The organism is Opitutaceae bacterium, assembly GCA_015075305.1.
Taxonomy (GTDB): Bacteria; Verrucomicrobiota; Verrucomicrobiia; order Opitutales; family Opitutaceae; genus UBA6669.
In genome coordinates, this window is record JABTUS010000002.1 from 461,372 (window position 1) to 519,042 (window position 57,671).

The window sequence follows — 57,671 nt, forward strand, 5'->3', positions numbered from 1 at the left end:
ACGCATTCGGAAACAAGAAGAAGGTCACGGTTTCAGGTGCGAACATCACGGTTGACTCGCAGGGCGGCGTCTACGCCGGGGGACCAGTCTTGCGTGTTGTGACGACCAACCATGACGCACGCGGGCGTTTTCCCACCGATACCACGAACGCGCTGGGGCACGTTGAAAGGTATGATCAGTACGATCAGGTCCTGGGCGTGGTCCTTCAGATGACGGGTGCCAACAACCTGCTGACCTCGTGGCAGTACGATGGCATGGGACGCAAGGTTTACGAGCAGCGAGCGGACGGCACACGCACGCGCACGCACCACCGGTGGACATCCAGCGCACCGGCGCTCGCCCAGCCGGCGGGACAGATTGCCAATATCAAATACCTCGTGGAAACCACAATGACGGCCTCGAATCCGTCGCAACCGAGCCTGGAGATCAACATCGCGCCACCGGTTCTGGCGTTCCACGACAAGATGGGTCGCTCCGTCGTGGGGGTGACTGTCAGCGGCACCGGGAAAATGGTCTACACCACCGCGCTCTATGACCGTTACGGACGGGCCTATTCCACCTCCAATCCCTACTTTGGTGGGGGAACGGCTTATTGGGTCCGGACGACGGACTACGATCTTCTCGACCGCCCGAAGGTGTTGAAGACCCCTCATGAATCGTCCCCGGGCGAGGTCACGACCAGTTACAGCTATGCGGGCCTGATCACGTCATCGACCGACCCCAAAGGGCGGCTGACTCTCTCGGAACGAAATCAGGCGGGCTGGACCACGTCGGTCACCCGCAACGCCACCGCACTCGGTGGACCGTCCTCGAATGTGACCTACACGCATGACGCCCTGGGGAACATTCTCGGCACCGATGCGGAGGGCGTCGTTACTGCGCTGCAGTATGACGAGCGAGGTCGGAAAAAGAAGATGACCGATCCCAGCATGGGTGTCTGGGAATACCGCTACAATGTCTTCGGCGAACTCATCTGGCAGAAGGACGCGAAAGGTCAGATTACCACGCTCGGCGACGATGCCTTGGGCCGCCTGCAAAGCCGTTCCGAAGGTGAAGGCACGACCACCTGGACTTATGACTCGTCCCCGACAAAAGGGCTGGGCAAACTGCATCAAGTGACCTCCCCGGGCAACTACAAGGAAACCTACCTGTATGATGCCATGGGACGCGGCACTGCGGTGACGCGGGAGATCGATGGCCTGGCCTATGCGTTCGAGACGGCATACGACTACGCAAGCCGGCCCGTGCGGGCGACATACCCGGCGACCGGGATTGGCTCAACCCGGGCCTCGACTCGGAATGTGTTCAATGCATTCGGTTATCTGAAGGAGATCCGGGCCTATTTGGCAGCGGACGACACCAGGACAAACAGTCAGCTCCAGGGAGCGTTGTACTGGCGGGCAGTGGATTACTCAGCCGGAGGCAGGGTAGTCGCTGAAACATTTGGCAATGGGATTGAAACCGACCGGATCTACAGCGATGCCTCGGGACGCCTGCTCTCGTCCAAAGTGGCGAAAGGCACGGTCATCACGGGCCCCTACAACATCCAGGATTTGCTCTACGTCTACGACGAGGTGGGCAATGTCGTCCAGCGCCACGATATGGCGACGGGGCGGGACGAACGATTCGAAGCCTACGATGGGCTCGATCGCCTGAAGAGCCACCGAGTCGTGGGCGGATCCACCGTCACGGCTGCATTCGATGCCAAGGGGAACATCGTGCACAAGTCGGATGTGGGTTCCTACACCTACAACGCCGTTCCCGCAGGCGGATTCAGCACGCTCCCCTATGCGGTGGGAACAGCCGGCGCCCATGCGTACGCCTACGACGGCAATGGGAACATGCTCAACGGAGCAGGCAGGACGCTCACCTGGACGTCGTTCAATCAGGTCAGGACAATCGCGCAGGGGAACAAGTCCAGCGAGTTCTGGTTTGGCGCGGGACACGAACGCGTCAAGCAGGTGCGCAAGAGCAACAACGTGGTCACGGACACCACGATTTATGTGGGCAGCCTGTATGAGAAGGTGACCACCGGCACCCTGGTGGAGCACAAGCATTACGTCATGGCGCCGACCGGCCGGGTGGCGGTGATCACCGACCGGGCGCAGAACGGAAGCCCGCTCGCCATCGACGTGCGGTACTTCCACGGCGACGGACTCGGCTCGATCACCGGCATCACCGACGAACGCGGACGTGTGCTGGCGCGCTACACGTATGACGCCTGGGGTAGGCAGGCGGTGACTTATTTCAACACCGATCCAGGCGTCACCAACACCCAGCCGTCCACGCGCGGCTATACGGATCACGAAATGCTGAACGACTTTGCCCTCGTTCACATGAACGGCCGGGTCTACGATCCGGTGCTTGGGAGATTCCTGTCCTCGGATCCGTTCGTCGGGGATTCGGCGGATGCGCAAGAGTACAACAGGTATTCTTACGTCGGGAATAACCCGATGAATGCGACGGATCCGAGCGGGTTCTTCAAGCTCAAGGACGCGTTGAAGATCGTGGCGATCGTCGTGGCATCCGTCATAACTTCGGGCGCGGCACTCGCGGCGATGGGTGTTGGAAGCGGAGGAATATTGTCGGCACTGGGTGCCATCAGCCAGGCGAGTCTTGGGCAAGCGATAGTTGCAGGAGCGGCTGGAGGTTTCGCATCAGGTTTTGCTGGTTCATTGCTCAACGGAGGAAGTATAGGAGACGCATTCAAAGCGGGTGTTCTCGGTGGCATAGCCGGTGGCATCTCAGCGGGACTCGCGTTCGGAATCGGCGAACTTGCCCAAGGGAATTCTTGGTTCAAGGACTATGGGTTCAAACACCTCGCACATGGCGTTGCGCAAGGTGGAGTGACAGAAGCCATGGGTGGAGAGTTCCGACACGGCTTTTACGCGGCGGCGTTTACTTCCGCGGTAGCCGGACCCATCTCACGCAATATTGATGGGGTGCCAATGCAGACAGCGGCGGCTGCTGTTGTTGGTGGAACGGCGTCGACGATCGGCGGGGGAAAGTTTGCCAACGGTGCTGTCAGCGGTGCGTTTACGTATCTGTTCAACGACGCCCTGCATAGGGCGGAGGAAAGGCAGCAGATCAGAATCACGAAGGCTGCGATTGAGGTAAACCGAATTGGGTTCCGTAACTTCGACGCGAAAGCCGCGGCGGTAGTCGACTTTGTTGGAGCTTGGGAAAGTTTTCCCGCGAACCGCTTCGACGGCTTACCAACAACGAGCGCGGTCAATTCGTTCGAGGATGCTGTCGAGTATTTCTTGGGAGCCGGGCAGTTTGTAGGAGAGCAAGCTGGAGCGATTCCGTCGCCCTCCAACTATAAATCCGTGACATCCGGCGCACTGAATCACCTCCGCAACACACTTGGGCGTGTAGGGCCGTTTGAGGCGCGAACGATTATCGAGTATCAGACTCTGAAGCAGCGATCGTTCCTGGTTTTTTGGTCCCGCGAACAATGGGTCAGCTACTCATGGGTTGCTCCGGTCAACGGCCCTCATGCGGGGTTGTTCCTCGACACCAAGAGCGCGACGGATGCTGCGTCAAAGATGTTGGTCGATCGAGTCAGAGGTTTCCAAACGGGTTCAAAATGATGTTCAAGTTGACGCGAATTTGGCTGCTGCTTGGTTGCCTGATGACAGGTTGCCAAGACAACACGCCGAAATCGATTTCCGATCGCTACACGCACGCGATGGAAATCTATCACGGAAAAAACGCAGGGGCGGCTGAAGCTGAGCTCACCGCGTTTTTGACCTTCTTGTCTGACAAGCAGCGGAAGAGTCCTGCCGCAGCGGATTATAACGATCTCCGCGGAATCGTTTGGTTGAGGCTTTACAGTGTATATCGGTTTACTTGTGACGAAGCAAAGGCAACGGATGCGCTTTCACATGCAACGAAACTGTTGCAGGGGCGAATTGTAAAAGCTCAAGATCAACAGAACGCAGAAAAACAACTGAAAGATTTGCTATCAGGATTGGAAGGCGAGGTTACCCCCGGGTGGAAGTCATCGCAATAGCGTTCGCTTGCGTTCACGACTCAAACGAAAACCAGGCGGCACACCGCGCGCCATCGGCCGGCCCTGGCAGGTCGTCACGCCCGATGAGGCGAATGGCGCGCAGACGACGACCTACAGCTATTCCAATTTTGCCGCGAGTGCGACCGATCCGAAGGGGCGTGTCACCGAGACGGTGCGCAATTCGCAGGGCTGGGTTGTGTCCTCGGTTCGGAACAAGTAGTCGGGAGGCTCGGACCAATCGAGTGTCACGCACACGCATGACGCCCTCGGAAACCTGGTGTCGACAAATGCGGACGGCTCGGTGACAACAATCGCGCATGACGTTCGCGGGAGTGGCTCAGCCAAAAGGGTCAAACCTCACTTTTCGCATTCTTCAATGAAAAACCAGGAGAGATTCACATCATCCCCTCTCACTCTCATCCAGGAAAACAGGCTGAAGACGTCATAGCCTGGCAGCTTGCAGACACTCTGGCGATCATCCAACACGCGCCAAATTGCAGCGATTGAAAACACTCTTTGCAAAATGATCTTCGACCAGCCGGATCAAGCGCGTGCGAGCTGGCTGGCGCGCTTCTGCGCGGCGGCGATTCTTTCCGCGATGCGCTCCATGTCGCCGCGCGAGCCGAGGAGCTTTGACTGGCCGATCCAGACCGCCTCCCCGACCAGCCGGTCGTTGACCGGGCACTGGTTCTTCTCCAGCCACCGCGTCATCGCTTCCCTGCCGTAGATGCGCTGATAATGCGGGTTGGCCGCGACGGCCTTGACGTGCGCCGAGGTGTTGAGGCTCGTGTAGCCGCTGCTGAGGGCCACGCCGTCGCCAGCCGCAGCGGCGATGAATCTGGCGCGGGAGAGACCGGCGAACCGCTGCCTGTCATAGCGGAACATGTACAGGTGCCAGCCGCTGCGCGTGGCGCCGCCGGCGAAACGGGCCGGAGTGATGCCCGGAATTTTTTCCAGCATCGACGTGAGAAAGGCCGCGTTGGAATCGCGGATCGAAGCCTGCGCCTCAAGGCGCGCCATCTGGGAAAGCAGCAGGCCTGCCTGGAACTCCGTCATCCGGAAGTTCGAGGCCCGCCCCGACAGCGCGGCGCGCCGCGGATTTCCCGGCGTGTGGTGGTTGAAGACAAGATCGGCAAAGCTGTGGTCATTGGTCAGCACCGCACCGCCCTCGCCCGAGGTGAGGTTCTTGAACGCCTGGAAGCTGAAGCACCCGCCGATGCCGCGGGTGCCGACGGGCCGGCCGCGTACGGTCGCAAGCGGCGCCTGGCAAGCATCCTCCAGCACCGCGATTCCGCGCGCGCGGCCCAGTTCAACAACCGCATCGATGTCGCAGGGTGATCCGCCGATGTGCACCGGCAGCAGCACGCGGGTCGCCGGTGTGATGGCCGCGGGAATCTTCGACGGATCGATCTGGAACGTCGCGGCGTCGGTATCGACGAAGACCGGCAGCGCGTAGCTCTGGGTGACGGCGTTGAACGTCGCCACGAACGTGTACGGAGGGAGGATCACCTCGTCGCCAGGCCCGACATTCAGCGCCCCCAGCGCGCTGAGCAGCGCGGTTGTGCCCGACGAGGTCGCGATGCAGTGCTTCGCCTGCATGAGCGAGGCAAACGCAGCCTCGAATTCCTTCACCCGGGTGCCGCCGGCGGTTCGCCCCCATTTGCCGGAACGCAGCACGTCGAGCAAAGCCTCCTCATCACGCGAATCAAAAACCGGCCATTCGCCATAAGGTTTCCCAGCCGCCTGCGGCGCCACGCCGGCGGATCCCTTTGACATCGTCCCCGGCCCGGCCGCAGAGATCGGTTGGGCAAGACAAAGACCAGCGCCGGCCGCGGCGGCGCGGTTGAGGAATCTGCGGCGGGTGACGGCGTCGGGCATGACACAGGGGAGTTGAGATCGGCGGCCAGGATGCAGCCGGCCAGCCGGCCAACAACCCCAGCATCGGTAACCATTGGGTTACCTTACAATCGAATGAGTCAAGGTGTTTTGCAGAACCCAGCCCTCTCAGACCGTGGCGAGGCGCGCGCAAAAGAATCGATTGACTGCCGGGCCAGGCTGCATAGCATGTTTAACACCGTAAATTTACTGCAATGAGCAAGGCCTATTCGCTTCAGGATATTTTTCCCCTCTCGGACTTTCAGCGCAACACCCGGATGCACCTTCAGCGCATGAAACGAAATCGTCGCCCAAGCATACTGACGGTCAACGGAAAGGCTGAAGCCGTGGTGATTGACGCCGCCGTCTTTGAGGAAATGAGGGATCGCATCGAATACCTGGACAACATTGAGAAGCTGCAAATCGCGATTCGAGAGGCTGACGAGGAAAAGTTGGTTTCCACTGCCGACGCCTTTTCCGCAGCCAGGGCAGCCCTCAGATCGCGGGCGAAGAACGCATGACACACCACAGCGTCACGTGGCAGCCAGAGAGCTCGTGACGATCTCGCTGTGGATAGCCCAGGACAATCCACCGGCCGCCGCACGGTGGCTTGAGACCACAGAATCCCGCGTCGCCGCGCTTGCCACATTCCCAGAGAGATGCCCGCCCGCACCGGAAGCGAGGGAAACGGGTGTGCAGGTTCGGCAACTGCTTGTGGGGAAAAAGCGGGGATTGTACCGAGTGCTGTTTTGTGTGAAAGAGCGCGAAGTCCAGATTCTGCGCATCATTCACGGAATGCGACGACATCTGACCCCCAAGGAAATCGAAGAAGCAGGTTGGGATCCATAGATCTGAACCGGTCTTACTGGCCCGGGGCACGCAACAGGAACATGCCGACTCGGCGAGCAGTCTCAACGTGGCCGTGCATGCGGTCCGTGCGTTACAGGAGTGGGTCCTGGGCCACGGGCGCGAGGCCTGCGTTCGGGGTGTGCCCACGTGCAGGCGCGAGACCGTGCGCGCCTAGGTTTACGCCAAGAGCGAGATCGCGGCGCTCCTGCGGGCGGCCAGCCCCCGCCGCGACCGAATGCTGCTCGCCCTGATCTACGGCTGCGGCCTGCGCCGAGAGGACGCCCGGCTTCTGCGCACCGACGACATCGACACTGGTGTGCGGAGCCAGCTGGACGCATGAGCGGTGTGATTTCGCGGCTTGAGCGTTTTGCTGGTGTGCAAAACATCGCGGGCGGGACGCCCGTGCCACGTCGGAGTCCGCGGGCTCAAACCTCACTTTTCGCATTGTTCAATGCCAAATGATCAATGACGGTTGGTGATTGGCGACTCTGGGAGTCAAAGAGTTGGGGACTTGGGGGTCAGTCCTTACTTTACAACCGTGTTGAAAATTGCATTGCAGTTGATCCCAGCATCTGGTCGCTGGCCATGCCCGCCCATTTGCTCTCAAATGTCGGGGCGGATAACGCCTCTGCCGGCTCGAGCAGGTTCGCTTCCTGTCGCCTTGGCCTTGGAAGTCGCGACTGTTCTCCTTGCTGAACCAGTTGACTCTCGACGAAAACGTGGACTGCAGCCACTGCATTCCCGCCCTCTGATTTCTCCGCGGCGTGTCGACCGCGAGAGGACAATGGCTTCCCCATCAAAAGCGGGCCGTGCACTACGCCAGGGAAGTGAGTTTGGCGTTGTCCACGCCAACCTACTGCCGGCACATTCCCTCTTGAGGGTAACGAGCAGGCTTGGGTGGCATTCGGGACCGGTTCAATTGCTCCGGGTACTTACACCATCCATGTAAGTGACGACAGCAGACAGGGCGGTGAGGTATTGGTGGAAGTTTACGAAGTCACCGTGGCAACACCACGCATCTAGCCCTGTCGTTCTTGAAACTTAAATTCGAGAGAAGGCTTCCGAGTCTCCCCTTTCTTGTTCCAAGAAAGCGCGCCGTGACGTTTGACCGCCGCCCGGTCACCATGTGAGCAGGAAGCACTACTTCTTCGCTTTGGATCCCGAGGGTCCGATGAATCGTTCGGGCGTCAGACCACTGGCTCGGACAAGACCGTGAAAAGCCCTACGGGCAGTCCGCGACAATTCCTCTCATCCCGGGATTGCCTTGAAAGGCAACATTGACAATCAAGCGCTCTGCGGCTTTCCGTGTCTGCATGCGCTTCAATTGGGATCCAATCAAGGAGCAGCGCAACATTGCCAAACACGGTGTCGACTTCACAAAGGCTTCGGAGGCCTTTGGCGACCCGGAAGCGCGCATCGCCTTTGATTCAGTCCACAGCTCCTCGGAGTTGCGCTGGTGGCTGATCGGGCGGGTGGACGGCAGGATCCTGCTCGTGCGCTACACGCACCGGCCCGACGGGATTGTTCGGATCATCGGAGCGGGGTATTGGAGCAAAGCGGAGAAGATTTATGCCAAAAAGAAAACATGAGAAGCATGAATCCCCGGTCTTCGACGAACGGGGCTATCAGACAAACATCAAGGACATCAACGGCGAAGCTTTGCCGGACTTGGATGCGCTGGACTGGCGTCCCCTGCACGGTGGGTCGCGGCCGGGCGCGGGCCGGAAGCCGTCAGGACGCGTGCCGCTCACGCTGCGCCTGAAGCCTGCCGTGGCCAGCCGCCTGCGTGCGGTTGCCAAGAAGCAGCGCAAGACGCTCGCGCAGGTCGCCGAGGAACGACTTGCCGGTCTCTGATCCTGACCCGCAGTTCACGCCTGCTGCACTGAGCCGAACTTTGCCGGCATCGCTTTCAGCAATCGTCTCATGGGCGATCGACCGTGCGCAGCCATCGACGACCCCGGCGCACGGCGAGCCCGTTCATCTCCGCTGAAGCGCTCAATCGCGTCCGCAGTGTCCTCCATTTCCCGTCGCCCAATCGCGAGGACATCCTTCTCGATGGCATGAAAAAACCGTGTTCAAACGCGGCGCGGGTGCTATTGGTGGTTCCTTATCCATGACACACGCCTTCGATTTTGAAACCTGCCCTGAGCGCCGCGGGACCGATTCCCAGAAGTGGCAGAAATATGCCGGCAGGGACGTTCTGCCGCTCTGGGTGGCGGACATGGATTTCATTTCGCCACCCGCCATCCTGGCGGCCTTGAAGGCGCGCGTGGATCATGGCGTCTTCGGTTACGCCCGGCCTGTGCGATCACAAATCGACGCAGTCGTGGAAATGCTGGCAGCGCGCTATCGCTGGCGGATCGATCCGTCCTGGCTTGTGTGGCTGCCAGGCTTGGTGGTCGGCCTGAATGTCACCGCCCAGACCGTGGCGGACCCGGGGGAGGAAATCCTCTGCCTCACCCCCGTCTATCCGCCTTTCATGACCGCACCAAGGAATTCCGGCCGCGTGCCGGTTACGGTGCCGCTGCATCTCGACGTTCAGGGCAGGCGCTGGGAGATCGACTGGGAAGCCGTGGAGCGCGCGGTGACTCCGCGGACCAGATCTTTCTTTCTCTGCAACCCCCACAACCCGATCGCTCGCGTTTTCACACGCAGCGAACTGGAACGCATCGCGGATTTCTGCCTGCGCCACAATCTGGTGCTGTGTTCAGACGAGATCCACGCGGATCTGGTCCTCGATCCCGCGCTGCCTCACATTCCGACTGGAACGCTCGGGGAGAATATCGCGACCCGCACCATCACGCTGCTGGCTCCCAGCAAGACCTACAACATTCCGGGACTGGGATGCGCGCTCGCGATCATTCCCGATGCCGGACTGCGGCGGCGTTTTGTGGCCGCGACCGCCGGCATTGTCGCCGAGGTCAACATTTTCGGCTATGCCGCCTGCGAAGCCGCCTTCCGGCATGGGGAACCCTGGAGACAGGCGCTGCTGTCGACCTTGCGCGGCAATCGCGACGCGTTGACTCAATTCGCCACGGAGCACCTGCCCGGCGTGAAAATCGAGGCTCCCATCGAGGCAACCTACCTGGCTTGGTTGAACGTAAAGTCCCTCGCGCTCAAGGATCCCGTCCATCATTTTGAAACCCATGGAGTCGGTTTGAGCGATGGTCGCTTCTTCGGCGCCGCACCGGGCGAATACGTCCGACTCAATTTTGGCTGTCCAAGAAAAACCCTGGACGAGGCGCTCTCGCGCATGGCCAGGGCGGTGAAAGCAGTCGCCCACTGAGCGCAGGCACTTGCGCCTGTTCCATTGCGAAAGTTCTCAGAATTCCGACGTCGCCAGCACGCGCCCGGCGGATGCTGAATCGCGCGATGCCGGCCCGCCTCCCGGGCGAAGCGTACCAAGCGTTTCCAGGAAGCGCTCAAGCAGGGATCGCGGAGGATTGCCGAGCAGGGAGACCTGTATCCAGTTCCTGTCGTAGAGGTGTCCGGACCGGAAATTGAGCCAGTAGCCGCGATGCTCGAGTGTTTCGCCCAAGGCTGTCGCAGCCCCGGGGTTTTCAAGTGCGAGCGTGATCACACCGGCCCCGGGACTGTTCTCTTCGCCCGTCAATCGCCACCCTTGATCAAGCAGCCGCCGGCGCAGCCAGGCTGTGTTCACGCGGATCTGCTCCATGCGTTCGGGCGTGACCGCGCGCAAGGCGACGCACAGGGCGTGCGTGAGGTTGGACGAATGCGTGTGAGGCACGCTGGAGTTTTCAGCCCAATGCCCCAGATCGAGATAACCGGGAATGCGATCCGGCGCGGGTTTGGGAGCAAAGTCATGGAAGACGAGCCCGAGTCCCGGATACCCTCCCAACCCTTTCCCGCTCGTGCCCGTTGCCAGATACACGTCGCGCAAATCGACCGGCACCGCCCCCATCGAGCTGACGCAGTCCAGGCAGAGGTGAAGACCCTTCCGGCGCGCGACGGACTTCAATGGCTCGATCGGATTCAGCACTCCCGTCGAGGTTTCGTGATGCACCGCCCAGATCCAGCCGCCGGGAGCCAGCGAGGCAGAAGCCTCCTCGATCTGCTCCGGACCAAAGGACGCTCCCCACGGTTGCCTGAACACGGTGAAATCGAGGCCGGCCCGCCGCGAATCAGAGGCCAGACGATCACCAAAGGCACCGTTGCTCATCACCACGCCGGGTCGCCCAAGCAGCGATAGCTGGGCGGCCACCACCGCATTCGCAAGCGATCCCGAACCCGGAATCACCTGTACGTCCCGCGCACCCGTCAACTCACAAAGCTGCGCGCGCACATGCCGCATTTCCGCGAGGAACACCGGGCTGCGATGAGAGATCGCCGGCTCGCTGAAGGCCTGGTCGACTTCCTGTGTCGTCAATACGGGTCCCGGAAGCAGATTGATGCCGTTCGGCGTGCTCCGATTCTCCTTGAAGGCCTCGCGCAGCACAAGGCTCTTGTAAGTCGTACGGTTGAGCGCATCGAGGGTCAGGTACATCGGCTGGTACTGCGCGCCATCCGACCCCACCAGCGGACCAAAAGGCGCGAATCCCAGATGCCGGTAGAGCTTCAATTCGCGCGTCGTTCCGGAAATCACCGCGAGGTCAAAGCCATCAGCCAGGCACTTGCGCGTCGCGAATTCAAAGAGAGCGACAAAAACGGATGTTCTGCGAAAAGCGGGTTCGACGGCCAGCAGCCGAACCTCCACAGGGCGTCGTCCTTCCGGCAGATGCCCGTCCAGCGCCGGCACCTTGGCGTCCAGCGAGAAGGGGCGCTTGCCACGAATCGCCAGCATGCCGACGACGCGGCTGCCTTCGCGGGCAATGACGTAGCTGTTCTCCGCGTGAAACCGGTCGACGAGCCGGCCGTCGCCATTGGGCGCATGCTGCGGGATTTCCTCAACAAAGGTGCGGTAGTTGAGGCGATGGATCGCTTCAAACTCCCATTCCTCTGTCGCAAGTTTTACCTGTACGGAAGGCGGCGCACGCATGGTGGTCGGTGATGACAGCGAAACAAAGAGGAAAGGTTTACCGTTTGCCAGCCGGTAGCGATGGGTTGTTGCGAATGATTGAATCAGGGGCGCTCTCGGGGGGGGGGGCACCCTCAGCCTTCAAATTGGCAACATGCGAAAAAATGACCAGCAGCGCCACCCCGGCGTAGCCCGCAATGACGAAAACCGGCCGTCCCAGCACGTAGGCAACACCTGGTCCGAGGCCAAAGGCCACCACCGCACTCAGACTGCTGCGGCCGGAGAAAACTCGAAGCAAGCCACACGCAATGAGCAGGATGCCTGTACTCATTGGATCCAAGGCCAGGATCGCTCCACATCCGGATGCGGCACCCTTTCCTCCGCGAAACCCAAGCTGAATCGGCCACAAATGTCCTGCAACCACCGCGAACGAAGTCAGTGCAATTGTGAGCGCGGTTCCCTGCATCAATTTGGCAAGAAGCACCGCGACTACACCCTTGAGCAGATCACCGATCAGTGTGATCACGAAACCAGACCGACCGAGTACGCGGCCAACATTGCGCGCTCCGGCGTTTCCACTGCCAATCGTGCGAATGTCTCGCCCCGTCTTCAGGCGAACCAGGTAGTAGCCTGTATTCAGGCACCCCAATGCGTAGGCTACAACGACCAGCCCGATCTGCCAGGCCAATGTCGCCTGAACCGCCCCGACGCTCACGCAGCCTCCTTTGGAGCTGTGTGACGACGGCTCTGAACGCGACGGGTCGCGATCAGACTGGCGCTGATTTGCTGGAACGAAACCATCGTCATTGAACAACTTGGGCGGAACTGCGGCATCAGGACGGTCGGGAAATCATTTCATCGCAGCAACAGAGAAACGTCACGATCCGTACAAGACTCGGTCGCATCCGCGGACCTCCGCCAAGCGGCTCCTTCCACAAGAATGCGAAAGGTGATGTCATCGCCGTATGACTCGCGGATCGCTGCGAATCGAGGCCAGGACTTGAGATTCACTTCTGCCTGTTTGCGCCCACTCGCGACCCAGCGCGTTGTTGCGCCTGTCCCGCTCGCTTTCCTCGGGCGTATTGACCGATCCCGCCTCATGCGCGTCAGTGGCCTGCTCCGCGAACTGCGCGCCAAACAGGCGTGTCAGCCAGTAGCTCCAAAGGACATGCCGCGAGGAATCCTCGTTGTACGATCCATCCCCTCTCGAGAGGCGACGAGCCGTGCGCTCCGCGTATTCCTTCATCCGAAGCAGCAAGGGTGCGCGCAACGGGCTCCCGCTGAGAAGTTCACGCTCGGCCACCGTCAGCGGTTGCGAGTAGCGGCTGGAAAGGGCATCGAGATCCCGCCGGTCGATGCGCAGGCGAGTGCGGTCCTGATCCCGGATTGCCTCAAGGCGCACGGACGCCGGCAAATGCTCGAGGGTGAAATGCAGGCGCGCCGACATGGCCAATGGGCGTGCGGTCGAGCCTGTCCGCGCAAATGCCACCAGCTCATGGAGTTCGTGCCGAATTCGGGCACGCGGCGATCCGCCAAGGACGACATCAGGCAGCAGCAACCGGCCGTCGTCGATCCGATTCACCGGCGTGTCAAACTCGCTTCCGCTGAACGGCAGGCCGCGGGGCGCTTCGATATCCAGTCGCGATTCCAGACGAACCCCTTCGACAGCGATGTCGACGCAGAGGGGAAACACTCCGCGCAGCGACGCGGTGGCCGACGCAATTTCGATCTGCATCGTTTTCCGCGGGCCACCATCCACCGCAGGCAGCAAAATCTCAGCCGAAATTCCGCGCCAGCGCGCCGTCGCAGGAGATGCGAGGTCCGCCTTCTTGAAGGCAATGCGTCGAAGCGTGCCAAGTTTCTCCGAGCCCGCTCCCACAAGCTGCGGAATCAGCACACGGGTGGCGCGATTCAGCATCCAGCCCCCGGCAAGCCAGGCGGTCGCAAACAGCATCAGCAGCAGGCCAAAGGCCATAATTGGCCACCGGGCGAGCCTGCTCTTCCGACGGGAGATTGGCCGGCTATCGGCCATAGAGTTCCCCAAGCGACTTCAAATAGGCCGCCGTTCCACCGGACAGCGCATCCAACTGCGCGGAGCGATAACGCCACTGCCAGTTCCCGTGCGGCACACCGGGTGTGTTGAACCGTCCGGACGCATCGAGACTGAGCATGTCCTGAATCGGAATGATCGCCAGCCGGCATGTGGAGCGATACGCCGCACGCAGCAGGTCCCAGCCGATTTCGTTTCCATTCACACTGAAATATCGCCGGACATGGTCCCGCTCCCGCTCCGAAGCCGAGGCATACCATCCGATGCCCGTGTTGTTGTCATGGGTTCCTGGATACACGACGGAGTTCCGGGCGTGATTGTGCGGCAGGTACGCATTGTCGCTCTCCGATCCAAAGGCGAACTGGAGCACGGCCATCCCCGGGAGTCCGGTCCGGGCGCGCAATGCCTCGACGGAGGGCGTCAGGTCACCCAGGTCCTCCGCGATGATGCGCGCCTCGGGAAACGCGTTTCTGATCGCCTGGAACAAATCGAGGCCGGGACCCGCAACCCAGGCACCCACCCTCGCCGTCTCCGCCGGAAAGGGAATGCGCCAGTATTCGTCAAAGCCGCGGAAATGATCGATGCGCACAATGTCGTGGAGTTCGAAGGAGGACCGCATGCGCCTGATCCACCAGTCATAGTTCTCCTTGGCATGGACGTCCCAGCGGTAGAGCGGATTGCCCCAGAGCTGGCCATCGTCCGAAAAGTAGTCGGGAGGCACGCCGGCCACGGCGACAGGCAGGCTGGTCGTGGCATCGATCTCAAAAAGCGAAGTGTTCGCCCAGACGTCGGCGCTGTCAAAAGCCACAAAGATCGGCACGTCTCCGATGACCTGAATGCCGCGCTCCACCGCCGCCGCACGCACCCGTTCCCATTGTCCAAAGAACAGATACTGGCAGAACATGTGGGCCTCAATCTGGGGTGCGAGCCAGGCCTTCAGCACTGATTTCTGGGCGGAGGCATGCGCGCACGTGTCCTTCGGCCACTCCGACCAGGGTTTGCCCTGGTAGTGATCCTTGAGTGCGCGAAAGTAGCCATAGTCGTTGAGCCAGTGGGCATGCCTTTCCTTGAACGCACCAAAATCCCCATAGGGCAGGCTCACCGGATTTGCGAGATAGGCTTGAAACGCCTCCCTCAGCAGCGGCCACTTCAAGTGGTAAAGCGCACCGAAATCGACCCGTTCGCGGCTGAGCTGGCGCAGGGGGGCGAGGGATTCCGCCTTCAGAAGACCGAACCCAACCAGCGCGTCGAGATCGATGAGATAGGGATTGCCCGCGAAGGCGGAAAAGCACTGGTAGGGCGAGTCGCCATAACCCGTGGGACCAAGGGGGCAGATCTGCCAGTATTTCAGGCCGGCCTGTGCAAGGAAATCCAGGAAGCGGTCGACGGCCCCATCGAAGGTACCGACTCCCTGGTCGCCGGGAAGCGACGTCGGGTGCATCAGAACGCCCGCTCCGCGTTCCTTCAGCCAGGAAAAAAGCGGCGGGCCGTCATGCTCGTTTGTTGAAGCTGCTTCGGTGGAATCCATGGGGAAACGTCGGCAAATTTCTCGAAAGTCGGCAATCCCGATGAAGCCTGCCCTGCGGCACGAGGCTCGGGAGGACATCCGCCTGACCCGCGGAAGGCTCGACCCAGGTCCGCCTCATCCTGTTCTCGCGCAGGAGGGGGCTCAGGATGAGCGCGTTGTCGTTGAGGGTGGCTGCGGCCAGGACTTGGCGGCAGCCGTGGGTGCCTTGGCAACCGGCACGGACATGCGCTGCGGCCGGGGCTTCTCACGCCAGACCTTGCGAATGATCGCATAACCAAGGCATCCGCCTATGATCCCGATCACGAACGCACCCAGATAGAGCGAAATCACGCCCTCGCGCGTAAACACTTCGCGGGGATGCGAGGCGACGTGGCGCCAGACCTGGGCCGGGTTCATCCCGCGCACGAGCTCCCCAACAAAATAGCACGCGGAAAGCTGAACAGGCGCCGTCAATGGCGTGGAAAGGAACTGAAGCGCAATGCAAAGCAGCAGGTTTCCACGCACGCAAAGCGCGGCAATCACTGCAAACAGCGACTGCGCGGGGAGAAACGGCACGACCGTGATCGGAAACCCGACCAGCCAGGCGCGCGCCAGCGACTCATGCGTTGGCCGCCAGAGCTTCTTGTCGAGAATGCGGTCGCCCAGCCGGGAGTGAATCCACCCTCCCTTCAGCCGGCTCCGGGAAAGCCGGCTGCGATGCATCAGCCGTAGTGCCCATAAAGGAAGCTTCATTTCAAGAGCAGCTCCTTCCGACCCCTGAACAATTCATTCTGATCCAGGAAATTCATCCGTTGTGGTGTGTATGTGCAATGGTGTGTTGATGAATGAAATCTTGAAAAGCGGCAGGCCCGACCACCCACAATCAAGTCCAAACTCCCCCAACCCGTCGGCCCGGCCCGCCGAACACGCTTTGCGCAAATGAGTTCGAGTGCAACTCTTCCGTCAGTTTTCCAGCGCGAATAGTCCCCACACCTGGGCGATTCAGCGCAGTGATCCATTTTTGTCTCCAGGATGGCGGAGGGAGGCACGGAACCTGCTTTTGGACGAAATCCGTCCGCATCTTTCACACGTCCAACCGCCATGACAATATCCCGACTCCCTCCCATTCGACTCCTCTGGAGCCTGCTTCTCTTTTCCACGGCGTTTGCCACCGCAAGGGCCGAAGCTCCGGCCACTCCCGCCGAGCCAACGCTAGAGCAGCGCGTCGCCGACATCGAAGCCTACGCCAGACAACGGCCCGCGCACTCCCGGAGTGGCGTCGAAAGTCGCGGGGCCGGGACCCGGACATAATGCCTGGCAGATGGTGTCCACCGCGCTGGTGCTCTTCATGACACTGCCAGGCCTGGCGCTCTTCTACGGCGGACTTGTCCGGCGGAAGAACGTCCTGTCCGTCCTCGCGCAGTGCCTCGGCATCGCCGGCCTGGTGACCATTCTCTGGTGGGCCGTGGGCTACAGCCTGGCCTTCTCCGGAGGAAACGCGTTCATCGGTGACACCGCCAACATGTTTCTCAACGGCGTCGAACCCGGCAAGGTGGGCGCGGGTTACCACTGGATCAGCGACAGCATGTGGGCGATGTTCCAGTTGAGCTTCGCAATCATCACGCCCGCGCTGATCGTTGGCGCGATCGCGGAGCGCATGAAGTTCAGCGCGGTGCTCGTCTTCGTGGCGCTGTGGATGTTCGCCGTCTATTTTCCGTTCGCCCACATGGTCTGGTCCGGCACCGGCTTCATGTCCGGCCTGCTCAACGCAAGCGCAGGCATCAAGGCGATCGACTTCGCCGGCGGCACCGTCGTGCACATGACCTCGGGCTGGAGCGCCCTCGTGCTCTGCGTCATGCTCGGCAAACGGACGGGATACGGCAAGGTGGCGATGCCTCCGCACTCACTCGTGCTCTGCACCGTCGGCACCGGGCTTCTCTGGGTCGGCTGGTACGGATTCAACGCGGGTTCGGCCCTTGGAGCCGATGCGATCGCCGCCAACGCCTTCACCACAACAACTCTCGCCGCCGCTGTCGCCGGCTTCAGCTGGGCCATGGCCGAATGGGTGACCCGCAAGCATCCGAGCGTGCTCGGATTCTGCTCCGGCATTGTCGCCGGCCTGGTTGTCATCACACCAGCAGCCGGTTTCGTGACAGCCAACTCCGCGGTGATCATCGGTGTGCTCGCCGGCGTCATTCCCTTCCTGGCTGTTGCCTACCTCAAGAAATGGCTGGGCTACGACGACGCACTCGATACTTTTGGCGTGCATGGCGTCGGCGGAACCCTCGGAGCACTTCTCACCGGCGTCTTCGCCAGCGAAAAGGCGAATCCCGCCGTGGCATCGCTCAGGGCCGGACTTCTCGGCCAGCAGTTCAAGGCCGTGGCTGTGACAATCGCCTGGAGCGTCGCCGCCACCATCGTCGTCGCCCTGATTGTCAGGGTCACGCTGGGACTGCGAGCCGCGCCCGAGGTCGAGTCCGCCGGGCTCGACATCAGCGAGCACGGTGAGGAAGGCTACATCTCCTGATCAACAACCCATTCACTCATTGAACCATGAAACTCATCATTGCTGTCATCAAACCCTTCAAGCTCGAGGAAGTGAAGGAAGGCCTGATGGAGATCGGCGTCGAAGGCATGACCGTCACGGAGGTCAAGGGCTTCGGCCGCCAGAAGGGTCACACCGAAATGTATCGGGGAAGCGAATACACCGTCGATTTCCTGCCCAAGGTGCGGCTTGAGATCGTCGTCGGGGACGACATGGCGGACCGCGTGGTCCGGACCGTACTGGCGAGGGCCAAGACGGGCAAGATCGGGGACGGCAAGGTCTTCGTTCTGCCCGTCGAGCAGGCGATCCGCATCCGCACCGAGGAAACGGGCGACAGCGCCATCTGATTCCCTTCGAAAAGCGGCGGGGCCCCTTCCCGCCGTTTTTCGCCCTTTCCCTTTGCCACCCGGCCGGTCAGCGTCGGGTGCCGCATGATTGAAGCGCGACAACTGACCAAGGTTTTCCACGACCGGAAGCGGGGTGAGGTGCGAGCCGTGGATTCGGTGTCATTCACCTGCCATCCGGGCAGAATCTACGGGCTCCTCGGGGTAAATGGAGCGGGAAAGACCACGATCCTGCGCATGCTCGCCACGCTCCTGCAGCCAACAGGCGGAAGCGCAAGTGTCGCGGGAATCTCCGTCACCGAGCATCCTGATGCCGTGCGGGCCAGGCTCGGTTTTCTCGCGGCGAGCACCGCGCTCTACGGCCGCCTGACGGCGCGGGAGACCATCTCCTATTTCGGAAAACTCAACGGCATGCACCCGGAACAGATCGCCGCACGCACCGAGGTCCTGGCAGCGGAGCTGCAGATGCACGAATTTCTGGACCGGCGTGTCGACAGGTTCTCCACGGGCATGAAGCAGAAGACCTCGATTGCACGGACTCTTGTCCACGATCCGGAGGTCATCATCCTCGACGAGCCCACGCTCGGGCTCGATGTGCTCGCCGCACGCACGATAGTGGCGTTTGTACGCGACTGCCGCGATCGGGGAAAAACGGTCATCTATTCGACCCATATCATGAGCGAGGTTGAAAAATTGTGCGACAGGGTCGGCGTCGTGCATGGCGGCCGCCTGCTGGCCGAAGGCTCGCACGAGGAGCTCAAGGCGCACACCGGAGCGTCCGACATGGAGGAGGTCTTTCTCCGGACAATCGGCGCGGAGGCGGTGCCATGAACGCACGCCAGGTCGGCACGGTCTATCTGAAGGAGCTGACTGACGCACTGCGCGACCGCCGCACGCTCGTCTCGATGTTCGTGGTGCCCACGCTGCTCATACCGGTCATGTTCTTCGCCTTCGGCGCGTTCACGACACGGATCATGCGCAAGGCGCGCGCGGAAACGCAGGCAGTCATGGTCATGGGCGGCGCGGACTCCCCCCGCGTGCTCTCGGCTCTCAGGTCGCACCCGCGACTGAAGCTCCTTCCCGCGGCTCCTGACTTCCGAAGGCGCATTTCCGACAAATCGCTCCGCGCCGCCATTGAGATTCCCGCGGGATTCGACCGTTCAATCGATGAAGGGCGCCCCGCCAGCGTGCGGATTTTCACCTACGAGGGCGAACTGCGCTCCAACTTTGCCGCGGGCGAGATCGACCGTTTCCTCCGGGAATACCGGGAAAAGCTCATTCGGACGAGACTCGAGGACCGGGGCATTCCACGATCGGTGCTCAAGCCCTTCGAGATCACCCGCGAAAATGTCGCCCCTCCGGAAAAGGTCGGCGGCAACCTGATCGGCGGGCTGATCCCCTGCGTGATCATTCTGCTGTCGTTCTCCGGAGCCATGTACCCGGCCATGGATCTCACCGCCGGCGAAAAGGAGCGCGGCACGATGGAAACGCTCCTCTGCAGCCCGGCAGGCCGCCGTGAAATCGCCCTTGGAAAATTCCTGATGGTCCTGACCGCGTCGCTCGCGACCGTCCTGCTCTCGGCGTTGTCGACGGCCGCCACCCTGGCCACCGGCGTCTTCCTTCTTGCAAGGGACACCATGGCGGCGGTTTCGAAGACCGCGGATGGCGCCGCCCGCGCCGCACTGCCTTCGATCGATCCCGCCGGATTCCTGCTCTCGCTCACCATGGTCCTGCCCGTCGCCGTGCTCTTTTCCTCCGGGCTCATCGCGCTCTCGCTCTTCGCCAAGAGCTACAAGGAGGCCCAGAGCTACGTCTCGCCGCTGGTGATCGTGGTCCTGCTGCCCGCCATGCTTGCGACACTGCCGGGCGTCGATCTCAACGCGACGCTCGCCTGCGTGCCCATCCTGAACGTCGCCCTGCTCTGCAAGGAGCTCGTGTCGGGAATCTTCAACTGGGGATACATCAGCCTCATCTTCGTTTCGACCTCCGTCTACGCCGCGCTCGGCCTCCTTCTCGCTGAACGGATGTTCAACCGCGAGAGCGTCCTCTTCCGCTCCTGAAATCTGTCCGGGGTGAAACGCCCAGGATGCTGTAAACCCCGGGTAAATCCCGCTCAACAGGGGTTATGATGTGGCGATGAAAAAGCCGCCGGCTTACGCCTCTCGTCAACGCAGTCGTCGACCGCGCATCCATGAATCTCGTCAAGAAAGTCCTGGTCGTTCACAATGACCCCCGGTTGAAGCGGCGCCTCGTGCTGTCGCTGGCCGATGCTGGCTTCGACGTGCGCGCCTTCCTGGCTCCGGATGCGGCCGTGGAGGCGGCGCGAAACGAGTGGTTCGACCTCGCACTGGTCGCCGAACAGCTTCCCGACTTCACCGGACTGCAGATCTTCGACTCCCTGAAGCAGGTGCAGCCGACGGCTCCGGTCGCACTGCTGTCCGAAGCGCCCGAACTCGCCCTGGTCGTGAAATGCATCCGACTCGGCGTCGCCGATGTCATTCCTCTCGGCGAGGACCTGCGCCAGACGGTGCGCCGGGTTCGCGATCTCCTCCATCCGGGCACGCTTCCCGCCGGGGACGAAACCGGCGTCACCCCCGCCGATCTCGCGGAGGTCGAGCAGACCCTTGCGCGCATGAGCCAGGATGCGGGCGGCGCGGCCGCCGCCGTGGACGCCGCACCCGCGCAGGCGCTGCGCGACGAACTGATTCAACTGATGAAGGAGCGCGATGAACTCGAGGCGCGGCTCCAGCGCACGATTCACGAACGCAACGCTCTCGAATCGGAGGTGAAGGCCCTGCTGATCCAGCACTCCGACGCCACGATGCAGCAGGCGGAACTCGCCGAGCTGCGCACACAGCGCGAACGCGTGACCGCCGCCCAGGAGGCGATCGAGGCGAAGGCCCGCGCCCTGAGCGACCAGCGCGAGGAGATAGATCGCGAGCGAACGCTCCTCGAGTCCGAACGCCAGGAGCTTGAGGCGAAGCTTTCCATGCCCATGCTGCCGGAATGGGCGGCTTCGGCGGAAGAGGTCGCGGCCATGCGGGATCGCGTCCACAAGGACGAGGCCCGCCAGCGCGACACCGCCATGCAGCTCCAGCAGGAGGCCGCCAGGATTGCGCGGGAGCGCCGCCGATGGCACGACGACATGGACCTGCTGCGCGAGCAGGAGAAGAATCTGAAGGAATACGAAACCCGGCTGCGCAAGGTGCAGACGCAGCTCGAGGCCGATCGCGTGCTTTGGTTCAGCACCACGGCGCGTCCTGAAACGAAGTCCCCCTTCGACGACGGCGCACTTCGCGAGGCCTGGCAGAAACTGCAGCGCGCCAGCGAGCTTCTCGAGAGCGAACGCGCCCATGTGCGGAACGACCGTCTCTACACCCAGGAGAAGGAGACGGTGCTGAAGACCCGGGAGGAACAGCTCGCAGCACGCGAGCTGAAAGTCGCCGAGGCTGAGACCCGCGCAACGGCGCGCCTGGCAGCCGCGCCGACCGCGGCACCCGCCTCTTCAAGTTCGATGCGCACGCTCGCACGCGCACCCTTGGAGATGGCGAAATCGGTCTTCGGCGGCTCCAAGAAGTAGTCCGCTCCCTCGGGGAAGCGGAGCCCGCCGCGCCGCCTTGCGCAGCAGCATTGCCGCAGGGCGGCTGGCATGCTGGACTGCACGCATGTCCACCGTCTCGCCATTTCCCCAGCACATCATCGCCCGCAAGCGGGATGGCCACGCGCTGACCGACTCAGAGATCAACGCGTTCGTCCGCGGGGCAACGGATGCATCGTGGGAAAAGTACCAGCTCAGTGCGCTGCTGATGGCCATCTACATCAAAGGCATGACACCAGGCGAAACCGCGGCGCTGACAAATGCCATGATGCGATCCGGTGTTGTGGCTGACTTGTCCCGGGTTCCCGGCATCAAGGTCGACAAGCATTCCACCGGCGGTGTGGGCGACAAGGTTTCCATTCCGCTCGCCCCCATGGTGGCCGCCTGCGGCGTTCCCGTGCCGATGATCAGCGGCCGCGGCCTCGGGCACTCCGGCGGAACCCTCGACAAGCTCGAATCGATTCCCGGCTTCACCACCGCGCTGTCACTCGCGGCTTTCCAGTCCCAGGTCGAACGCATCGGGTGCGCGCTCATCGGACAGACCAGCGACCTCGCGCCGGCGGATCGCACGCTCTATGCGCTGCGCGATGTCACAGCCACCGTGGAATGCATGCCGCTGATCTGCGCATCCATTCTGTCGAAGAAGCTGGCCGAGGGCATCGACGCGCTTGTGCTCGACGTGAAGTTTGGAAGCGGCGCGTTCATGAAGACGATCACCGAAGCCCGGGCCCTCGCGGAATCACTCGTCAGCGTGGGACGCGCCGCCGGCAAGCAAGTACGGGCCCTGCTCACCGCAATGAACGAACCCCTCGGACGCAATGTCGGCAATGCGCTCGAAATCGAGGAATCCATAGCCTGTCTTCAGGGCAGCGGTCCTGCGGATCTGATGGAGGTCACCTTCGCCCTCGGGTCCCACATGCTCATGCTCGGAGGAGTCGCCGGCGATGCCGCCGAGGCGCGTGCAACATTGAGCCAGTCGCTGGAATCAGGGGCCGCCCTGGCAAAGTTTCGCGAGATCGTCGCAGCGCAGGGAGGCGACCTGAAAGCCATCGACAAACCGTCGCTGCTCCCTCGGACGGGGCGCAATATCCCCATCCTGTCACCACAGGATGGATACGTCGTCAGGGTCGATGCCATGGAAATCGCGCTCGCCGCCCTGGATCTCGGTGCGGGGCGCGCGCGCGCGGACGATGCCATCGATCCCGCCGTCGGCATTTCCCACCTGGTGAAGACCGGCGAAAAGGTCGCACGGCACCAGCCGCTCTGCACGCTTCATGTCAATCGTGAGGACCGCTTGGCCAGCGCAATCGAGCATGTCAAGAACGCCATCGGCCTGGACGCCCGCCCGCTCCCGGCCGCGCCCCTGATTGCGGAAGAAATCGTCTGAGGAAGCGACTGAAGATTCCGATTCGTGCACCATGCCGCCAGGCAACCCGTTCTCCATGCCGCCGCAAGTCTCGCTACTTTCCCTCCCAAAGGGGCAAATCAACCCCATCCCACGGCAGCGCCATGGGTGTTGATTGGGAAAACAAGTCCAAGCCCTGAAGGGGCGAAACAACCCCAGCCCATGGCAACGCCATGGGTTCAGATGTGAGTCAGAACCCAGAGCCCTGAAAGGGCGGCCCAACTCTCCAAGATATACCCCCATGCGCAGGCCATCGCACAGCGCCCCCGCTGGTCGACATACGCACGCATTCACAGACATCTGGAGGGGCGCGCTCCGTCGTGCCCGGGGGACGCCCCTGGCAACTCAGCGTCGGTCCAATTCCCCCCGGCATCGCCGAATTTTATCTCAACTATCGATGCACCCGGCAATCGCTCACTCATCCGAGTGAAATTCCCCATCAACGGTGCGATGGGGTCGATCCGTGTCACACCCGGTGCTGCAACCTCCTCACTTCCTCGCAGCCTGCTTCACTGGAGGTTAGGCGCTTTCGTCGATCAGCGGTAGAACCAGCGAAACGACCTCATTCAGAACATTGTCGTCCGTCGCCGAGGCAAACTCTGCCCGCCGCACCTTCCAATCAAGACTCTTGACCTGATCGGCAAGAATCACGCCACTGACTGCCAACCCGTCGGGAAGAACTATCTCGAACGGATAGCCCTTCGCTCTGGAGGTTATTGGACAAGCGAGAAACAGACCGGTCTTTCGATTGTACGACTCGGGCGATAAGACAAATGCTGGACGCCGACCGGCCTGCTCATGCCCGGCTTGGGGATCAAAGCTGAGCCATACAATATCACCTCTTTGAGGTATGTAGCTCATCACCAGACTTCCCTGCCCACGGCTTGTCCGGTCTCAATCGCATCGTGTCGATTGGAAGCACGAACCCCCTTCAAAAGATCTGCCAATGCATGTCGCCTTCGAACAAGCGGGCGAATTATTAGCGCGCCGGACTTCAAGCTCAATTCCACTTCAGAGCCTTCGGATATCTTCGTTTCGGCGGCATATGCCCGCGGAATCCTGAGAGCCAGGCTGTTTCCCCAACGTTGAACCGCAGTTTTCATGGCTCTACAACGTAGCTACGCACCAGCGACGGTCAAGCGCCCTTTCCTCGGCAAACTTCCCGGACCTTTTCGACTGTCTGTGTACGGCAACTTTCTCTCTGTAGATCGATGCCTCACCCCCGACGACTTCGTCCAACAGTGATGCAGGCAGATCGTATCAGCCCCTGTCCCGCAACCTCCTCACTTCCTCGCAGCCTGCTTCACTGGAGAATCGGCCTTGGCGCTATTTTAGGAAAGCGTCGTAGTCGGCGTGTGAGCCAATCCATGTCCAAACGACCCCTTCGGGTCTGTCCTTGCCGATCGCTCGGTAACTTATCCCTACACGAGCAGACAAATAGGCTCCGATTTTCTTCAACCGTAGTGACGGATGGCGCGGATTCTCTTTCAAAATAGCAAAACTCTTGTCGGCGAGGTCACGAACGCTTTCCGGGAGAAGTCGGTAGTGGAACCAGAAGTCAGGTGATGCGAAATGCTTCACAACTCGGTGCACTCGCCCGCTTCGAACGACGCATCTGCCTTCTTTCCCAGTCTGTCGAGCTTGCCTGCCGCCACATCGCGCTCGAACTGTTCGTCCCAGCGCTTCGCGGCATACTCCTCCAGCCATCTGGTGAACGCACCAAACTCGCCAGAAGATAGGCTTCGCACTTCCTTTTCGAGGTCGGCTAAACTCATGGCGAAAACGTTACCAACGCACCCAGAACGCTGCAAATCATTTTGCCGAACGTTTGAGCTCAGACACGGAGTTGAGCTGACGTCGGGGGCATCGATCGGGTGCAACTTTCCGATTCAATTATTAACACCGGGCAATCCGTCCATTGGAGACATTTCAACCGGGTTGACATTGCTGTCAGACAATGTTGACTGACAGACATGAAAACCACGATCCGGGCATTTCAAAGGGAGTTTCCCCGAATGCGCAGGCTGGCCGCAGCGGGCAAGACGGTGGTCATTGAGGCGAACGGCCAGACCTTTGAGTTTCGCGCGCGTGCCGCGAATCCCAGTTTGCTTGGCTGCATGAAGGAGCGCACGCATGCCGATCGACTGTGTTCGGGACCGGTCATACCCTTGCAGGAATGGGGTGATCTGGCCAGGTGAGATACCTGCTCGACACACATGCTGTTCTCTGGAGCGCAGCTGACTCGATCCGGCTGTCCGCCTCCGTTCGCCGCTTGCTGCGGGACCGACCTGACAGTGACTTTGCGATGGCCGCAATCTCCCTCTTGGAAATTGCCCGCTTGGCAAGCGTGCGCGAGGTGGGGTTGGATCCCAGTCCGGCTCAATGGCTGGAGGACATCCCCCAACGCTATGCGATTCTGCCTCTCACGCCTGCCATTGCCTGGCGCACCGTCTGTCTTGAATGGACACACAAGGATCCCGCGGATCGCATGATCTGCGCCACTGCGCTGGAGCATCAGCTCACCGTCATCACCCAAGACCGCGAAATCACCCGCTGGGGAGGGGTCCGGGTGCTTTGGTAGTCCGGGAACAAGAGCCAAGGGGTCGACGACTTGCAGACGCGAGGCCCTCCAGTTGGCAATGTCGTCAAACCAACAGGCTAGCCGGCCTTCTCCATCTCGGCCAGCCGGCCCGCGGCCTGTTCCCAGGCCTCCGTTGCCTCGGTGATCTGGTCGACGATTGAACTCAGCTCCCGGTTGAGATGCTGCGCCTTCCCCGGAACCGCATAGGTCTCGGGCGCCTCGAGTTCTGCGGTGAGCTCGGACTGCTTTGCCTCGAGTTCGGAAACCGTCTGTTCCAGTTTCCCCACCTCCGTGCGGAGTTGCTTCAGCTCAGCCTTGTTCACTGCGGGTTTCCTGGCGGGCGCGGCCGGTTTCTGCGTTTCGGCAGACTGGGCCGGTCGCGCGTCAGTGAAGCCCGCGGTCAGCGCCGCCCGTTCATTCGTGGCCTTCGATTTTTCAAGGTAGTAGTCGTAGTTTCCGGCGTAGGGCGTGAGGCGGCCCGAATGCACGTGAAGGACGGTCTGCGCCAGCGCCCGGATGAAATAGACGTCGTGGCTGATGAAAACGAGCGTGCCCTCGTAATCCTTGAGCGCGTTGACCAGCGCGTCGATCGACTGGATGTCGAGGTGCGTGGTCGGCTCGTCCATCATCAGGAAATTGGGCGGCTTCACAAGCAGCCGGGCCAGCGCCAGGCGCGACTTCTCGCCTCCCGAAAGCACCGACACTTTCTTGAAAACATCGTCCTTCCGGAAAAGGAACGCACCGAGAATCGCGCGCACCTGCTGCTCGGTGAGCTGATTCTCCTGCGTGCGGAGCTCCATCACGTTGTCAAACACCGTCGAATCAGCCTTCAGGTTGTCGAGGCGGTTTTGGGCAAAATACCCCGTGACAACGTTGCTGCCCGTTTCACGCGTGCCGCCCTGGATCGGAATCACATCCGCGAGGATTTTCAGCAGTGTTGACTTGCCGGAGCCGTTGGGGCCGACGAGCACGATGCGCTGCCCGCGCTCCGCCGAGAAGTTGAGATCGCGATAAACCACGTGATCCCCATAGGCTTGCTGCACGTTCTCCAGGGTGGCCACCTTGAGACCGGAGCGCGGCGGCTGGGGGAACTTGAAATGGATGCGCTTGAGTTCCTCCATCGGCTCATCGACCGCCACCTCCTTGAGTCGCTCGATCTGCTTCTCCTTCGACTTCGCGCGCGAGGCCATCGAGGCCTTCGCACCAAAGCGGTCGACGAACTTCTGCAGGTGCGCGATCTCGCGCTGTTGATTCTTGAAGGCCGCCGCCTGCTGCTCCTTGCGCGCCTCCTTTTCGACAAGGTAGTCGTCGTAGTTTCCGGTGTAGCGGTGCAGGGTGCCGCTGCGGAGCTCGAGTATGCCATTGCACAGCGCATTCAGAAACGCGCGATCGTGCGAGATGACCACGAGTCCGCCGGGATACCGGGTCAGATAATCCTGAAACCAGAGCAGCGCCTCCAGGTCGAGGTGGTTGGTCGGCTCGTCGAGCAGGAGCAGCGCCGGCTCGTTGACAAGGAGTCGCGCCAGATGCGCGCGCATCACCCAGCCGCCGGAGAACGACTTCGCAGGCTTGAGGGCATCAGCCTCTCGGAAACCCAGTCCGGCCAGTATCTTTTTCGCGCGCGGCTCGAGCGTATAGTCGATGTCGTAATCGTCGTCGTTCTCGGGCTCGAGTTTTCTGCCGCTGGTCGCGATGTGCAGGATCGATTCATCGCCCACCGGTGCGCTCTCCTGCGGGAGGAATCCGAAATCGGAGCCCCGTTCCCACGTGATCGTCCCTTCATCCGGAGCCTCCTCGCCAAGGATCAGATTGAAGAGCGTCGACTTGCCGGCGCCGTTTGGACCGACCAGGCCAAACCGGTCGGTCCGGGCTACAAACAGCGACACCCCGGCGAAGAGCTCGCGGGTACCGTAGGACTTGGCGACATCAGCAATCGTTAGCATGCGAATCGAACACCAAAGCCCATCCCAAGCCCTCCGCCCAGCCCGATTTTTCCAGCGCTGGCTCTTCATGCAGCTCGTATTCACGAAAGTGTCCGCCGTTCACCCAGCTCCACGGGGTTTGACACTTTGAACCTGCTGAGTCTCAACAAGACCAAACGCACCCAAGTCGAATCGACGCTGGTGAAATTTCCTCTTCTTGATCTACATCAAGAACCTCTTTCAAGCTGTGTGTATGATGTCACTGTGATCTACTTTTCTAATGATCAAACAATCATAGCAGAAGAATAACTTATCCATAATTAACCCTTTCCGTTGCCATTCAACTGAAACCGCAATTCCTCCAAATCATGAAAAATGCCAGATTCCTTGCTGGAATCCTCTTCGCCTCCGTCACCGCCGCCAATGCGTTCGAGGGTCCATCCGAAGCAATCGGTCGTGTTCATCTTCCGGCGCATATCGCCGCCCTGCCGATTGAAGAAGCCGTTCTGACGGCTCCTCCCCACGTCCCGCCAGCGATCAAGCGGCGTTCACCGGCACGCGTCGTTGTCCACCTCGAAGTCCGCGAGGTGACCGCGCGCATCGCCGACGGCACGCAGTACACGTTCTGGACTTTCGGCGGAAGCGTGCCCGGCTCCTTCATTCGCATCCGAAAAGGCGATGTCGTTGAGTTTCATCTCAACAATCACCCTTCCTCCAAGCTGCCCCATAATATCGACCTCCACGCCGTGACAGGTTCGGGTGGCGGCGCTTCATCGACCTTTACAGCCCCTGGCCACAGTTCGCAATTCACCTTCAAGGCCTTGAATCCAGGCCTCTTCGTCTATCATTGCGCCACCGCTCCAGTGCCCATGCACATCGGCAACGGCATGTATGGACTGATCCTCGTCGAGCCGGAGGAAGGCCTCCCGCCTGTCGACAAGGAATACTACGTCATGCAGGGCGATTTCTACACCAACGGCCCCTACGCGGGCGGCGGTCTCCAGCTGTTCGACACGCCCAAGTCCATCGACGAAAGACCGACTTACGTGCTCTTCAACGGCTCCGTGGGTTCGATCATCGGTGACAAGTCCCTCACCGCCGAGGTTGGCGAAAAGGTGCGCATCTACTTCGGCGTTGGCGGTCCCAATCTGACCTCCTCATTCCACGTCATTGGAGAAATCTTCGACAAGGTTTACGTCGAAGGCGGCACCCATGTTGCCCAGGAGAATGTTCAGACCACAATGGTGCCGGCGGGTGGAGCGGCGATCCTTGACTTCAAGGTGGACGTGCCCGGCACCTATGTTCTCGTCGATCATTCACTCAGCCGCGCCTTCAACAAGGGCGCACTGGGCATGCTCAAGGTCAGCGGGCCTGAAGACCGAGTGATCTACTCCGGAAAGGAAGTCGACGCCGTCTATCTCGGATCAGCAGCCGAGGCCGGCTCGATTGCAGCCAAGCAGCAGGTTGACCTCGAAAAGAAGATCGCCGCCGAGATCAAGGCCAACCCGACCATCGTCAGCCTCAACAAGGAAATGCAGATGGCCAAGGGGAAGCAGATCTACATGGGCAATTGCTTCGCCTGCCACCTTCCCTCAGGCGAGGGCATCCCCGGTGTCTTCCCTCCTCTTGCCAAGTCCGATTACATGATGGCTGATCGCGATCGAGCCATACGGATCGTGATGAAGGGATTGAACGGACCCATCACCGTCAATGGACAGGCCTACAACGGTGTCATGCCGCCGCAAAGGGATATTCTCACCGAGGAGCAGATGGCCGACGTGCTCACCTACGTTACCAATACCTGGGGCAACACAGCCGAGGCCTTCACGGTCGACGATGTTCGCCGCGTAAAGGGCGAATAGGCCGGGCCAATCCAACCAGGCATCCCACCGACCATGCCTCGCCACGCATTCCTGCCGATTGCAGCCGCCGTTGCACTTGCAACCGGCAGCGCGCTCATCGCTGGCGAGGCCATGGTCACCATCCCCGCCGGAATCCACCGGCCGGTCACCCGGTCTGCGACGGATCCCGAAGCGATCCAGGTCGCGGCCTTCCGGCTTGAAACGCTGCCGGTTACCAACGCCGAGTTTCTCGCCTTCGTCACCGCCAATCCGCAATGGAGGCGATCACAGGTTTCCCCGCTCTTTGCCGACGAGACCTACCTGCGTCACTGGGCGGGCGATCTTGAACTCGGAGCCAAGGCACTTCCCGACGCACCGGTCGTCAACGTGACATGGTTCGCCGCACGCGCCTACGCCCGCAGCCAAAACCGCCGTCTCCCAACCCTCGCGGAGTGGGAACTCGCCGCAACCGCCGGCTATGCGACACGCATCGGGCGCGATGAACCCGCCTTCGTTCGCGATCTCTACGCCTGGCTGGTAGCGCCCACCCCTGATGTCATTCCATCAGTCAGCACCGCCCGCGCCACGCTGGACGGCGCCCGCGGCCTGCATGGACTGGTCTGGGAATGGGTGGACGATTTCGACACCGCCATGGTCACGGGCGAATCCCGCGCCGACGCCGCTCGCGACCAGAATCTTTTCTGTGGAGGCGCCGCCCTGGCGTCCACCGACCCAAGCGACTACGCAGGCTTCATGCGCCAGGCTCTGCGTTCATCACTCAAAGCCCGTCAAGGCACCAGCTCCCTCGGATTCCGCTGTGCCGCCGATATTTCAAAGCCATGAACACCTCACTCCTACGTTTCGCAGTTGTTCTATTCGCCGCCGTCCCCGCACTCATGGCGGGTACGCCTGCCTGCTGTCACGCGCCGCTCACCGCGGATGCTCCGCTGCCAGCCGCCTCACTCTACCAGACGGAAGTTGCGTTCACGACAGACTCAGACACTCCGCTCCGGCTCGCCGAATTGCGCGGCCAGCCTGTCGCCCTGGTCATGTTCTTCGCTTCTTGCACGCACGCCTGCCCTGCGACCGTTGTCGATCTCGTGCGCATCCGGGAGAAGGTCCCGGCGGCGCTTCGCGAAAAGACCCGCATCGTGATGGTGACTTTTGATGTTGAACGGGACACCCCCGCCGCTCTCCGCGCCTTCCGCGAAAGCCGCGGCATCCCGGCCGACTGGGTGCTGCTGCACGGATCAAACGACGCCGTGCGAGAACTCGCCGCCCTCCTCGGGGTGAAGTACAAGCGCGAGGCCGACGGCATGTTCGCCCACTCCAATCTCGTTACCATTCTCTCCCGCGACGGCGAAATCACCCACCAGCGCGCCGGCCTGACCGGAGGCCTGGACGAAGCTGCGGCCGCACTTGCCGCTGCAGCCGCCGTGGGTGACGGCGCCCGGTCCTGATTCGCGGTCAATGCAGCTTTCGCTCCTCCATCAGGCATCTTCCCTGAGGAGGAGTTCAACAGGATTCAACAGCGAGGATCCATGACCGGTTGACGCCGTGCCGGTCGCTTCAGAGCATGGCGGGCATGAAACTTCGCGTCCTCACCACGGGCGGAACCATCGACAAGATCTATTTCGACGCAGCCAGCACCTACGATGTCGGGGATCCACAGGTCGATCCCGTGTTCAAGGAGTCAAACGTCACCTTTGAATACGTCGTGGAGTCCGTGCTGCGAAAGGACAGCCTCGTGATGACGGACGCCGATCGTGCGCTCATCCGGGAGCGCGTTCAGGCGGCGCCCGAACGCCTGATCCTGATCACGCATGGCACCGACACCATGACCCAGACGGCAGAGGTGCTCAAGGGCATCGGCGACAAGGTCATCGTTCTCACTGGATCGATGATTCCCGCGCGTTTTCGCACGTCCGATGCCATCTTCAACCTGGGCTGCGCCGTCGGCGCGGTGCAGGTGCTTCCAGCCGGAATCTACATCGCCATGAATGGACAGATCTCACCCGCGGACCGCGTCAGGAAGAATCGATCGATGAACCGGTTCGAGGCGAAATCCTGAACACTGCAGAGTCCGCCTGCGACTGCCGTTGCGCGGCAAGTTGCACGATCAAGGCATGCAGCATCGTCATCCGCGGGACTGCAGCGCCCGCCGCTAGAGCCTGCCTCAGCGGCTCGCCCCAGATGGACTCCACTTCAACGGGTTTTTTCTCCAGAAAATCCACCACGCTTGACGGAAAATAGGCGCCCATCGGCGGAGTGACATCATATTGTTCGCGTGCGAACTCCTCAGGGATCGAGAAACCAAGCGCGGCCGCCGCGGAACGCACTTCGTCCATCAACGCACGAACTTCGGCGGACAACCGGGCGTTCGCACAAATGATGTCGGTCGACACTCCACCCGCCGCAATGCCCAGGCCATTGAACGGGATGTTCCAGACGAGTTTTCGCCACCGCGCCTCATCGAGGCGATCGACAACACGGTTGGGAATGCCGGCACGTTGAAAGAGTTCGCCAATCATGCGGGCCTTCGCATCTGCAGGGCGGCGATATGCCCCAAACGTGATGGTGCCGCGATGAAGGCACGTCACCTCGCCTGGCGCTGTGCGCATGCTGGCAATGAAGCACAGTCCTCCATAGACAGCGTCGGGTGGGATCATTCGGGCAAGATGGTCCTCGTTTCCGAGTCCATTTTGAAGCGTCACGACAATCGTTCGCTCACGCAGCAGCGGCGGCAGGAGGCGCGCCAGTTCACCATTGGACACGGTCTTGAGCGTGATGAGGACCAGGTCCACAGTTCCCGCACCCTCGGGAGTGGTGTGCGCATGAACTGGAAAAATCCGCGTCACGTCATCACCTTCCCGCAGCACCAGGCCCGATTCCTGGAGCCGGGCGTAGTCGCTTCTAACGATGAAGTGAACCTCGCACCCCGCCTGCGCAAGACGTCCTCCGTAGTAGAGGCCAAGTGCTCCCGCGCCAAGGATCGCGACCTTCTGGAAACGACGCGCGTCCGCGACCGAGTCCTCCCTCCCGAATGCAGTGCGCGACTCCATTTCCAGCCTGATGCCGTCCCGGCGCTAGTGCGCCCGCGCCGCGGCCTTCGCGCGGAGCTTCAAGTTGACAAACTCCACCGCACAGGAAAAGGCCATCGCGAAGTAGATGTAGCCCTTCGAAATGTGCTGGTGCAGCCCCTCCGCCATCAGCGAGACGCCGATGAGAATCAGAAAGCTGAGCGCGAGCATCTTGAGGGTGGGGTGGCGTTCGACGAAGTCACTGATCACCCCGGCAAATGCAAGCATGACTCCAAGGGCGATGATGACGGCTGTCATCATGACCCACAGCTGGTTGGCCATGCCGATGGCGGTGATCACGGAGTCGAGCGAGAACACGATGTCCAGCAGGATTATCTGGGCGATCACCTTCGAGAAGGAAACCGCCTTGCTGGCGACGGCATGCCCACCCGCGCCTTCGAGTTTTTCGTGAATCTCATAGGTGCTCTTTGCGATGAGGAACAAGCCTCCGCTCAGCAGGATGATATCCCGCCCGGAAATTGAGAACTCAAGGACATGAAACAAGGGCGTCGTGAGCTTCGCAATCCAGGCGATGCCCGCCAGCAGTAGCAGTCGCGTGACCAGGGCCAGTGCGAGACCCGTTTGCCGCGCCTTGGCCTGCCTCTCCTTGGGAAGCTTTCCGGCGAGAATCGAAATGAATATGATATTGTCGATGCCGAGAACGATCTCGAGCGCGGTGAGTGTCAGCAGCGAAATCCAAACCTGGGGATCTGCGAGAAATTCCATGGAAAAAGATCGAGCAGCGAGGCAGAGTCGCAGCCACGGGTCAATGCGTTGCGAAAGACGCCTGCAACGATTTCTGTCGGGCAAATCCAGCGGATGAAGTGCAGCCCGGTTGCCGGGCGCCGCAGATCACGATCCCGATTCCGTGACACCAGTCAGACTCTCCGCTGCGGCGCGCCCTGCGAGCCAGCCGGTCGTCCAGGCGGATTGGAAATTGAATCCGCCCGTGATTCCATCGATGTCCAGCACCTCGCCGGCAAGGTGGAGCCCCCGGCACTTCCGGCTTTCCATGGTACGGAAATCCACCTCGTTCAGCCGCACGCCGCCGCACGTGACAAACTCCTCCTTGTTGGCGCTCTTTCCCGTGACAGAAAATCTCGCGGTGATCACCTGCCCGGCGAGCTTTGCAATGGCGTCATTCGAAATCTGCGTCCATGTGGTGGTCTCACGCACACCTGCGGCCAACACCAGACGCTCCCAAAGGCGCGCTGGCAGGGGAAAGGGAGAAGACCCGCCCAACTGGCGGCGTGGATGCCGGCCGCGATGCGCAATCATGGCCATGTGGGCCGAGTCACGCGTATGCGTCGGGCAGAAATTCACCCCGAGTTCAAACTTGTACCCGCGTGCCGCCAGCACCCGGGCGCCCCATGCCGAAAGCTTCAGGATTGCCGGCCCGCTCATGCCCCAATGCGTGACAAGCAATGGTCCGCGTTCCTTCAGATCTGAGCCGGTCACGTGCGTTGAAGTGTCATCGAGGGACAATCCGGCGAGACCCTCAATGCGAGCATCATCAATGTGAAACGTGAACAGCGAAGGGACAGGAGGCTCAATCGTGTGCCCAAGCATCTCAGCAATCGACGAGCCCAGGCCCTTGAGCCCCCCTGTCGCCAAAATCAGCCGGTCAGCGATCAGGATCCGTTCGTTGGTGAGTTGAATCCTGAATCTGCCGTCTGATGCAGGGGCGTCCGGAGCCTCAGGTGGGCTTGCGTTGACCCTGCGAATCGGCGTCTGGATCAGGAGTGCGACACCTGCCCTTTCCACCGCCTGCATCAAGGCCGACGTGATCGTGGCCGAGTCGTCGGTGACCGGGAACATGCGCCCGTCCGACTCGGTTTTCAACGCCACCGAATGACGTTCAAACCAGGCGATCGTGTCCAACGGGCCGAAGCGATGAAAGGCGCCGAGCAGCTCCCTTCCGCCACGAGGATAGTGTCTGACAAGATCACGGGGGTTAAAGCAGGCATGCGTGACATTGCAGCGTCCGCCGCCCGAGATTCGAACCTTGGCGAGAGGATGGGCGGTCGCCTCACAGAGCGTAACCCGCCCCCGCCCCGCCAGCATCTCCGCCGCGGCGATCGCTGCGAAACAACCGGCGGCGCCAGCACCAACGACAAGGATGTGAGGACGGTCCATCCCGCACATTCAAGCGAACCCCGAGTCCCATTCCAATCGTGCAATGAGGCGCGCCAGCCAATGTCCCCCCAAAAAAAATGCAGGACCGGCGCGCAAACGCCGGTCCTGGTTTTCCCCCAAACGACTCTTTCGAGTCAAGTTGTGTGCGCCGCCACTGCTGTGGTTGATGGGAACAGCGCCGCCCTGCGCATCGCGTGGCTCGGATTACTCCGAACTCTTGGAGCTGCTGCCGTGGGATTCCCCGCCAGCCTTGCCCCGGCCGCGCCTGCCCCGGCCTTCCTGGGACATCTTGTCGAACGTGGCCTGCTGCTCCGGCGTCAACACGGCGCGAATCTTGCCGTTGGTGCTGCGCATGAGGCCCATTAGTTTCGTGCGCCGGTCCTGCTTCGAAAGCGAGGTGTCATCAGCGAGCGCCTTCATCGCAGCCGCCTGTTCAGTAACAATCTCCTTTACCTGCACTTTTTGTGCGTCCGTCAATGACAGCTCCTTCGACAAATGACTCAAGCGGTCCGCCACCTGTCCCCTCCTGCCCTCATGTGCAGGTTTGTCGGGATTCTGCGCGCGGATTGAAGGGATGGACAAAGCGGCCAAGGCAAGGCTCGCCGCGAAAAACAATTTTGACGATTTCATGGGAGTGAAGATTGCGGGTTGAACAGCGGTTGAGCGAAGCGCTGACGGGAGAATAAGACGCGCGACAACCCCTGCGGTTACATGATACACAACCTGCGCGATGACTATTGGGGAACTGACAATCCTGGCCGAGGCGACGGTCTGCGCCAGCCGGCGAAAACTCCCGAAGGCCCTTCAGTCTCTGGCGGAGGCGCTTCCCGTTGTTTATCATGACCGGCCAGGCGACGAAATTCTTGGCGACGAGTTTGATCCCGAAATTCTTGGCATGTTTGTAGGCTCGCCCTTCGGCCTGGACAGCGCTGATTCCGGAGACGTTCCGCCTCATATCCTTCTGTTTCTGGAAAATATCTGGGATCTGGCGGACGCCGATCGCGACGAATTCATTCATGAAGTGAAGCTGACCTATCTTCATGAACTTGGGCACTATCTCGGATGGGATGAAGCGGAGGTCGCGGCACACGGATTGGAATAGCAGTCGCGCGGCTGAAGACTGCCTTTCATCTGCGTTTTCGACCCCCCGCCGGACGGAACATCCCGGACTGAGAGCGGACAAAGTGCAAACGAGCACGCTATGGCCTACTCCGCGCTTCCCAAGCGATGGCAGGCCTGTTTAGCATCCGCGGTTCGTTTTCCTTCCTATGATGAAAAAACTCCTTTTTTGCATGTGTGTGCTGGGCCTGACGGTCAGCAATGCGTTTTCAGGCAGCCGGTTGACCCGCAAGGAGTGTGTTACACGAGTCGAAACCTGCGAAGCCATCATCCGTGAATTCCAGGCGAATCCTGCAACAGCGATACCGGCGTCCGTGCTGGCCCGCGCGACCGCCATTGTCATCACGAATCAATTCAAGGCCGGTTTCATCCTTGGAGTGAAGGACGGCTACGGCGTGCTGCTTCTGAAAAAGGTTGATGGGCAGTGGAGTGTTCCGGGCCTGATCAATGCAGGTGAAGCCAGCGTCGGTCTCCAGGTGGGGGGCAATGCGATCGAGACCATCTACGTTTTCATGGATCCACGCACGCCCCGGCTCCTTTTTTCACAGCGCCTCAACGTGGGCGCGGACGCCGAAGCCGTCGCGGGCCCGCGCGCCGCTGATGCCGAAAGCACTACCGAGGAATTTCGCAAGCACCCGGTGCTGGTCTATACGAAAGCCCGGGGACTCTTCGCTGGCGCTTCGGTAAAGACCGGATTTCTCTCCCGTGATGATGCAGCGAACCGCCTGCTCTACGAGACCACGTACGGTACGCCCGAGATCGTGGACAGTGACTGGATCACGCCGCCCAGCGAGGCTCGCCCTCTGATGGACTACATCCGCTCCATCACGAAATAGCCGGCTGGGTGCGGCTGTTTTCCGAACTAACGAATGTCTCGAAGGTAGCGCTCAAGACGCTGGATAACCGCGTCCGCCACGAATTCCTGCACACCCACGCGGGTTGAGTGAGGAGCCTCGATCCTCGCGGATTCGACGTAGATCTCATTCCTGGAGCGATGATGCACCAGCGCCCGCCAGGCAAAAGGTGTCATCACCCCATCCTCCCGAGAAGGCTCGGCCCAACCGGTGGTTGCAAGTCCGATGTCGCTGTCGAACAGTCTGCAGGCCCCCAACGCCATCTGTTCGGCAACCAGTGCGGATACGCCTTTTGTCGACTCCACGGCGCGGCGATCCGCTCCGAGCAGGCGAATCTTGCTCTCGAGTGTGTATGCCGTGATTCCGCCGCAAAAGAAGTCCGACGCACCCGAATGTTCCGTGGCGCGCGCCTGCACCCAGCCGGCCGTCAGGCTCTCCGCGACCGCCAGGGTCCATTGTGGCGGGCCACGAAAAAGGAGTCTCAATGCATTCACGCGTTGAACACCCTGGGCATGTCCCGGCGCCTCCCTACTGGACTTCGTACACTTCGATCAGCGCGACACCCTTTGCCCCTGCGATCGCCGAGGTGACCTGGGCCGTGTAGGGACCCGGCGCAAGGGTTACGAGGATGGCGGAGTCCTTGCTGCCTGGCTGCAGTGCAAATCCAAGCGTCGAACCCTGGATCGAATCCGTGCTCCAATTGTCGTTCTCCGCCACCAGCGCACCGCCGGCAAAGATTTTCAGGAGCGGATCCGCGAGCACACCTGTCACTCCAAAGTCGCTCAGCGTCGGGCCGATTCCCCGGATGAGCACGCGTTTGGGTGCGTTGCCCGAAACAATGAATCCGCCGATCAGTGTCTCATCTCCGGAGCCCGCCTCATTGCGCACTGATATGTTCACCAGACGCTGGCTCTCCAACTGCGGGTTGGCGCTCGCATCGTAAACCTCCGCCAGCGCGATGCCCGTGCCCCCGGTGACATGCACCGTGTACAATCCTGGATTCAGCGTGACCAGCAGCGCCGAGTCCGCCGACGCCTCATCCAGCGCAAACGCACCGATTCGCGCGGAGGTTGTCCGGACATCCGCCACATTGGAGGCCGTCGTCCACCGCGTGTTCTCCGCGACCTTCGTGCCGCCGTTGAAGATCCGCACCGTGGGATTCTCCAGAACGCCCTGCACGCCAAACGGCAGCAGGCCCGGACCCACGCCTCGCACCAACACGGTCTTCGGAGCAGTGCCGGCAACCACGAACCCGGTGATCAGGGGACTGGCATCACCATTGGCCTTCGATCGCGCCGACAGATTCACCAGCCGGTCATTCGGCGAAATTGAAGCGCGCACCCCCGCAAAGGAAATGATGGGCAGGCTCTGGGCTGCAACCGTGCTCGTGATCGCACCCGTCTGCGCATCCACCTTGCCCTGCACAAGCGTGCTTCCGGAAGTGAACGCGAACGTGCCATCCAGGCCCAGTGTCGTCGTGCCAGAAACGCGGCTCAGCGGCAGCACCGAAAGCACGAGGGTCTGGCCCTGCGGACCGACCGCCACATATGTCGTACCCTTGGACGTGCCGAGCGCCGTCAATCGATAGAAACCCGCGAAAGGCGCCTGACCGCCCTCGGTCGCAAGCAGGGGTGCATTGAAGGTCTGCCCGATCGGTTCGATCGTGCCGGACAATACGCCGTTCGAAATCTGGCCCGTTATTGTCAGAGGAAGCGGCGAACCGTTCGTGACATCGACCGTGCGCGTGAACGAATTCCCCGTCAGCGAGAAATCAACCGCGGTGTTGACCAGCAGCGCCGGCGCCACGATGAGCAGCGTGCCCTGGTTGGACGCAGATTGATAGGTGGCTCCGATGTCGCCATTCCGCGTTCCGCCAGCTCCGCTGAGCACCGCGCCAAAATACGTGGACGATCCCGTCGACGACACCGCTATCGAAAGCATGACGTCCGTCGCGGGCAGATAGGTCGAATTGCCAGCCTGGCTCAAGCGCAGAAGCACGGTACCGGCCGCTCCCGTGAGCGTGACCGTGCTGCCCGAAAGGGTTGCGGGGCCACTCACCAGGGTGATTGTCACCGGAAGTCCTGATGTCGAGGTGGCGACCACGGCGAACGGGGCTGACGTCGTCAGTTTGTCGCCTGGAGACGTCACATTGATCGCCTGCGCGACGCGATTCGTCGATCCGCTCGACCGGTCGACTGACACGGCGTTGTAGTTTCCATTGCCGGCCTGCATCGCCCGGACCGTGACCAGCGCTCCGTCGTTCACCGTGAGCAGGTTTCCAACCACGGTTGCATTGCCCGAGACAATGGAATAGGAGACTGGCAGGCCGGAACTCGCCGTCGCACTCAGCGCCACGGGCACACCGATTGTGATGGACGGAAGCGTGAACGTGAGAGTTTGCGACGCCTTGGCGATGACCAGCGTTCCCGTCGCCGTTCCTCCGAAATTGGAATCTGCGGATGTCGCCTGCACCGTGTAGGAACCGGCGTTCGTCGGCGCTGTCGGGCTGCCATCGTACGTGAATATCAGGGGTGATCCCGATGGTGTGGTGGTCGCACTGACCGGCTGGGGCTGGCCGTTGTACACGCGATTCAGCCCCTCCAGCACGATCGTCAGCTGCGATGGTGTGATTGTCAGCGTGCCGTTGACCAGGTTCGTAAAGGCATAGTTGCTCGCAAGGAGCGAGCCCGCGCTGACCGTGATCGGGTAAGTGCCGGGTGCGCTCGTTGCCGTTGCGCTCGTCGACAGTATCGGAGCCCCCAGCAGCACAGAGGATGTCTCACCGTTTACAAAGCCGGTGATCGAGGCCGTCAGCGTTGGCGTGAGCGTATTGTAAGCGCGCGACTTGTCATCCGCCTTGATGGTGAGAACCGCCTTGTTCACCGTGAGCGTGCCGGGAGCGGTGACGAAGGAATAGTTCGTGGCAGCCAGATCACCCAGGGCGACATTGATGGGAAACGTTCCCACTGCGCTGTCCGTTGTCGCAGTCGTGGTAAGGGCGGGCGCGCCCGTGACGCCGGAGGTTGCCAGCGTTTCTCCCCCAACAAAGCCGGCATATGTCACCGTGAGCGCGGGATTCGCCGAGCCGTAGGCGCGCGACTTGTCGTCCGCCTTGACGGTGAGCACGGCCTTAATGATGGACAGGTTGAACGACGAACTGGCACTGCGCGCGGGGGTGCCGTCATCGGTGGCAGTCACCACAATCACCGAGGTCCCGATCGCCGCCATGCCGCTGAAGGCGCGCGTAACCGGGTCGAAAGTGATTCCGGACGGCAATCCGGAAACCGAGTAGGCCAGGTTCTGCCCGACGTTCGGATCGACAAACATGCCGGCGGGAACGACAAACGTGAACGGCGTCTTGTAGCCCACAGATTTCGCGCCGATCGCCTGGACAAGTGCGGGCGCCTGGTTCGTGGCGACGAGCGCACTGGGGCCGGCCCCGGGTGCGACATTCCCCGCAAGATCCGATGCTGTCGAAGCTGCGAGGCTGATGCCGATCGTTCCCGCACCCTGGATGTTGGTAAGCGTGATGACGCGCGTCACCAGCCCGGTGCCCGAGACCTGCACGGATGCGGTGACCCCGGCTGACGCATTGAGCTCAACGTCCGCTGGGCTGAGCGTGACGACTTCCGCGCCGGTGTAGGTCACCGTGAAGCTGACCGGTCCGCTGTCGGTGTCGGGGGACGACGGCGCCCCGATGGAGGCCGTGGGCACCGTGTTGTCGATGGTGATCGTCTCCCCGCCCGTAAATCCGGTGACGGCTGCGTTGCCGGCGGCATCAACAATGCCCGTGCCGGAGGATTTCAGATCGAGCCGCAGCGTGCCGTCTCCCGCCACGCCCGTGACATTCATGGTGAAGGTGCCCGGCGAAGTGGGTACCAGCGAGCTGAGCGTGCCCACGGCCGTGCCGGTTTTTGTCAATTCGAAGTCAGTCACGTCGACCCCGCTCACCGATTCATTGAAGGTGATGGAAAACGCAACAGACGTCGCCTTTGTCGAAGCCGGCCCGACTCGATTGGAAGAAACAACCGTCGGCGCAACACCATCAATGACCACGGCGCTGGTGCCTCCAACGCCGTTGAGCGTCGGGTCCGCATTGTTGAGGGCGGCATCCCGCAGAGTGGCGCCGTTCACATTGATCGTGCCGGAGAGCTGCAGCCCCGTCAGATCGAGATCAGTCGTGCCAACCGTGTAACGAAACAACAGGGAGGATGAGCCTGAGCCGGATACATAGATCGCAAACGGCGCTCCGCCTCCATCCAGCGTGATCGGCAGGAACGGCAGGCCGCCCGTGCTGACGTTGACGACCTTGTTGAAATTGACCGTGAAATCCAGGGTCGCACCCGCCTTGTAGAGTCCGCTGGTGGGAACCGCAACGGTCGTGACCACGAGTGGCACAGCCTCAATGATGATGCCGGCGGTCGGTCCAACATTGGACAGGACCAGGCCGGCATCCTGCAGGGCCGCATTCTTCATGGTCCCGCCATTCAGATCGATGGAGCCCGAGAGCGTGATGCCATCCGGATCGCTGTTGCCCGCGGCCGTGACATACCGGAAACGCAGGGTCGTCGCGCCGGAGCCGGCGAAGTAATTCGCATACACGACGCCGGAATTCAGCGTTATCGCGATGCGCGGCACGCCGGTCACGTTGACGGCCTCATTGAAAAAAACAAAGAAGTCGAGCGCCGTGCCGCCAGGATACGCGCCAGCCGCGGGCGTATCGACTCCGGTGACCACCGGCGCAGCGACCGCCGTTCCGGCAAGAGCTCCCAGAAACACCACACCGGCGACCGCTCGGCGGACGCCCTGCCCGACACAAACCAACGCGCGAAGGAAATCAGCACACCGGGCCGGCAAGGAACTCAATTGAATCAGCGAAGCGGTCATTTTCATGGAAAATATTTCGGAATGAAGTGGGTTGCCCGGAGAACTACGCGACACCGGCCCATGATCGAGTCCTCAATGGACAGCAGGCCAATGCGCGGGATCCATTTGCCATTTCATCAAAGCCATTGCCAGCTTGGTTACGGTCAACCCCAAAAAGCCACCTTTGGAGCCTCCGTTGTTGAAGTCCGTGTAAAAGTCTCCGCAAACACTCCGCAAAGGCGCAAAACCGCTTCCTGCAATTAGGGTTTGCCTTCGAGGCGGCAGTCCGTCGATTCAACGGGTTCATCCAATGACTCCCTGCCAGATCGAAATCCTCAATCTCCAGATTGAAACCCCTTTCGCACAAATCCGCGCTCTCAATCATGAGGATATTCGAACGTTTTCCGAATGGCTCTGCGACCCGGAGGGATTCCGTCTTCGGCCCGACCAGGTTCGGGTAAAGACCTGGGATCCTGTCTTTGGTTACGAAATAATCGCGCAATTTTTCGGCGAAAACGGCTTTCTGGTGCGCACCGCCGATCGCATGCGGGTCGGCGTCAAGAACGCCCGCTCTGCGAACGACTGGGAGATCATCCAGCAGCTTTTCGTGCGTTTCCTTCATCAGGAAGCCAATGCACGCCCTGACACGGTCCGCAATTTTTCAGCGACGGCCCACTTGAAGGTCGATGAACCCTTCACCGCGGCCGAGTTCCTTCAGCGTTTTGCGGTCGTTCCGGGAATCGAACGCCCCGCGGCGCTCAGCTACGTGAAAATCGCGGACTGGGAGAAGGACATCCGCATCGTGATCGAGCCCTCAAACATGCTGCCGGGGCAGTTGTTTGTGTCCTGGGACAGCCAGTTCGGCGCAAATCAGGACTGGGACACCTTCGTGCCCGTGCTCATGACCGTGATGGAGAACTCCGCCGCCATTTTCGATCTGCAGATCGCGCCACTGCGCTGATTCCCACCCCGAAAACAGCAATATCCGCAATTGGACATCCCGATCAGCGCCTCGCCGGGCCTGGTCTGGCGGTCCTCCCGCCAATCTTTCTGAATGTTTGCATGCAACGCTGCAGACTTGTGACGTGAGTGGCGGGCTGCTTTCCTGATTCCCCAGCGGCCTCAATCGCTTGAGCCTTCGACGCGAATCAAGATTGCACTCCCAATGTCGCCGCCCCAGCCAGTCCGGTGGTTTCTCTCCCGTTTCGCGGCACCGCTGATTGCAGTGGTCGCGGTCGCGCTGCTTTCGCTTCTGGGAGGGCTCCGCGCTTTGGATCGCACCTGGCATGATGCCTTGCAGCGGGTCTCTGCCCAAAATGACCATCCGCCGGCAAACACGGCGTTCGTCCTCGTCGATGAACAATCGCTCGCAGCCATGGGCGGCGATGCCTTTGGCATGCGCTGGCCCTGGCCCCGCAAGGCCTTTGCCGGACTGTTCGCGGCGCTTCACCGCGCGGGGGCAAGGGGTATTGTCGGGGATTTCCTTTTTCTCGAGAACTCGGATGCCGCGGAGCAGGATCTCCTGCTCGGTGCCGTCGCCGCCGGTATTCCCGAACTGAATCTCGGATCGCTCGGCGATCGCTCCCCGGTGTTCTGGCCGAATTCGTTTCGGTCATCCCACCCTTCCCTTTTCAGTCGATCCGCGCGCTGGGGCTCGGTGAAAATCGATTCCGACAACGACGGTGTCATCCGCTCCTACCAATGGAGGGACTCGCTCGCCGCCGCGGCACTGAATCCGCAGCCGGCGCCACCGCCGCCGGACAGGATCCGCCTGCGCTGGTTCGGTACTCTCGACCAGCTCCGGGCGCGCAAGGTCGATGTCCTTCCCGCCGCACCTTTCGTCGCCGCGGGACTCGATCTGCTCGGCACCGCACTCACCCAGTCTCCGGAAATGGATCCCCTGCGGCTCATTCAGGCGGTCGACGCACAACCCGCCCCGGTCGGTGACATCTTCGACCGGGTGCGTGGCAAAGTCGTGTTTGTCGGCGCGAATGCGGCCGGCACCTTCGACGAAATCGCCACACCCCTTGGCGCGCCCGAACCCGGCGTGATCGCCCACTGGACCGCCTTCGCCAATGGAATGACCGGAGGCTTCCTGCAGGACGGACCCCGCGGATTCAGCCTGTCCGCCCTGCTCGTTGTCGGCGCGGCGATCGCCTGGCTGGGACAGCCTGGACGCGGGCTGCTGGCGGCGGGTGTCGCCTCCGCGGCAGGCGTCCTCCTGCTGCTCACCGGCAGCGTCATCGCGTTTGTATTCGGTTTTTGGTTACCGCCAGCGGCCCCCGCGGTGGGAGCGGCCGCCGTGTTCTCCGCAACCGCCGTGGCCGGATTTTCCTTTGAGCGCGCACGCAGGCGCGAGATCCAGTCGTGGTTTGGCGCCTATGTCTCGCCCTCGGTCGTGAAGAGGCTCATCGCAGACCCCGGCTCCCTCGCGCTCGGCGGCGAACGGCGCGAGGTCACCCTTTTCTTTTCCGATCTCGTCGGTTTCACCGCGCTCTCCGAAAGCCTGTCCGCGGAAAAACTCGTGACCGTCATCAACCTCTGTCTCGAGGAACTGAGCAGCGCGGTCTTCGATCACGGCGGCTATGTCGACAAATACATCGGCGACGCCGTCATGGCGGTCTTCGGACATCCGGAAGACCTGCCAAACCACGCCGAGGCAGCCTGCCGCGCCGCCCTCGACTGCGGGCGCCGGCTCGAAAAACTCAATGAGAGCCTGATGCGCGACCATGGCGTGCGGCTCAGCCTGCGCATCGGCCTCAACACCGGTGAGGCCGTGGTCGGCAATGTGGGCACCGCGCGCAAGCGCAACTTCACCGTGCTCGGCGATGCGGTCAACCTCGCCTCCCGGCTGGAGGGCGCAAACAAGGTGTTCAACACAGGCATATTGATCGGCCCGCTCACCGCTCGTGCCGTCGCCGGCAGCTTTGTCACCCGCCCCGTGGCCCTCCTGCGCGTGAAGGGGAAAACGGAGGCCGTCGCCGTGCACGAACCGCTCTGCCCCACGGTCGCGGCTGATGCCTCCACCCTCCGCTTTGCGGAAAAATCGACCGAGGGCTTTGAAGCCTTCGTCGCCGCCGACTTTTCATCAGCCACCCGCGCCTGTCAGGAAGCCCTCGAGCTTCGCCCCGGCGATCAAGCCTGCCTTCGCTGTCTCAGGGAAGCCAAGGATCTCGCCGCAAAAGGCGTGCCGACCGGCTGGGAACCCGTATTGAATCTGGATACAAAATGAACACCACCCTCCTTCCAAGCCGCGCCATCCGGGGCGCTTTGATCTGCCTGGGCATCGCCTCGAGCGCCCTTGCATTCAACAAGGGTTCAACCGCATACGGCAAGCGCGCGGAGACCAACCTGCTGACGGAGCCCAACCCGCTCGCCGCTGTCGCGGGAAAGGCTGCGTTCGCCGAGGCCCTCACCGTCATCGAGACCCGCGGGTCCTGGCTTCATGTGAAATCCAAAAATTCCGGCGGCTGGGTCTTCGAGGGCAATGTCGCCGCCACCAAGCCCTCCCACGCCCCCGCCGCCGGTCTGACAACCGTCAGCGCCTCCTCCACCAATACCGTGGCCGCGGCACGACCGCTCAGCGAGGCGGGATCCGCCTACGCCGGACGCCACGGGGGAGCCAGCGCACGCGACGACCTGGCCTGGCTTGAAAAAGCCGCCGCCAAAACAACGGGCGCCGACGTCGAGGCCTACCTCAAGGCCGGAAAAAAGGGGGAATACCGCCAATGAACTCCCCCCGCATTTTCTCCGCCTCGCTCTGCCTCGCGTTCGCCCTCGCATTCTCCGGCGCATCGACGGCACGCGCTGCATTCCCCAATTTCGGCGAGCTCGGGGACAAGATCCGAAAGGCCGGGCAAACCGCCACCCACGCCGGCAAGGTCCTCAAGGGAGCCTCCGGTCTCTCACTCGAAGAGGAACTCGCCGTCGGCGACGCCGTCGCCATCGAAATCGTCAACCGCTTCGGCGGGGTGTGGCGCGACGATGCCGCCACGCAGCGCGTCAACCTCGTCGGTCGCGCCCTCGCGCGTTACGCCGACCGACAGGACCTGGTCTGGACTTTCGGTCTGCTCGATTCCAACGCCGTCAACGCCTTTTCCGCTCCCGGCGGACGCGTGTTCATCACGCGGGGACTCTACCAGCGACTGGTTTCCGACGACGAACTCGCCGGTGCGCTGGCGCATGAAATTGAGCATATCGACCGCCGTCATGCATTGAAAATCATCGCACGCGGAGAACTCCTGAGCGGCGTCGCGGGACTGGTCGCCGACAGGAGCAGCGATTTCGCGAGATTCGACGAGGCCATCACCCACATCACTTCACAGATTCTCGAAAAGGGCTTCGACCCAGGCACGGAATTCGACGCTGACAAGCAGGGCCGCAACCTCGCCTCCACCACCGGCTTTGCTCCGGGCGGGCTTCGCGCCGTGCTGGTCGGCCTTCGCAGGGACACCGCGGCCGCATCCCGGGAGGTCTTCTCCACGCACCCACCGCTCGACGAGCGCCTCGAACGCCTGCCCAATGATCCATTGCCGGCGCCAGCCGCGAAATAGCAGGAGGCCGCGCAGTCCGCACACCCATCCAGATCCCCAATGACCGAGAATCTCCCCGGCTTGCGCGACTCCCTTGTCATCGTCGGAGTCGGCCTGGTTTCCTACCTTGTGCTCATCGCGATGGCGCAGGCCCTGCGCCGCGCCCGGGGACTTCGTTTCGGGTGGACGTACCACGGCTTTTCACTCCTTTCCGGCATTGTCATGGGGATTCACCTCAGCCGGTGGGAATCACCGTGGCGCGCCACAGCACTTCAGCAGATCGGCGCCATGGCGCTCCTGCTGGCTGCATTTCCCCTCGCACGAATCGTCAATCGCGTCGCCTGGTTCCGCGGGACCAGTGCCGGCTCCGGCGAATCCGGCCATGTGCCACGGGTTCTTCCCGATGCCACCGGATTGGTTGTCATCCTGATCACTGTCATCCTGGTCCTTCAGTTTGTCTACAAGGTCCAGGTTCCAGGCCTGCTCGCGGGCTCGGGCGTCATCGCGATCATCCTCGGCCTCGCCATGCAGGACCTTCTCGGAAACCTGATCGCGGGCATCGGGCTGCATTTCGACAAGTCATTCACGCCAGGTGACTGGCTGCAGATCGAGGGAACCCACGCGAAGGTCATCGAGCTCTCCTGGCGCACGACCCGCCTGATCACGAACGACGACGTGATGATCGACGTGCCCAACAGCAACATCGTCAAACAGGCCATACTGAATTTCGAGAAACCCACTCGCAGGCACGCCGTCAAGCCGCTGATCGGGCTCCACTATGACGTCCCTCCCGCCCAGGCCCAGCGCGTGCTTCAGCAGGCGGCTGCGAGCGTGCCGGGCGTCTGCGCGGATCCCGCACCCGTAGTCTACCTGAAGGAATTCGCCGACTCCGCAATCATCTACGAAATCAATGTCTGGATCGAGGACCACGGCCTCATGGACCCCGTGATGAGTGACGTGCGGGTGCACTGCTGGTACGCGGCCAAACGCGCCGGCTTTGAAATTCCCTATCCCCAGCTCACGCTCCACCGCGCCCTATCACCTGCATCGGACAAGACACTGCACGTGACCGCAGCCCAGGCGCTGCGCGCCAATCCCACCTTTGACTTTCTCAGCGATCCCCAGATCGAGGAATTGCTCTCCGCGGGCCGGACCGCCCTTTTCGCCGCGTCCGAAACCCTCGTGCGACAAGGCGAGGACGGGGCGTCGATGTTTCTCCTCGTAAAGGGGCGTGTGGAGGTGACGATAGCCCGCGGTGCGGAAAACGTCACGGCCGCCACTCTGAATGCCGGCGACTGCCTCGGCGAAATGTGCGTCCTGACAGGCGAAAAGAGAACGGCCACCGTCACCGCGTGCGACGAGGTGACCGCGATCGAGATCACCAAGAATTCCCTTTCCCAACTGCTCACCTCCCACCCCGCGCTGCTCGAGCGGCTGAGCGACATCCTCTTGAAGCGCCAGCTGGCGAACGAAAAGATGGCGATTGCAACGATGCCACCAGCGAAGGTGGAGGCGGCTCGCGGCAACGTGATGAAACGCCTTCGCGTCTTCTTCGAGCTCAGCAACTGAGTCCGCTCGGTTTCGGCGCAATCGCCGATCCGGGTCCAAACTACCTTCCCTCAGGCCCGTACCCGGGCTTCGGTTTGCCGCTGTCGTCGAGCTTGCCGCAAGCCCAGAGCAGCCCGCGCGAAACCAGATCGAGGAACACCGGACTGCTGACCGTCGAATCCAGATGGCCTAGCGTGGTCGCAAACGTGCGTCCCTTGCCGTACGTGTTCACCCAAATGACAGCATGCTCCTTCTTGGTCTCAACCCCATAGGCGCGCGCCAGCGGAATGGCGCCCGGCCAGATTTTCTCGTTCTTGTAGAGTTCATCCTGCGGGTCCGCCCATTCGTCTGGAAAGCCGATCATCACCGGGTGATTCGTGCCGTTGGACTTCACCAGCAGATCACGCCGGTTCTCGTGGCTCATCGACGTGATCCCGATCACCTTTCTCCATTCATCCGTCTGCGCACGGCGATAGCTGTGCGACGAGCAATGAATCATCACGGCGGGCAGCCCCGCCTTGTGGGGTGCGGTGATGCGCTCGACGAAGGCCACGTCGTCAACGAAGCCGTAGCATTCGTTGTGGACAACGACATCGTAGCCCTTCGACCAGTCGGGTTTCTCATAGATCGAAGCCCGATGCTCCCGCGTGGTGCCCTCCTGGACGATGGTCCAAACGACATTGGCCCGGGCCGAGATCCCTTCGGAAAGAATGACCTTCTGGGTCTCGTAGGTGTGGCAGCAACCGCCAGTGACAAGCAGCGCGCGCAACGGCTTGGTCGCAGGTGAAGCCGCGAACGTGAAGGTACTCAGTCCAAGGAAGACAAGGGATAACAATTTCATCATGACCGGGAGGCCCAGCATGGCCGCCCCCCGGCAACGGCTGCAATCCCATCCTTGCTGGACGTTGACCTCAGAAGCAGTGGGGGGAGGAGTTGCCCACGCCAGCAGCTTCGTCGCCGGCGGAACCTCCAATGCGGATCACAAGCTGCCCTTGATCGAGAAGGTCCACATTGAGCCGTAGATTTCGTGCCAGTAAATCTGCCGGCCTTCAGGATGGTTCTCAAGGAGCCGGTAGGGTGTGTTGAAGATGTTGCGTCCGCCGACAGAGAGCGTGATTCGATCGCTGATCTTGAAGCTGGCACCAAGGTCGGTCATGATTCGCTCCTCTCGATAGCGTTCCTGAATGTTCTGGGTCCAGGGAGTATCGGGCATCCAGATGGCCCTGATATTGGCATTGAAACGCCGGTAACCATAGGAAACGCCAGCACTGACATTGTGCGGCGCCAATCCACCCCGGCGGACGGACGCGTAGTTGCGCGTGTAGTTGGCGAAAATGTTGAGGCCACGCAGGGCACCCGGCAGGAAGGTCAACGCCTGACTGTACTCAATTTCCATGCCGCGGAAACGGCGGGAACCCGCGACATTGCGCTGTGTGTTGACGGTATAGCCGGCATACTCGTTCGGATCAAAGCCGAGCGCGGCTATGCTCCCGGGGTCCGAGAACTCGAAAAGGCCGCGAAAGTTTTCTATCGTATTCTGAAATATTCCCACCGACAGCGTGCCCACCCGCTCAAAGTAATAGGCAAGCCGTGCGGAGTAGTTGTCCGATCGCTCCGGCAACAACCCGGGATTGGGCGCGTTGATGGTCGACGTTGCTTCGTTGATTGTCACAGGACCGCTGAGCGCAAAGAGCGACGGACGGCTGATGGCCTTGCTGAAGCCGGCTTGCGCGATAAGATTCTCCGTAATGTCGTACTTCAAGCCCACGCTGGGAAACCAATCGCGGTAGCCGCCCTTGCGATTGAGCTTCGGCAGCGATTCATATTGGTATTTCAAACCCTCAATCGTGTTCGCGCGGCCGGTCGCATCGACGGTGTAGCCAGCCGCCAGGACATCGCTGCGGGGCCGCTGATCGAATGTCACGGTTTCCGTGGAAGTCTCCTCCATGCGCAGCCCGGGCTGAATCTGCAGTTTCCCAATCGAGGTGTTGGCCAGCAGGTAGGCCGCGTCGACCCCTTCAGTGAGATCCCGGACGGAACCGATGAAGGAAGTGTAGTAATTTGCCGCCGTGGCGCCCGTGTGCGTAAAGTATTCGGGATGTTCCCGGAACAGTTGGGCGACAATCTGGCGCCCCGGATGGACCGGTGCCCTGCCGGAGGTGGAGAAGATGTTCGCGCCGATTGTCCCCATGTCATTCAACGTTGGCGATTCATAACCGGCCCACGATGGCGTCACGGTTCCAGCCGGCCCCGTATAGCTTTGGACAGACCACGTGCTTGCGTCGCTGTACTTGGTCTTCTCCTCGCGGTGCTTGATGCCAAACTTCAAAAAATTGAGCGGTCCGCGCCGCACCCGCCACTGTCCTGAGAGTTCTCCCGTGGCGACATCATTCCGGTGCAGGTCCGCATCGGCGATGAAGTTTGGGTTCACGTAACTGGCGATATCCCCCCAGTCCTTGCCAGCAACCTGGGTGATTGTCCATTGCGCCGATGTTGGCGACGGGCGTTCGCCCCGGAAAACAAGCCCGCTATTGGCTCTGGTCATCGCACCCACCCGGGCACCCACGACACCGCGAGCGAGTGTTTCGTAATCGTTTTTTGCGTGGGAAAAGCTGAAGCGTCCCTCGAAGGAAAGATTGGGTGTCGGTTTGAAATCGAAACGCGGAGACAGCGTCACTGTATTCGTCAGCTTGATATTGGCAGAGCCGGCCATTGCCAGTTGCGAGCCGCTGGCCGGGGATGTCGTGAATTCCACCATGGGGTCGTTACCGAGGACGGATCCCCGGCCCGTGGCCGCGTTGTTGTCCGACGACGTCTGGAATGTGAACTGCCTTCCGTCGATCCACCCTTCGAATTGACTGAAGGTCGCAACCAGCCCGACATTGAATTTCGATGACGCCTTGAAATCGACGGTGATCGTCTCAGAAGTGCGCATGCGCAGACTGGGAGCGAATACAAAAACAATTCGCTGAGGAACTGCCGGCCGTTGATCGGTGGCCGTTGTGTCGCGATTGATGCCACCCATGACCACGCGCCGGTTCGCGCTGTACACGTCGGAACGATTGAGATTTACGACGATTCCAAGGCGATTGCCAAAGTACTGATCCGAATACTCAAGCATCCCGCCGAGACGCATTTTGCGGTGCTTTCCGTCAAATGGGCCATAACCCTTCTTCCAATAAAAATCTTCCCCATTGCCTGTCAGATTCGCCTGCCAGAAGATCCGACGCCCCTTGCGATCAAAGGCTCGCTTTGAACGCAGATTGATCACGCCCGCCGGCGCATCCGCATCAAGATCGGCGCTCAGTGTCTTGAAGACCTCGACCGAATCGACCGAGCTGAACGAGACCGATTCGAAGCTGAACGCGCGACTGTCGTCGGTGCCGCTGTTGTTGGTGCCGACTGTGAGGCCAAAGGCGTCGGCGCTCGCCAGCTTTATGCCATCCATGGTGAACCCCACGTACCTTGGATCCATGCCTCGCAGCCTCGGACCGCGCGCGTCATTCTGCACATACTCGAGATCCACTCCGGGCAGGTACTTCAGGAATTCCCCGACATTGCCCTCGGCGGTGTCACCGAAAACTTCCGATCCGACAACATTGCTGATGTTCATGCTGCGTTTCTGATCCTGGAGCGCCTTGGCATTGCCCTCGCGCTCGGACGTCACTTCGAACGCCTCAAGCTTCACCACCCCACCTTCCTTGCTTTCCGATCCGAGTGCATGCAGATCAAAATCGCGGGTCGCACGCTGCCCTGGAAGCAGGCTGACCGACGCCGACGCCGGCTCGTAGCCGATTACCTTGACCACCACAACGACGTTGCCCGCTGGAATGTCATCCAAGCTGTAAAAACCGGAAGAGTCAGAATCCGTGCTGATAGTTGTGCCCGCGACGCTGACCTCGGCATTGCGGACGTATTCGCCGGTTGCGGGTTTGTAGACGCGCCCCGTTATCGCGCCGGTGCCCGCCGACGCGCTTGCGCTGGTTGCGCGGGAAGCTGGCTCAGCGGGGCGGTTGTTCGCCGCCCCCAGGTCGTTTTTTTGTTCCGCTCCTTCATCCTTCTTGACGGAAAACGCTCCCGTTTTTGCATCCGCCACCGCAACGAGGCCCGTGCGGTCAAGCAGGCGGTTCAGCGCCTCGGTGGAAGTCATGCGGCCATTGACGGCATTGGTGCGGATGCCTTCGGCAATGCTTGCACTGAAAAGGACCTCGCGGTTTGCCTGTAAAGAAAACCGTTTGAGCGAAACCTCGGCCGTGTCTTGCGGAAGTTCAAACTTGATCAGTCGTGCATCGCTCGCGAGAGCTGCAAGACAGGGAGCGAATGCCAGAAGGGCCAGTTTGATTAGGAAGGCAGGTAGGAGCCGCGACCGAAGGGATCCAAGCCGCGAATAGTGTTGGGTCATGAGGTTTCACCACGAACTCGGCGGCAAAATCCCATATGCGACTGCGCACTTTTTTGCGCCGCTGCGATGCCTCTTAACGCTTCCTCCGAAGATGGATGGTGTTTACCTTGGTTTCAGCCTCGATGCCGAAGTTTGTCTCCAATAGCCCCACGAATGCGTCGACGCGATCGGCCCGAAAGAGACCGCTCACCAGCAGGCTGCCGAGCTCCCTGTCATCGAGTGTCATTTGCATGTAGGCCTGGTTGTGCTGGTTCATCAGATTGATCGCTTCCGACAAGGGAGTATGAGTGAAGTCGATCCGTGGGACGCGCCACGCCAGTTGTTCGGAGATTTCTTCCCTGGGCACGGGAACGGCGACAAGTGAATGCTGCACAGCAGGGGTGTTGGAAGGAACCACGATCCGGTTGCCGGCATCGACTGTCGCCAGCCTGTCAACCGGCTCCGACATGACTGCCGGCGTGTGAGAAGCTGCGGACGTTGCGGTTTTCTCAACCGCCACCGTGCCCTGGGTGACCAAAAGAGCAACGGATTCCTCCGCCAGCTCCACGGAAAACGCGGTGCCGACCGCGCGGAACTCGACACCTCGGGCAGCGACGACAAAGGGCTTTGCATCGTGGGCAACCTGAAAATGCGCCTCACCGGACATCAGCGTGACAGCCCGGGTGGCGCCACTGAAATCCACCGCAATCTCAGCGCCAGGTCTAAGTTCGACGACGCTCCCGTCCGGAAGCGTGCGTGTGGTTGGAGCAACAATGGCGACCCGCTGCTGGCTGGGCATGGGCGAGGGCGCCGTCCACCACAGTGCACTCACGCCCAGGAAAGTGAAACACGCCGCCGCTGCCCAGGCAACCCGGCGGCGTCGACGGCACCGGACGCGCGCGCCGAACTGATCAAGCACAGCCTGTGCACGACCGTCGTTGAGCGGACGTTCAAGAATGGACCAATCGCGCTCAAGGTCGGCGTACGCGCGTGCATGCCGCGGATCCGCCGCTTTCCACGCTTCCAATTCGGAAACCTCAGCAGCTGAAAGTCCCGCACCTCGTCGAAACAGCCATCTGGAGGCGATATCCGTGACATCCTCCCACCCTATCTCTTCTTCCGGCCTCATGCGACCTCCCTTCGGCCCAATCCCCGCTCACGCAGATACTCAGCGCAGCGCCGCATGCCTTTCGCTCCTTGAATCTGCACGGTGCCTTCGGTTATGCCGAGCCGCTCGGCGATTTCCTTGAGCGACAGCCCATGGAGCTTTTGCAGCACTAGAATTTCGCGGCAGCGCGGCGGCAGCGCCTCAATTGCATCGAGCAGAAGCTGAACCTCCTCCTTCCCGCTCGCGGTTTCGGCGGCATCAGGGTTGTCGTCGGCCGCACCCAGACGGATGCTTTCTGTCGCGGGTATGATGGGTGAGATCGTTGTGCGCCGGAGATTGTCGACAGCAAGATTGCGGGCGACACGGTAGAGGAAACTGCGTGCGGAAACGAGGGGCTGCAGCATTTGTCGATGCCAGATCCGCAGATACGACTCCTGCACCACATCCTCGACATCAACGACTGAGGGAAAGGAAGAACGCAGGTACTGCTTGAGGGCTGCATCATGAGGATGCACCTGCTCGGCAAACCATTGCGTCTGCTGTTGGATCGAAGGGGTGTCCGATGCGCCCGGGGTGTTCACAAGAGAGCTCAGCCTATGTGGCGGCCGAAAGCGAAAACGCGAGTGAAATTTTTGGGGCCCCGACAACGAAGGCGACCCGAAAGCAGGTTGTGAAGCCATCTTCCCGGCAGACGATATTGTTCGATGCGCAAACTTTGTCTTCCGAGACAAAAAGGGTCAAACCTCACCTTTCGCATTATTGACTTGAAACCGCTCAATTGAAGATGGTGGTCCGCAGTGACACTTGCGGCACAGTGAATTCGGCGGGCTGCTGCAATGTGGTGCGCAGTGACAGTCGGAAGAGCGGGGCGTGGCCGTGTGCATCGACAATTGTGATCAAGTCGGACGATGCGGGGGATGGAATTGGTCCGGCGGCGTCTTGCGTTCGACGCTCCCTGGGCACGACGAAGCGTGCCCCTCCAGGTGAATATTGTGACGAAGCGTGTCCCTCCAGTGAAATGTTGTGAGGGAGCATGCCCCTGCGGGGAAGTATTGTGACGGTGCGTCCGTCTCCAGCGAAATATTGCGAAGGCGGCGGGGCCGATTGGGCTAGACGATCTCGCAGGCGCCGCCGACGCAGGCGGGGGCCATCTTGAGCTCCGTCTCATCCGTCGCCTCGCGCATCTCCGTGTAGTCGACGCGGTGCGGGCGGAGCGAATTCCACCGGTGAACATCGTTCTCCACGGTGACCTCCTCGCGAGGCGCCTGCGCATAGGCCTTGTCCCCGGCATCCTGAAGCAGTGAGATGCCCGTGAAGAATTCGCGGTTGGTCCAGATGTACTCCGACACCTGGTTCCACTCGTCCTCATGCACCGTGCAGGTGTTGGACACGTTGTGATTCAAGCTCGGCGAGCGTGAATCCGGGTTCGCTCCCGCGATGACCCAGTGCTGCTGCACCAGCTTAACCAGCTCGAGAAACTGCACCGCAGTCAGATCCTTGCGCAGGATCGCCTTCCTCGGTGCCTCCACCGGAAACGTGATCACGTCATCCGTCGCCGGGTTGTACACCGACGTCTCGGTCATCTGCGGGTTGGTCGCCTTGAAATGCCGGTAGACGGGCTCCATGCGGTTGGCCTGCACGCGGCGAAAGTACCGCCTCGAATGATGTGGATGGATGCCCGAGGCTGCGTTGAGGATGAGCGACGCCGTGCCCTCGGGTTTGGTCGTGCAGATCTTGGCCGCGTGGCGGATGCCGATGAGCCCCGCGATGAGGCGGTTTGCCGCACGGCAGAGTCGCGCGCCCTGTTCGAGTATGCGCGGATCGAATAGCACCGCCGGATTGTCCATGAATCCACAGATCGAGACGCCGAGCAGAGCATCGTGCTCATTGATCAGCCGCGTGACCGGGCCAAGGTAGGGCATGTCGGTGTACGCCGCCTGCAGGGTGCCAATGGCGGTGGCCGCGAGGCAGGCCTCATAAAACGCCTTCTCCGTGGTGGCCGCATTGCCATTGATCGTGGTCAGATTGCAGTGCTGAAAACCCGACAGCCGCGACGCACCCGGCAGATCGCCCTGATAGCCGTGGTGGAAAAGCGCTGAGCGCTCCTCCGGGCTGAGATCCCAGTCCACGATCGGCAGCAGGCTGATCTCGGCGCAGGGATTGCAGCCCGCGTCGGGATGATCGCAGAAATAGAAACCGGGCTCGCCAAACTCCTTCTGCGCCTTGAAGAGCCTCTTGAAATACTCCTCGCTGCGCTGGTCGCGCGACAGCACCGCTGAATTGTTCGAGGCGGAGCGCTGCGGGTTCTGCTCGAACCAGCTGCCCGTCTTCGCATTCGTCATCTCCTCGTCATCGGGGGAAAAAAGACAGATCGTCGCCGAGCGGCGGATGCCGCCCGCCAGCACCGCCTTGGCGATGTACATGCAGATGTCGTAAACCTCGATCGGCCGGAGCGCGCGGCCGTTGGACGCATCGAGGATCCGCTCGACGTGGATCAGCGCCTTCTTCAGCGGCAGGTGACCCGGCGCCTTTCCGCCCGAAGTTTTCAGCGGCGCACCGCGCGGCCGGATCGACGAGAAGTCGAACTCGACCTTCGCTCCCTCGAAATACGAGGTCAGCAGCGCATGCAGCGCATCCGACCACCCTTCGATCGTGTCAACAACATGGTGATGCACGACGGGCAGTTCGTTCTCCGCAGGCCGCTTTGGCAGATCCGGGAGCAGCGCGATGTGGTGGCGCTGCACCGAGAAGCCCACGCCGCAGCCGCTGAGCAGCAGGAAGAAATATTCGCGGAAAAACTCCACGCGGTCGACGTTCGAGAAGCTGCAGTTGAACATGCGGCTGTGGTTTTTCAGGATCGCCTGGCCACCAAACTGCATCGAGCGCATGCTCGGCAGCACCTTCTTCTCAGCCACCATCCCGAAGGCGTCGGTTATCACCCCCCTGAGATCCACCCCGCCCCAGGTTTCGCGCAGCAGCGCGGCCCCCGCGCCGGCAATCTCAGAAATCTCCGCGGGCAGTTCGGCAGCCAGGCGCTGATCCAGCTTCCCGGCAAAGAACTCCAGATGCATGTCGCGCACCCGTTCGACCCCCTCGGAGAAAATCTCCCGTCGTCCAAGCTCGGGGCGATACCGCGCGTACTTCGCCATGGCGATGTAGTCGGACAAGCCGCTGTCCGCATAATGGGCAAGCCGGCGCTCCGCCCGCCGCGCCCGGTAAAGCATGTACGAACGCGCGACCTCCCAGTGCCCCGCCGCAGCGATGGCCTTCTCAACCGCATCCTGCACCTGCTCGATCGTGGGATGGCGGCCGTCGCGGTAGAAAAGCTCGAGCATCTGGGTGACCGCGGTCGCGATGCGCGTGACCTCGGCAAACGCCGCGCTCTCCAGTCCGTAGCACGCGAGCGGATCGTCGCGATAAGGGTTGGCCGTGTTTCCGGTGCGCTCCTCAAAAAACGCGAGTGCGATCGCACGGGCCACCTTGTTCTGGTCAAACCGCACCCGCGTGCCGTCCCGCTTGACCACCAGCCGCTCGGCCGCAGGGATGGCGCGATTGAGCAGGCGCGACGCCCTTGGCGGCTGAGGCGCGATGGGAGGGGTTTCGTTGGATTCGGTTTCGGTTTCAGTCAGGACGGCGGAATTCATGGTGAAAATATGACGGACGGATGAACGTTGAGGCTCCCATGGAACGGAAGCCGGTTGTCAGGGGAATTGTCGGGCTAGGTCCGTCATCACGCGCCCCGCTCAAAGCCCTCCCGCCAGCGGCAGAACCTGATTGGAAAACGAACGAAAAAACGGAAAAGCCACGGGAGAACGAGGGTATGCGGAGCGCACCTTGCAAGCTGATTATGCCGACAATTGCATCCGCAGGCGCACACTACGGAATGTGGTCCGCGTCTCGTCAATCCACTACCGGTGGTGGGCGGAAACTTTTATTGATTCACATCAAGGCAGGGCCGGATTCTCCCGCACATGCCTCGTGAATCCCTACCTGAAAGCTCCTCGATGGGACCGCTTTTTGAGGTGCACTTGCAGTTTGCGGACGTCCTTCGACACCGCGCCACACCCGCCACCGCCGCAATCCGAGCCCTTCCGCGCCTTGCCGAACAGCCGCAGGGTCAGCCACACCGCGCAAACCGCCACCACCGCCAGCGCCAGCCAGGACTGCATGGCTGCCTCGGCGGGAACCTGCGAAAGGATGGTTTGAACGGGCGACATCGGCGGCGAAATGGTTCGATTGACGGTCAACGGCTAAAATCCGAGCGCGCGGCCTCCTTGGAAGACCACGAAACTCACGATCCATGCGGTCGACGTCATGTAACCTAGCTGGAAAAGCGGCCAGCGCCAGGAGTTTGTTTCGCGTCTCACGATGACCAGCGTGCTGATGCACTGCATCGCAAACACGTAGAAAAGCATCAGCGAAACACAGGTGAGCGGCGTGAAGAGCTGCCGGCCGTCCGGCCATTTCGCCGCCACCAGGGCCCGGCGCAGCGGGGTCGACTCCGTGCCGTCGTCCTGCGCATTGAAGACCACGCCCATCG

General features: G+C 61.5%; 48 protein-coding genes and 2 pseudogenes (2 of these 50 running past the window's edge). 27 read left to right on the forward strand and 23 right to left on the reverse strand.

Annotated elements, in window-relative coordinates; genetic code table 11:
• The 3 genes in view from HS122_06385 to HS122_06395 are tightly spaced (at most 7 nt apart) and all read left to right on the forward strand, a layout consistent with a single transcriptional unit that may run on beyond the window.
• Nucleotides 1-3,593 carry the 3' portion of an RHS repeat protein gene (locus HS122_06385; protein MBE7538022.1) on the forward strand. 784 nt of this gene lie to the left of the window's left edge, so 3,593 of the gene's 4,377 nt are visible here — the last part of the coding sequence; its start codon lies off the left edge, out of view; its stop codon occupies nucleotides 3,591-3,593.
• Nucleotides 3,590-4,015 (forward strand): hypothetical protein, encoded by a 426-nt coding sequence (locus tag HS122_06390; protein MBE7538023.1) that lies wholly within the window; start codon nucleotides 3,590-3,592, stop codon nucleotides 4,013-4,015. Before HS122_06385 ends, HS122_06390 begins: the two co-directional genes overlap by 4 nt.
• Nucleotides 4,016-4,022: 7 nt before the next feature.
• Nucleotides 4,023-4,235, forward strand: a complete 213-nt coding sequence (locus tag HS122_06395; GenBank protein MBE7538024.1) for a hypothetical protein — start codon at nucleotides 4,023-4,025, stop codon at nucleotides 4,233-4,235.
• 323 nt (nucleotides 4,236-4,558) lie between these two features.
• Here the strand turns inward: HS122_06395 and HS122_06400 are convergent, their stop codons facing one another.
• Nucleotides 4,559-5,893, reverse strand: coding sequence for a DegT/DnrJ/EryC1/StrS family aminotransferase (locus tag HS122_06400; protein MBE7538025.1), 1,335 nt, complete (start codon nucleotides 5,891-5,893; stop codon nucleotides 4,559-4,561).
• Between the two features lie 212 nt (nucleotides 5,894-6,105).
• On the opposite strand from HS122_06400, the gene HS122_06405 reads away from it, so the two are divergent.
• From HS122_06405 to HS122_06425, 5 genes are all read left to right on the forward strand, one after another.
• Nucleotides 6,106-6,411, forward strand: a complete 306-nt coding sequence (locus HS122_06405; protein MBE7538026.1) for a type II toxin-antitoxin system Phd/YefM family antitoxin — start codon at nucleotides 6,106-6,108, stop codon at nucleotides 6,409-6,411.
• 16 nt (nucleotides 6,412-6,427) lie between these two features.
• On the forward strand, nucleotides 6,428-6,739 hold the full coding sequence (locus HS122_06410) for a type II toxin-antitoxin system RelE/ParE family toxin (protein ID MBE7538027.1): 312 nt from the start codon (nucleotides 6,428-6,430) through the stop codon (nucleotides 6,737-6,739).
• Between the two features lie 1,313 nt (nucleotides 6,740-8,052).
• The gene (locus HS122_06415; GenBank protein ID MBE7538028.1) at nucleotides 8,053-8,328 is read left to right on the forward strand and encodes a BrnT family toxin; all 276 of its coding nucleotides are present in this window, start codon (nucleotides 8,053-8,055) and stop codon (nucleotides 8,326-8,328) included.
• The gene (locus HS122_06420; protein ID MBE7538029.1) at nucleotides 8,309-8,593 is read left to right on the forward strand and encodes a hypothetical protein; all 285 of its coding nucleotides are present in this window, start codon (nucleotides 8,309-8,311) and stop codon (nucleotides 8,591-8,593) included. Before HS122_06415 ends, HS122_06420 begins: the two co-directional genes overlap by 20 nt.
• A 259-nt stretch (nucleotides 8,594-8,852) precedes the next feature.
• Nucleotides 8,853-10,025 carry a putative C-S lyase gene (locus tag HS122_06425; GenBank protein MBE7538030.1) on the forward strand — a complete coding sequence of 391 codons (1,173 nt, stop codon included), beginning with the start codon at nucleotides 8,853-8,855 and terminating at the stop codon, nucleotides 10,023-10,025.
• A gap of 36 nt (nucleotides 10,026-10,061) precedes the next feature.
• Here HS122_06425 and HS122_06430 read toward each other — a convergent pair whose 3' ends face one another.
• The 5 genes from HS122_06430 to HS122_06450 form a co-directional block, all read right to left on the reverse strand.
• Nucleotides 10,062-11,735, reverse strand: a complete 1,674-nt coding sequence (locus tag HS122_06430) for an aminotransferase class V-fold PLP-dependent enzyme (GenBank protein ID MBE7538031.1) — start codon at nucleotides 11,733-11,735, stop codon at nucleotides 10,062-10,064.
• Nucleotides 11,736-11,772: 37 nt separating this feature from the next.
• Nucleotides 11,773-12,429, reverse strand: coding sequence for a glycerol-3-phosphate acyltransferase (locus HS122_06435; GenBank protein MBE7538032.1), 657 nt, complete (start codon nucleotides 12,427-12,429; stop codon nucleotides 11,773-11,775).
• Between the two features lie 240 nt (nucleotides 12,430-12,669).
• Entirely contained in the window at nucleotides 12,670-13,689 is a 1,020-nt protein-coding gene (locus HS122_06440; GenBank protein MBE7538033.1) for a hypothetical protein, read from the reverse strand.
• Between the two features lie 46 nt (nucleotides 13,690-13,735).
• Nucleotides 13,736-15,292 (reverse strand): 4-alpha-glucanotransferase, encoded by a 1,557-nt coding sequence (gene malQ, locus HS122_06445; GenBank protein ID MBE7538034.1) that lies wholly within the window; start codon nucleotides 15,290-15,292, stop codon nucleotides 13,736-13,738.
• Between the two features lie 141 nt (nucleotides 15,293-15,433).
• Nucleotides 15,434-16,024, reverse strand: a complete 591-nt coding sequence (locus HS122_06450; protein MBE7538035.1) for a DUF2062 domain-containing protein — start codon at nucleotides 16,022-16,024, stop codon at nucleotides 15,434-15,436.
• 348 nt (nucleotides 16,025-16,372) lie between these two features.
• On the opposite strand from HS122_06450, the pseudogene HS122_06455 reads away from it, so the two are divergent.
• The 6 genes and pseudogenes from HS122_06455 to HS122_06480 all read left to right on the forward strand — a co-directional run bounded on the left by HS122_06455 (nucleotide 16,373) and on the right by HS122_06480 (nucleotide 23,145).
• Nucleotides 16,373-17,798 (forward strand): annotated as a pseudogene (locus HS122_06455) (ammonium transporter).
• A gap of 26 nt (nucleotides 17,799-17,824) precedes the next feature.
• Nucleotides 17,825-18,163 (forward strand): P-II family nitrogen regulator, encoded by a 339-nt coding sequence (locus HS122_06460; protein MBE7538036.1) that lies wholly within the window; start codon nucleotides 17,825-17,827, stop codon nucleotides 18,161-18,163.
• 84 nt (nucleotides 18,164-18,247) lie between these two features.
• Nucleotides 18,248-18,991, forward strand: coding sequence for an ATP-binding cassette domain-containing protein (locus HS122_06465; GenBank protein ID MBE7538037.1), 744 nt, complete (start codon nucleotides 18,248-18,250; stop codon nucleotides 18,989-18,991).
• Nucleotides 18,988-20,220 (forward strand): ABC transporter permease, encoded by a 1,233-nt coding sequence (locus tag HS122_06470; protein MBE7538038.1) that lies wholly within the window; start codon nucleotides 18,988-18,990, stop codon nucleotides 20,218-20,220. The genes HS122_06465 and HS122_06470 overlap by 4 nt, the downstream gene beginning before the upstream one ends.
• A gap of 131 nt (nucleotides 20,221-20,351) precedes the next feature.
• The gene (locus tag HS122_06475; GenBank protein MBE7538039.1) at nucleotides 20,352-21,740 is read left to right on the forward strand and encodes a response regulator; all 1,389 of its coding nucleotides are present in this window, start codon (nucleotides 20,352-20,354) and stop codon (nucleotides 21,738-21,740) included.
• 85 nt (nucleotides 21,741-21,825) lie between these two features.
• The gene (locus tag HS122_06480) at nucleotides 21,826-23,145 is read left to right on the forward strand and encodes a thymidine phosphorylase (protein ID MBE7538040.1); all 1,320 of its coding nucleotides are present in this window, start codon (nucleotides 21,826-21,828) and stop codon (nucleotides 23,143-23,145) included.
• Between the two features lie 537 nt (nucleotides 23,146-23,682).
• Here the strand turns inward: HS122_06480 and mazF are convergent.
• From mazF to HS122_06495, 3 genes are all read right to left on the reverse strand, one after another.
• Nucleotides 23,683-24,024 carry an endoribonuclease MazF gene (gene mazF / locus HS122_06485; GenBank protein MBE7538041.1) on the reverse strand — a complete coding sequence of 114 codons (342 nt, stop codon included), beginning with the start codon at nucleotides 24,022-24,024 and terminating at the stop codon, nucleotides 23,683-23,685.
• A complete protein-coding gene (locus tag HS122_06490; GenBank protein MBE7538042.1) occupies nucleotides 24,024-24,266 on the reverse strand; it encodes an AbrB/MazE/SpoVT family DNA-binding domain-containing protein in 243 nt (80 codons plus the stop codon). The genes mazF and HS122_06490 overlap by 1 nt, the downstream gene beginning before the upstream one ends.
• 474 nt (nucleotides 24,267-24,740) lie before the next feature.
• Nucleotides 24,741-24,938 (reverse strand): hypothetical protein, encoded by a 198-nt coding sequence (locus tag HS122_06495; GenBank protein ID MBE7538043.1) that lies wholly within the window; start codon nucleotides 24,936-24,938, stop codon nucleotides 24,741-24,743.
• 198 nt (nucleotides 24,939-25,136) lie between these two features.
• Here HS122_06495 and HS122_06500 point away from each other — a divergent pair, with 198 nt between their 5' ends.
• Together HS122_06500 and HS122_06505 are read left to right on the forward strand one after the other, a co-directional pair.
• Nucleotides 25,137-25,361 carry a hypothetical protein gene (locus tag HS122_06500; protein ID MBE7538044.1) on the forward strand — a complete coding sequence of 75 codons (225 nt, stop codon included), beginning with the start codon at nucleotides 25,137-25,139 and terminating at the stop codon, nucleotides 25,359-25,361.
• Nucleotides 25,358-25,744, forward strand: coding sequence for a type II toxin-antitoxin system VapC family toxin (locus HS122_06505; GenBank protein ID MBE7538045.1), 387 nt, complete (start codon nucleotides 25,358-25,360; stop codon nucleotides 25,742-25,744). Before HS122_06500 ends, HS122_06505 begins: the two co-directional genes overlap by 4 nt.
• A 77-nt stretch (nucleotides 25,745-25,821) precedes the next feature.
• Here the strand turns inward: HS122_06505 and HS122_06510 are convergent, their stop codons facing one another.
• Entirely contained in the window at nucleotides 25,822-27,687 is a 1,866-nt protein-coding gene (locus tag HS122_06510; protein MBE7538046.1) for an ABC-F family ATP-binding cassette domain-containing protein, read from the reverse strand.
• A gap of 347 nt (nucleotides 27,688-28,034) precedes the next feature.
• Between HS122_06510 and nirK the strand changes: the two genes are divergently transcribed.
• The 4 genes from nirK to HS122_06530 all read left to right on the forward strand — a co-directional run bounded on the left by nirK (nucleotide 28,035) and on the right by HS122_06530 (nucleotide 31,578).
• The gene (gene nirK, locus HS122_06515) at nucleotides 28,035-29,528 is read left to right on the forward strand and encodes a nitrite reductase, copper-containing (GenBank protein ID MBE7538047.1); all 1,494 of its coding nucleotides are present in this window, start codon (nucleotides 28,035-28,037) and stop codon (nucleotides 29,526-29,528) included.
• Between the two features lie 33 nt (nucleotides 29,529-29,561).
• Nucleotides 29,562-30,350: a formylglycine-generating enzyme family protein gene (locus HS122_06520; GenBank protein MBE7538048.1), complete on the forward strand. Its 789-nt coding sequence runs from the start codon at nucleotides 29,562-29,564 to the stop codon at nucleotides 30,348-30,350.
• A complete protein-coding gene (locus tag HS122_06525; protein ID MBE7538049.1) occupies nucleotides 30,347-30,967 on the forward strand; it encodes an SCO family protein in 621 nt (206 codons plus the stop codon). The genes HS122_06520 and HS122_06525 overlap by 4 nt, the downstream gene beginning before the upstream one ends.
• 125 nt (nucleotides 30,968-31,092) lie before the next feature.
• Nucleotides 31,093-31,578 carry an asparaginase gene (locus tag HS122_06530; protein ID MBE7538050.1) on the forward strand — a complete coding sequence of 162 codons (486 nt, stop codon included), beginning with the start codon at nucleotides 31,093-31,095 and terminating at the stop codon, nucleotides 31,576-31,578.
• Here the strand turns inward: HS122_06530 and HS122_06535 are convergent.
• From HS122_06535 to HS122_06550, 4 genes are all read right to left on the reverse strand, one after another.
• A complete protein-coding gene (locus tag HS122_06535; GenBank protein ID MBE7538051.1) occupies nucleotides 31,535-32,569 on the reverse strand; it encodes a 2-dehydropantoate 2-reductase in 1,035 nt (344 codons plus the stop codon). The two genes, HS122_06530 and HS122_06535, sit on opposite strands and share 44 nt — an antisense overlap.
• Before the next feature lie 24 nt (nucleotides 32,570-32,593).
• Nucleotides 32,594-33,313, reverse strand: coding sequence for a TerC family protein (locus tag HS122_06540; protein ID MBE7538052.1), 720 nt, complete (start codon nucleotides 33,311-33,313; stop codon nucleotides 32,594-32,596).
• A gap of 126 nt (nucleotides 33,314-33,439) precedes the next feature.
• A complete protein-coding gene (locus tag HS122_06545; GenBank protein MBE7538053.1) occupies nucleotides 33,440-34,723 on the reverse strand; it encodes an NAD(P)/FAD-dependent oxidoreductase in 1,284 nt (427 codons plus the stop codon).
• Nucleotides 34,724-34,927: 204 nt separating this feature from the next.
• On the reverse strand, nucleotides 34,928-35,353 hold the full coding sequence (locus tag HS122_06550; protein MBE7538054.1) for a Spy/CpxP family protein refolding chaperone: 426 nt from the start codon (nucleotides 35,351-35,353) through the stop codon (nucleotides 34,928-34,930).
• 100 nt (nucleotides 35,354-35,453) lie between these two features.
• Here HS122_06550 and HS122_06555 point away from each other — a divergent pair, with 100 nt between their 5' ends.
• Nucleotides 35,454-35,825: a metallopeptidase family protein gene (locus tag HS122_06555; GenBank protein MBE7538055.1), complete on the forward strand. Its 372-nt coding sequence runs from the start codon at nucleotides 35,454-35,456 to the stop codon at nucleotides 35,823-35,825.
• Nucleotides 35,826-35,994: 169 nt separating this feature from the next.
• Nucleotides 35,995-36,678: a lipid-binding SYLF domain-containing protein gene (locus HS122_06560; GenBank protein MBE7538056.1), complete on the forward strand. Its 684-nt coding sequence runs from the start codon at nucleotides 35,995-35,997 to the stop codon at nucleotides 36,676-36,678.
• Nucleotides 36,679-36,704: 26 nt separating this feature from the next.
• On the opposite strand, the gene HS122_06565 is transcribed toward HS122_06560, so the two are convergent.
• Nucleotides 36,705-37,181: a CinA family protein gene (locus HS122_06565; GenBank protein MBE7538057.1), complete on the reverse strand. Its 477-nt coding sequence runs from the start codon at nucleotides 37,179-37,181 to the stop codon at nucleotides 36,705-36,707.
• A 43-nt stretch (nucleotides 37,182-37,224) separates the two neighbouring features.
• Nucleotides 37,225-41,583, reverse strand: a complete 4,359-nt coding sequence (locus HS122_06570) for a hypothetical protein (GenBank protein ID MBE7538058.1) — start codon at nucleotides 41,581-41,583, stop codon at nucleotides 37,225-37,227.
• Between the two features lie 289 nt (nucleotides 41,584-41,872).
• Here HS122_06570 and HS122_06575 point away from each other — a divergent pair, with 289 nt between their 5' ends.
• The 5 genes from HS122_06575 to HS122_06595 all read left to right on the forward strand — a co-directional run bounded on the left by HS122_06575 (nucleotide 41,873) and on the right by HS122_06595 (nucleotide 47,663).
• Nucleotides 41,873-42,523, forward strand: coding sequence for a hypothetical protein (locus HS122_06575; protein ID MBE7538059.1), 651 nt, complete (start codon nucleotides 41,873-41,875; stop codon nucleotides 42,521-42,523).
• Nucleotides 42,524-42,727: 204 nt separating this feature from the next.
• Nucleotides 42,728-44,794 carry an adenylate/guanylate cyclase domain-containing protein gene (locus HS122_06580; protein ID MBE7538060.1) on the forward strand — a complete coding sequence of 689 codons (2,067 nt, stop codon included), beginning with the start codon at nucleotides 42,728-42,730 and terminating at the stop codon, nucleotides 44,792-44,794.
• A complete protein-coding gene (locus HS122_06585; protein MBE7538061.1) occupies nucleotides 44,791-45,294 on the forward strand; it encodes a hypothetical protein in 504 nt (167 codons plus the stop codon). Before HS122_06580 ends, HS122_06585 begins: the two co-directional genes overlap by 4 nt.
• The gene (locus HS122_06590; protein ID MBE7538062.1) at nucleotides 45,291-46,115 is read left to right on the forward strand and encodes a M48 family metalloprotease; all 825 of its coding nucleotides are present in this window, start codon (nucleotides 45,291-45,293) and stop codon (nucleotides 46,113-46,115) included. Before HS122_06585 ends, HS122_06590 begins: the two co-directional genes overlap by 4 nt.
• 39 nt (nucleotides 46,116-46,154) lie before the next feature.
• Nucleotides 46,155-47,663: a mechanosensitive ion channel gene (locus HS122_06595; protein MBE7538063.1), complete on the forward strand. Its 1,509-nt coding sequence runs from the start codon at nucleotides 46,155-46,157 to the stop codon at nucleotides 47,661-47,663.
• Between the two features lie 40 nt (nucleotides 47,664-47,703).
• On the opposite strand, the gene HS122_06600 is transcribed toward HS122_06595, so the two are convergent.
• The 7 genes and pseudogenes from HS122_06600 to feoB all read right to left on the reverse strand — a co-directional run.
• Nucleotides 47,704-48,483, reverse strand: a complete 780-nt coding sequence (locus HS122_06600) for a ThuA domain-containing protein (GenBank protein ID MBE7538064.1) — start codon at nucleotides 48,481-48,483, stop codon at nucleotides 47,704-47,706.
• Nucleotides 48,484-48,621: 138 nt separating this feature from the next.
• Nucleotides 48,622-52,044 carry a TonB-dependent receptor gene (locus HS122_06605; protein MBE7538065.1) on the reverse strand — a complete coding sequence of 1,141 codons (3,423 nt, stop codon included), beginning with the start codon at nucleotides 52,042-52,044 and terminating at the stop codon, nucleotides 48,622-48,624.
• A 73-nt stretch (nucleotides 52,045-52,117) separates the two neighbouring features.
• On the reverse strand, nucleotides 52,118-53,152 hold the full coding sequence (locus tag HS122_06610; protein ID MBE7538066.1) for a FecR domain-containing protein: 1,035 nt from the start codon (nucleotides 53,150-53,152) through the stop codon (nucleotides 52,118-52,120).
• The gene (locus HS122_06615; protein MBE7538067.1) at nucleotides 53,149-53,712 is read right to left on the reverse strand and encodes an RNA polymerase sigma factor; all 564 of its coding nucleotides are present in this window, start codon (nucleotides 53,710-53,712) and stop codon (nucleotides 53,149-53,151) included. The genes HS122_06610 and HS122_06615 overlap by 4 nt, the downstream gene beginning before the upstream one ends.
• Before the next feature lie 528 nt (nucleotides 53,713-54,240).
• Nucleotides 54,241-56,775, reverse strand: coding sequence for a recombinase (locus HS122_06620; protein ID MBE7538068.1), 2,535 nt, complete (start codon nucleotides 56,773-56,775; stop codon nucleotides 54,241-54,243).
• 342 nt (nucleotides 56,776-57,117) lie between these two features.
• Nucleotides 57,118-57,348, reverse strand: coding sequence for a hypothetical protein (locus HS122_06625; GenBank protein MBE7538069.1), 231 nt, complete (start codon nucleotides 57,346-57,348; stop codon nucleotides 57,118-57,120).
• Nucleotides 57,349-57,381: 33 nt separating this feature from the next.
• Nucleotides 57,382-57,671: pseudogene (gene feoB, locus HS122_06630) on the reverse strand (ferrous iron transport protein B); it runs 1,853 nt beyond the window's last position.

What these genes read in the sequence shown, in the direction of transcription:
- HS122_06390 (MBE7538023.1), top strand. Translation starts at nt 3,590, where the DNA reads ATGATGTTCAAGTTGACGCGAATTTGGCTGCTGCTTGGTTGCCTGATG.
- HS122_06400 (MBE7538025.1), bottom strand. Translation starts at nt 5,893, where the DNA reads ATGCCCGACGCCGTCACCCGCCGCAGATTCCTCAACCGCGCCGCCGCG.
- HS122_06405 (MBE7538026.1), top strand. Translation starts at nt 6,106, where the DNA reads ATGAGCAAGGCCTATTCGCTTCAGGATATTTTTCCCCTCTCGGACTTT.
- HS122_06415 (MBE7538028.1), top strand. Translation starts at nt 8,053, where the DNA reads ATGCGCTTCAATTGGGATCCAATCAAGGAGCAGCGCAACATTGCCAAA.
- HS122_06420 (MBE7538029.1), top strand. Translation starts at nt 8,309, where the DNA reads ATGCCAAAAAGAAAACATGAGAAGCATGAATCCCCGGTCTTCGACGAA.
- HS122_06425 (MBE7538030.1), top strand. Translation starts at nt 8,853, where the DNA reads ATGACACACGCCTTCGATTTTGAAACCTGCCCTGAGCGCCGCGGGACC.
- HS122_06430 (MBE7538031.1), bottom strand. Translation starts at nt 11,735, where the DNA reads ATGCGTGCGCCGCCTTCCGTACAGGTAAAACTTGCGACAGAGGAATGG.
- HS122_06440 (MBE7538033.1), bottom strand. Translation starts at nt 13,689, where the DNA reads ATGGCCTTTGGCCTGCTGCTGATGCTGTTTGCGACCGCCTGGCTTGCC.
- malQ (MBE7538034.1), bottom strand. Translation starts at nt 15,292, where the DNA reads ATGGATTCCACCGAAGCAGCTTCAACAAACGAGCATGACGGCCCGCCG.
- HS122_06450 (MBE7538035.1), bottom strand. Translation starts at nt 16,024, where the DNA reads ATGAAGCTTCCTTTATGGGCACTACGGCTGATGCATCGCAGCCGGCTT.
- HS122_06460 (MBE7538036.1), top strand. Translation starts at nt 17,825, where the DNA reads ATGAAACTCATCATTGCTGTCATCAAACCCTTCAAGCTCGAGGAAGTG.
- HS122_06465 (MBE7538037.1), top strand. Translation starts at nt 18,248, where the DNA reads ATGATTGAAGCGCGACAACTGACCAAGGTTTTCCACGACCGGAAGCGG.
- HS122_06470 (MBE7538038.1), top strand. Translation starts at nt 18,988, where the DNA reads ATGAACGCACGCCAGGTCGGCACGGTCTATCTGAAGGAGCTGACTGAC.
- HS122_06475 (MBE7538039.1), top strand. Translation starts at nt 20,352, where the DNA reads ATGAATCTCGTCAAGAAAGTCCTGGTCGTTCACAATGACCCCCGGTTG.
- HS122_06480 (MBE7538040.1), top strand. Translation starts at nt 21,826, where the DNA reads ATGTCCACCGTCTCGCCATTTCCCCAGCACATCATCGCCCGCAAGCGG.
- mazF (MBE7538041.1), bottom strand. Translation starts at nt 24,024, where the DNA reads ATGAGCTACATACCTCAAAGAGGTGATATTGTATGGCTCAGCTTTGAT.
- HS122_06490 (MBE7538042.1), bottom strand. Translation starts at nt 24,266, where the DNA reads ATGAAAACTGCGGTTCAACGTTGGGGAAACAGCCTGGCTCTCAGGATT.
- HS122_06495 (MBE7538043.1), bottom strand. Translation starts at nt 24,938, where the DNA reads ATGAGTTTAGCCGACCTCGAAAAGGAAGTGCGAAGCCTATCTTCTGGC.
- HS122_06500 (MBE7538044.1), top strand. Translation starts at nt 25,137, where the DNA reads ATGAAAACCACGATCCGGGCATTTCAAAGGGAGTTTCCCCGAATGCGC.
- HS122_06510 (MBE7538046.1), bottom strand. Translation starts at nt 27,687, where the DNA reads ATGCTAACGATTGCTGATGTCGCCAAGTCCTACGGTACCCGCGAGCTC.
- nirK (MBE7538047.1), top strand. Translation starts at nt 28,035, where the DNA reads ATGAAAAATGCCAGATTCCTTGCTGGAATCCTCTTCGCCTCCGTCACC.
- HS122_06520 (MBE7538048.1), top strand. Translation starts at nt 29,562, where the DNA reads ATGCCTCGCCACGCATTCCTGCCGATTGCAGCCGCCGTTGCACTTGCA.
- HS122_06525 (MBE7538049.1), top strand. Translation starts at nt 30,347, where the DNA reads ATGAACACCTCACTCCTACGTTTCGCAGTTGTTCTATTCGCCGCCGTC.
- HS122_06530 (MBE7538050.1), top strand. Translation starts at nt 31,093, where the DNA reads ATGAAACTTCGCGTCCTCACCACGGGCGGAACCATCGACAAGATCTAT.
- HS122_06535 (MBE7538051.1), bottom strand. Translation starts at nt 32,569, where the DNA reads ATGGAGTCGCGCACTGCATTCGGGAGGGAGGACTCGGTCGCGGACGCG.
- HS122_06540 (MBE7538052.1), bottom strand. Translation starts at nt 33,313, where the DNA reads ATGGAATTTCTCGCAGATCCCCAGGTTTGGATTTCGCTGCTGACACTC.
- HS122_06545 (MBE7538053.1), bottom strand. Translation starts at nt 34,723, where the DNA reads ATGGACCGTCCTCACATCCTTGTCGTTGGTGCTGGCGCCGCCGGTTGT.
- HS122_06550 (MBE7538054.1), bottom strand. Translation starts at nt 35,353, where the DNA reads ATGAAATCGTCAAAATTGTTTTTCGCGGCGAGCCTTGCCTTGGCCGCT.
- HS122_06555 (MBE7538055.1), top strand. Translation starts at nt 35,454, where the DNA reads ATGACTATTGGGGAACTGACAATCCTGGCCGAGGCGACGGTCTGCGCC.
- HS122_06560 (MBE7538056.1), top strand. Translation starts at nt 35,995, where the DNA reads ATGAAAAAACTCCTTTTTTGCATGTGTGTGCTGGGCCTGACGGTCAGC.
- HS122_06570 (MBE7538058.1), bottom strand. Translation starts at nt 41,583, where the DNA reads ATGACCGCTTCGCTGATTCAATTGAGTTCCTTGCCGGCCCGGTGTGCT.
- HS122_06575 (MBE7538059.1), top strand. Translation starts at nt 41,873, where the DNA reads ATGACTCCCTGCCAGATCGAAATCCTCAATCTCCAGATTGAAACCCCT.
- HS122_06580 (MBE7538060.1), top strand. Translation starts at nt 42,728, where the DNA reads ATGTCGCCGCCCCAGCCAGTCCGGTGGTTTCTCTCCCGTTTCGCGGCA.
- HS122_06585 (MBE7538061.1), top strand. Translation starts at nt 44,791, where the DNA reads ATGAACACCACCCTCCTTCCAAGCCGCGCCATCCGGGGCGCTTTGATC.
- HS122_06590 (MBE7538062.1), top strand. Translation starts at nt 45,291, where the DNA reads ATGAACTCCCCCCGCATTTTCTCCGCCTCGCTCTGCCTCGCGTTCGCC.
- HS122_06595 (MBE7538063.1), top strand. Translation starts at nt 46,155, where the DNA reads ATGACCGAGAATCTCCCCGGCTTGCGCGACTCCCTTGTCATCGTCGGA.
- HS122_06600 (MBE7538064.1), bottom strand. Translation starts at nt 48,483, where the DNA reads ATGAAATTGTTATCCCTTGTCTTCCTTGGACTGAGTACCTTCACGTTC.
- HS122_06605 (MBE7538065.1), bottom strand. Translation starts at nt 52,044, where the DNA reads ATGACCCAACACTATTCGCGGCTTGGATCCCTTCGGTCGCGGCTCCTA.
- HS122_06610 (MBE7538066.1), bottom strand. Translation starts at nt 53,152, where the DNA reads ATGAGGCCGGAAGAAGAGATAGGGTGGGAGGATGTCACGGATATCGCC.
- HS122_06620 (MBE7538068.1), bottom strand. Translation starts at nt 56,775, where the DNA reads ATGAATTCCGCCGTCCTGACTGAAACCGAAACCGAATCCAACGAAACC.
- HS122_06625 (MBE7538069.1), bottom strand. Translation starts at nt 57,348, where the DNA reads ATGTCGCCCGTTCAAACCATCCTTTCGCAGGTTCCCGCCGAGGCAGCC.